Below are 56,772 nucleotides of genomic sequence, written 5' to 3'. Positions count from 1 at the left end.
CCAGGTTTTGATAACACCAGCATTCGCGCCGTGGTCACCGATATCGAAGGCACCACCACCGATATCAGCTTTGTGCATAAAGTGCTGTTCCCCTACGCTCATGATCAGTTGCCCGAGTATGTGAACACCCACTCCGCCCAGCCGGACGTTGCTGAGCAGATAGACGCGGTGCGCGGTGAGCTAAAGGAACCGGACGCCTCGCTGGATAAGGTGGTCGAAACCCTGCTTCACTGGATAGAAACTGACCAGAAAGTCACGCCGCTAAAAGCGCTCCAGGGCATGATGTGGGCCGATGGCTACCAGCGCGGTGCCTTTAAAGGGCATCTGTATAGCGATGTCGCCCCACGCCTTCGCCAGTGGGCTGAGGCCGGTAAGCAGCTTTACGTCTACTCATCAGGCTCCGTGCAGGCGCAAAAGCTGCTGTTTGGCTACAGCACAGAGGGCGATTTGACCCCGCTGTTCAGTGGCTACTTCGATACCCATATCGGCCATAAGCGTGAAGCTGAGGCGTATCAGCATATCGTCAGCAAGCTACAGCTGCCCGCCGACGAAATCCTGTTCCTATCCGATGTGGTCGAAGAGCTTGATGCTGCCAAGCAGGCGGGCATGCAGACGCTGCAACTAGTGCGTGAAGGCACCCAGGCAGGAACACAGCACGCTTGCGTAACAAGCTTTGATGAGATCAATCTGACGAATTAGCCTTTAACAGTTCAAGTATTAGCTAGCGGAGAGCGCCTTAATGTCACAACTCAAAGTATTTGCCGATCAAGACCCAAACAACGCGCTGGTCGATATTACCGACGGCGAGCAGATAAAAACTGAGCTTAATCGTGTAGGCGTACTGTTCGAGCGCTGGGCAACGCCGGGCGAAATTGCCGACAACGCCACCCAGGACGATATTCTGGCGCTCTACCAGGACGACATCGAACGCTTGAAAACCCAAGGCGGCTACCAGACGGTGGATGTGCTGCACATGGTGCCCACACATCCTGAAAAGGACGCCATGCGCCAGAAGTTCCTCAACGAGCACCGCCATCACGAAGATGAAGTACGCTTTTTCGTGAAAGGCCAAGGGCTTTTCTGCCTGCATATCGACGACAAGGTGTATCAGGTGCTGTGCACCCGCAACGACCTGATCAGCGTGCCCGCCAACACGCCCCACTGGTTCGATATGGGGCCAAAACCTGAATTTACCGCGCTGCGTTTCTTTGACAACGTGGAAGGCTGGGTGCCCCACTGGACCGAGAGCGATATCGCCGGCAAATTTGACCGGATTGATCAGCTGTAAATATCGGCAGTAACAAAAAGGACGCGGGTTCAATTCCCGCGTCCTTTTTGCGCTGGCCTCAGTGCTTTTCATGCTTGCCACATGGCCTGCCACAGCGATTGACTTTCCACCCCCCTTTACCGATGATCTTGCGCCCTTCACAGCGTATGCCTACCAAGGAGAACCGTCTTGCAAGCGAGCGTGCTTGATATCCAGGGGATTCATAAATCCTTTGGGAACAATCAGGTCTTGCGTGGCATTGATATGCGTATCAATGCTGGCGAAGTCGTCGTACTGATGGGCGCCAACGGGGCTGGCAAGTCAACCCTGGTCAAGGTGCTCAGCGGCTACCACGCGGCCGACCACGGCCAGATGCAGCTTGCTGGCAAACCTTATAGCCCGCGCGATGCACGCGAGGCAATCCACCAGGGCGTGGTGACCGTACATCAATCCATCGATGACGGCGTCATCCCCGACCTGGATGTAGTCAACAACCTGATGCTGGATAGATTAGCCTCCGGCGCAAACGGCTTATGGATCAGCGCCAGAAAACTCCGCCAGCAGGCAAGCGAAGTGGCCGACGCCATGGGGCTGGATATCGACCTGAACGCCCGCGTTGCCGACCTTTCGGTGGCCGACCGGCAGATGATCAGCATCGCCCGTGCCATGGCCCATGCCCCCAGGCTTTTGATTCTGGATGAGCCGACCTCATCGCTCTCCGCCTCTGAGGCCGAGCGCCTGTTTACGGTAATCGACCGCTTGCGCGTCCAGGGCGTGGCGATTGTGTATATTTCGCACCGCATGTCCGATATCAGACGCCTGGCGGATCGCATCATCTGCCTGCGCGATGGCCAGATCTCCGGTGTATTCGATCAAGCGCCGCTGGATCTCACCGCCGCCGTGCACGCCATGCTGGGCCAGGCGATCAATAATGCCGATATCGAACCGGCAACCCCGGGCGCGCCTATCCTGACCTTGCAAAATGTCGAACTGGCTCAAGGGGCGGCACCGGTCAGTTTGAGCGTGGGTGACGGCGAAGTTGTCGCGTTTACCGGCCTGCTGGGCAGCGGAATGTCGGCGCTTGTCGAGACGCTGTTCGGGTTGCGTCCTTTAAGCAGCGGTACCATGCAGGTCGATGGTCAGCCCTATGCGCCCGTTAATGTACGTGAAGCGCTTGCCCGAGGTGTGTTCATGTCGGTAAAAGACAGGGCGACCAACGGCGTGATCGGGGATTTCAATATCGCCGATAATATGACGCTGCCGTTTTTAAAAACCTTTACCCGCGGAGCCTTCCTGAGCGCCCGTCAGCAGCGCGCCAGTACCAAGCAGATGATTGCCCAGCTGGGGATTGTCTGCCAATCCCACGCGGATTCGATTGGCACGCTTTCCGGGGGCAACCAGCAAAAGGTCATGATCGGGCGCTGGCTTCAATCGCCCAGTCGCGTGTTACTGCTGGATGAGCCCTTTCAAGGCGTGGATATCGGGGCCCGGCAGGATATAGGCCGCCATATCCGAGCGACCGCCAAAGGGCGCGCAACGCTGGTGTTTGTCTCTGAACTAGACGAGGCGATTGAAATCGCTGACCGAATTATTGTGTTACATGAAGGAGCCATTGCTGGTGAGCAATCCAACCGAGATATCGACCTCAACGCCCTCGTCGCCCAGGCCTCCGGCAAAGCCTAACGCCAGCGCCGCGAAAGCCCGCTGCCTGGAGTTGGCCATTCGCTACGGTTTCTTGCTGTTGCTGGTGGCGCTGGTGGTTTACTTCAGCCTGGCAGCCTCGGGCTTTGCGAACCCGCGTTCGGCGGTATTTGTGCTTCAATCTGTGGCGATTACCGGCATTCTGGCACTGGGCGTGACCACCACACTGGTGGTAGGCGGGTTTGATCTATCCATCGGTGCCGTGGCCACCACCTCGTTGATGCTGGCGGCGTACTGCATGGTGGTGCTTGAGCAGCCCGCCTATGTGGCCGTGGCGGTGTGTCTGTTGATGGGTGCGTTCATCGGGCTTATTAACGGTCTGCTGATCGTCAAGTTCCGCATCCCTGACCTGCTGGCCACCCTGGGCATGATGTTTTTGCTGATTGGCCTTCAGCGCATTCCTACCCAAGGCAACTCTATCGCCACCGGCATGTCGCTGGCCGATGGTTCCACTGCGGAAGGCACGTTCTCGGCGGCGTTTCTGTGGCTGGGCAGGCACCGCTTTGATCTGATTCTGGAGCGTTTGATTCCGGTGCCGGTGGTGGTGTTTGTACTGATTGCGGTCGCTATCTGGCTGTTTTTAGGCTTTACCCGTCACGGCAGGTTGATGTATGCGATTGGCTCCAATGAGCGTGCGACCGCTCTGGTGGGGGCGCCTGTGGAGCGCTACAAGATCGCGGCGTACATGATTTCTGGCGTTACCGCCTCGATTGGCGGTATTTTGCTGGCCGCCCGTTTAGGCCGGGGCGATATTGCCAGCGGCAATAACCTGCTGCTGGATAGCGTAGCCGCCGCGCTAATTGGCTTTGCCGTACTGGGTGCTGCACGCCCCAACGCATTTGGCACCGCCATGGGTGCGCTTTTTGTGGGGATTTTGCTGCAAGGCATGACGATGATGAATGCACCCTACTACACCCAGGATTTTGTTAAAGGCGCGGTATTGGTGGTGGCACTTATGTTCACCTTTTACCTCTCCTCACGGCGTGGCCAATCAGGCCGTCATTAATAACGCTTCAATACTAAAAATGTTAACAACGGGGATACCGCTATGCTTAAACACCTTGTACTTAAAAACCTTGTTCTTAAAAACTGTGCACTTAAACACCGTATGTTCAAACGCTTTGCGGTCAGTTTTACCGCCGCCATGGCGCTACTGGGAACCAGCCTGGCAACCGCTGAGGAGCGCCCGGCACCCTTTGATGCGCCGGAAGATGTCACCATCGCGCTTATCCGCTACATCTCCACGGGCGATTTCTTCCAGGCCTATCTGTCGGGTGCAGAGGCGCAAGCCGCTGCGCTGGGTGTGAACCTTCGCGTGCTGGATAGCCGCCAGGATGCAGCCCTGCAGGCAGATATGGTGGACCAGGCCATCGCGCTCGGCGTGGACGGCATCATCATTCAGCACGGGCTGCCGGAGTCCATGAAAGACGCTGCCCAGCGCGCTGTAGAGGCGGGTATTGATGTCGTCGCGTTCGACGTGGAAGTGGACAACCCCGCTATCCCGCAAGTCGAGCAGTCCGATTACCTGCTGGGCGAGATGGCGCTTGACCAGGCACTACAAGACAACGGCGACCGCTTTACCGCAGGTTATGTCTACGTGCCGGGTATCGCCCCGCTTGATCGGCGTAACGCCGCCTGGGAAGACTTTAAAGAAGCTCACCCCGGTGTGACCGAAGCCGCCGTATTCGGCACGCTGGACAACCCGATCGCCAACTCGGTTGCCAATCAGGCCCGCGCGGTAATTCAGGCCAACCCGATGATTAACGTCTTCTTCGCGCCCTACAACGAGTTTGCAGCAGGCGTGAAAATAGCGGTGGATGAAATGGGTCTGGGTGAGGATATCGCTATTTATTCAGCCGATATCTCCACCTCCGACATTGCCGCCATGCGTGAACCCGGCTCGCCCTGGGCCGCAACAGTTGCCACCAATCCAACGGTGGTAGGCGAAGTCTCGGTACGTACGCTGGCGCTACTCATGGCCGGTGAAGCGCCGGGCCAGCAGGTTATCGTGCCACCCACACTAATTACCCAAGACTTTTTGAACGATAACGCCATCACCAACATGGAAACGCTGGGCGAAAATATGCCGCAGTTCTCCCATGCCGAGGTGGCGCTTGCCGATTGGCTGCCCCTGCCTGAGCGTTAATCCTGGCGAGTCATACAACAGCCATTCAAAAGCCGCGGACCTAGTGTCCGCGGCTTTTTTATAGCACGCCTTTTATAGAAGGCTGTTTATAAAACTTCCTGGCGGTTATACGCCTGGGCCAATTCAATAAGCGCAGGTATTTCACGTACCGCGTCAGGCTCCATAATCAGCGCCTGGCCCATCAGCACATTGCGGGCTTCTAGCCTGGCACGTAGTGCAGTGTCTTCGATCTCTTCGAAGTCGGCATTATGGGCCAGTGACAGCACCCGACGGTGCATCTCGATACCGCAGTAGGCCAGCGCGTCCAGGCGAATTTCCTCCAGCAACGCATCGCAGGCGTCGTCTGCGCTGTTGCCCTGGTCTTCAAACAGCGCCCTGGGGAACAGAATGCCGGTGCGCTCGGTTTGCCATAAGTGGCGGAACTCGGCATCGAAGCTTGTGAAACACGCCTCGATGACGTCGAGAATCCACGCCTGGTAATCGTCCAGATCATCATCCTGGCGGTGGGCAGGCTGACTAAAGTACGCCATCAGGAAATTGGCTACGGCCATTCCCAAATCAAACGCCATCGGCCCGTACTGGGAGAACTCAGGATCGATCACGCGTATGTCGGTGTCGGTCGCCATGATCGAGCCCGAGTGCAAATCACCGTGGAGCATAGTTTCGGTGTTGGCGGTGAACTTCATCAATAGCCGCTGAACCTTGGCTTTTAAACGCGCATTGCGGCGCAACTCGTCCACCACCGGCGAAAGCTCCGGCGTGTGGTGATTCATCTCGGCGCCGTAATAAGGGTCGGTGAATACTAACGCTTCGGTAATCGCGGGAATCGCTACGTTGCCGGAGAAAAGGCCAACATCCTGCTTTTTCTCAGGGCTTGGCAGAGAAAGCTCTGAGCCACGAAATGCCGTGCGCGCACAAAACTGGCCGATGGTTTCACCCAAGCGCGCCACGCGTTCGCCCTTGATCAGCTTACGGCGCAAAATCGTGTGCGGGTAAAGGTACTCCATCACAAACAGGGCCTGAGGCTTATCGAAATAAAACACCTCCGGCGCAATGTTGGGGGCACGCTTGGCCTGGCGCACCAGGGCGTAATACTCGAAATGCGCGCGATAAAGCGGCAGCGGCCAGCTTTCGCCCACCATGCGCACGTAGGGCAGCGCCTGCTTGACCACCACACTGCCCGTGGTACCTGTCACGATAAACACCAGGTTCAGGTTGCCATCGCCCACCTCGCGAATTTCCCAGCGGAGCGGGTCGCCGCCAACCCGCTGGGCAACGGCCTCGATCTCACCCAGGCGTTTGCCCAGTGTATCGACACTTAACGCTTCATAGCGCGTGGATTCTTCGCGTTGGTCGTGCTGCACGGCGTGCTCCTCAGAGTTTTTGCGTATTTGTCCTTACTAACCGGGCCGTTGTCAAATCAGCGCGGCGCAAAAGCGAGCCCGCTATTTAGAAATACGGCCTAATCTATCGGCGGCTTCGTGCTTAAGACGCCACTCTTTACCAGCTACCCAGGTACAGTTACGGCCTTGCTGCTTGGCTTTATAGAGCGCGGCATCGGCCATACCCAAAAGTTCAGCCGACTGTAGGCTATCGCTGGGATACACCGTTGCCACACCGATGCTGACGGTAATGACACTCTGCAACGAGTAACCGTGATTGGAAATTTGCAGCGCCTCGATAGTATGACGAATGCGTTCCGCCATTTGCTGAGCGGCAGTGGGCGCTGCACTTGTCATCAGCAGTACGAACTCTTCACCTCCAAAGCGGGCTACCAACTCAGCGTCCCGACTCTCGTGTTGCATGGCTGCCGCCACCTGACGCAAGCACTCGTCTCCCTGCAAATGGCCGTAGTAATCGTTGTAGGCTTTGAAGTAATCAATGTCGATCACCATCAAACCCAGGCAAGTGCGCTGCTCAGCAGCATCCTGCCAACATGCGGTCAGCCTCGCGTCGAACTGGCGCCGATTGGCAATATTGGTCAGCGGGTCAGTCAGCGATAGCTTAGACAGCTTCTGATTATCTTCCTGATAGTAGCCCGCGCGAATCCTTTCTCTTAGCACTAGCAGGTACGACTTGCGTTCGCTACGCTCAAGGCGATAGTTGGTGACCAGGGTAAACAGCGTTGTGGTAAACATGCCCAGCATTGCTAGGTGCTTTGCCTCTCGCGGCATAGGCTCGTAATCCGCTACAAATATCAACATAACCAAAATGCTGACGGCCGATGAGAGACAGGCGTACGAAAAGCGCAGCGGGAAGAAGATATTGCCTGCCACCAGGATAAGGCCGAAGGAAAAAACGTCGAAATAAGAATAGGGCGCGGTGGAGGCCGTAAGAATCACGCAGGAAACCAACATCGTCAATACTACGACGCTGGCCATTAGCATCTCTCGCACAGCGGGCCGAACGCCTCGGCAAATCAGCCAAAAAATAGGCAGAGTGAAAACAATAATGGACCCCAGGCGAAGCAGCAGAATTTGCGTGAATATCTCTGGGCGAAAGCTGTAATCATTGATTAGAAAAAGGAAGTAGATGGGAATGGCGATGAGCCCGGCCACGACAATGGTATGGCTTCGACGCCGCTGGGTGTCTGCTTCGAAACGTGCTTCAAGCATCTTGGCAAAGCGCAGCCGAAAACGCCTCCTTTTCAACTCAGCTTCTATGGCTTCAAGTAGCGCGTCGTTGATCATTACCAGCCCTCTTGCCACAAAAAGTCTATCTGCGTATTGCGTTACTGCTCACTATACCTGGGGGTAGTTTGGCACATTAAACGTCTCCGGTGATGAACAATCTTGTCAACGTAACAGGGAGGGAATGCATAGACTTTTTGCTCTGGGCAAGAAGCCAAAGCAGCGCCTGCAGAGCACTTAATGTCTGTTTATATCAAAAATCTCACCCCCTGCGCGGCCAGCGGACTACGCAATCGGTCGGGTAATGCTGCATCGGTTATCACCGCGTCATAGTCGGCCAGCTGCCCGGCGGCGCAGCGCAGCGGTAAATCAAACTTGGTGCTATCCAGCACCAGAACGCGAAAGGCTGCATTGGCCAACAGCGCTTCACGGGCCATGACCTCATCGTCGTTGTAGTCGAAAAGATTGCCGTGAGCATCCATCCCGCCTACCGAGACAATGCCTACATCCGCTCGGTAGCGTTGAAAAAAGCGCCACGCATCCCCGCCAATCACGTCCTGATCGCGGCGGCGCACCCGGCCGCCTGCCACCACCAGCTCACACTCAAGGGCTGAAAGCTTGATAAGCGCGTGGAGATTATTGGTCATGATATGCAGGCCCTGTTTATCGTGCAGCGCGTCGGCCAGCTGTTCAACGGTGGTGCCGGTGCCTAGAAACAGCGACTGATGATGCTGAATCAACGAGGCGGCCTGGCGGGCAATATGGCGTTTTCCGGCTTCGTTGACGATCTGGCGCTGGTCGTAGCCGATATTTTCGCGGTCGGGAAACGGCAGTACCTCACCGTGGCGCCGCAGCACCATGCCTTTTTCGGCAAGAAAGCGAATATCGCCGCGCAGGGTTTGTACGGACACCCCAAACTGATCAGCCAGCGCCTCCAGCGAATGGCGCCCCTCTTGGCGTACGCGCTCAAGCAGCGCTCGGCGGCGCTCGTTTAGCCCCTTCATTTTGCTCTCATCTCCCCTCTTTTTTGTTAACGAAAGACTTTCCGATATGTACGAAAGCTCGCCCCCTTCAAACGAAAGCGTACTGTCATGATGCTGTAAGGTGATGACAGTAGTGTGAGCAGGGTCACTCACAGGAGACCTTCTGATGCTTAAGCGCTCACTCTGCACCGCCATCGCTCTTACCACCACGATGGCAGGCCTGGCTCTTTCAGCCAACGCCGTTGCCGACGACAAGCTCGTGCTCTATACCAGCCAGCCCAACAGCGACGCCCAGCAAACGGTCGATGCGTTCCAGGCCGCCTATCCGGATATCGAGGTAGAGTGGGTACGCGACGGCACCACGCGGTTGATGACCCGCCTGCGCTCCGAGCTTGCCGCTGGGGTCAGTAACCCCGATGTGCTGCTGATCGCCGACAGCATGACCATGGAGTCGTTAAAGCAGGAAGGCCAACTTCAGGCTTATTTGAGCCCTAATCGTGAAGCCTTTGATGCCGAGCTTTTTGACCCCGAAGGCTTCTACTACGGCACCAAACTGATCACCACCGGCATCGTGTACAACACCGGCGCTGACGAGCAGCCGCAAAGCTGGCAGGACCTGCTCAAGCCTGAATATGAAGGTCTGGTCACGATGCCAAGCCCGCTTTATTCGGGGGCTGCCCTGATTCATATGGCGGCGATTAGTGAGAACCCTGACCTGGGTGAGAGCTATTACGATGCCCTGCATGACAACCGCACCGAAGCCCAGGGCGGTAACGGCGGTGTGTTCAACGCAGTGGCAGCCGGCACCAAGCCTTACGGCATCGTGGTGGATTTCCTGCCCATCCGCGAAGCGGCCAAAGGTTCACCGGTCGAGTTTGTCTTCCCTGAAGAGGGTGTGAGTGCAGTCACCGAACCTGTCGCCATTATGGCAGGTGCCAAGAACGTGGATGCGGCGCAGAAGTTTGTCGATTTCGTGCTCTCGGAAGAAGGTCAGCAGCTGGTCAGCGAGCAGGGGTATCTGCCTGCCCACCCGGGTGTTGCGCCGCCGGAAGGCTTCCCCGCCCGCGACACCATCGAGCTGATGTCCGTCGATATCGCCCAGGCGCTTGAGCAGGAAGAAGCCCTGAAACAGCGCTTCAGCGACCTGTTCGGCGGCTGATCATGTCACCGAGTCTTACCCAAGGCAGCCAGCACCGCTGGCTGCTTACCCTTTTGACGCTTACCGTGGTCCTGCTGAGCCTGGCGCCTAGCCTACGCCTTTTGGTCGAAGCGTTAAGCGATTTGACCCAAGGGGGCAACGCGCCGCTATGGCGCGTGCTCCAGTCTGCGAGCACCTGGCGAGCGCTGTCACACAGCCTGTATACCTCGGGGCTGGGCATGCTGATTGCCCTTGCGCTGGGCAGCCTGTTTGCATTCGTGATTACCCTGACCGACATTCGCGGCAAGGCATGGCTGGTGTTCTGCTTTATGCTGCCGATGATGATTCCGCCCCAGGTCACGGCGCTTAGCTGGCTACAGCTATTTGGCCCGGCAAGCCCGTTACTCAAAAGCATCGGCATGGCACCGCCGCTGGGCAGCCCACAGCCGCTCTACTCGGCGGAAGGCATCGCCCTGCTGTTAGGTATTCAAAGTGCCCCGCTGGTGTTTTTAGCGCTGCGCACGTCACTACTTTCCTTACCACGCGAGCTTGTCGAAGCTGCTCGCATCAGCGGTGCCCGGCAGAATCAGGTGTGGCGGCATATCGTACTTCCCGTGACGAGAAGCGGTCTGGTAGCCGGTAGCGCCATGGCGTTTATCTCAAGCCTGGGTAACTTCGGCATCCCGGCCATGCTGGGCATTCCGGCAGGCTATTACGTGCTGCCTACGCTGATCTATCAGCGCATGGCCAGTTTTGGCACCGGTGTACTGGCTGAGATGGCCGCCCTTTCACTATTGATTGGTGTGCTGGCGCTGGCGGGTGTGGCGCTTCAGCAACACTGGATGGGCCGCAGCCGTTTCGGGCTGGTGGGCCATAGCGGACGCGCCCATGATTTCTCACTCGGCCGCTTTCGTGCGCTGGTCACGGTGCTGCTGGTCAGCGTGTTGCTGGTCATTCTTGTCGCGCCGCTGGTGGCGCTGGTGGTCAGCTCGCTGGTGCCGGCCATGGGCGTACCGCTCAATGCCGATACCGCCACGCTGAACGCCTACCATGAAGTGATTGGCCGCCAGGGCGCCACGTGGCGCGCCATGCGCAATAGCTTTTGGCTTGCCGGTGGCGCAGCCGTGGTGCTCATGCTGTGCAGCCTGCCGCTGGCCTACCGCCTCCAGCGGCTTCCAGCGCGCCTGCAAAACCTGACGTTGAGCATTATCGAGCTGCCTTACGCCCTGCCCGGCGTGGTACTGGCGATTGCCTGCATACTGCTGTTCGTGCGGCCACTGCCCATTATCAACGTGGCGCTTTACGGCACGCTGGGGCTGATCTTCGTGGCTTATCTGGCGCGTTTTCTGGTGGTGTGCTTAAAGCCGGTCAGCGCAAGCCTTGCACAGCTTGACCCTTCCCTTGAAGAAGCCGCCCAGCTCGCCGGTGCCGGCCCTTGGCGTCGCCTTTCCACTATCGTGATGCCGCTGATTGCACCTGCGCTGTTTGCCGGGGGCTTGCTGGTATTTCTGCTGGCCGTCAACGAGCTGACCGTCTCGGCACTGCTATGGAGCGCCGGTAACGAAACCCTGGGCGTGCTGATTTTTAACCTCGATGAAGGTGGCGAAAGCGTTCTAGCCTCGGCGGTGTCCGTGCTGGTCGTGCTGATGGTCGCTTCACTCATGCTCTCGCTTAGCCTTCTGGCCCCGCGTTTACCCAAAGGAGTCGTGCCATGGCAGGGCTAACCCTTAAGCAAGTCACCAAGCAGTTTGGCGAACACAAAGCCGTGGATGGGCTTTCATTAACGGTTGAGCCGGGTGAGTTTGTCGCCCTGCTCGGCCCCAGCGGCTGCGGCAAAACCACCATGCTGCGCATGCTGGCCGGGTTCGAGCAGGTAAGTGGCGGTGAAATCCATCTGGGCGATCAGCTTCTGGCAAGCGAGCAGCACCACGTGCTCCCCGAGCAGCGCAACATGGCCATGGTGTTTCAATCCTACGCGCTGTGGCCGCATATGAGTGTTGCCGATAACGTCGGCTACCCGCTTAAACTACGCGGCGTGCGCGGGGCGGATTATCAGCACCGCGTTGAGCAGGCGCTTTCTCTAGTGGCGCTTGAGCCCTACGCCCAGCGCACGCCGCAGGATTTAAGCGGCGGTCAGCGCCAGCGCGTGGCACTCGCCCGCTGCCTGGTCACCGACCCGTCAGTGGTGCTTCTAGATGAGCCATTGGCGAACCTGGACCGCCACCTGCGCGCATCCATGGAGCACAGCTTTGCGGATTTCCACCGCCGCACCGAAGCCACCATGGTCTACGTCACCCATGATCAAAGCGAAGCCATGGCGCTTGCTGACCGTATCGCAGTGATGCAGGCGGGCAAGCTGGTGCAGTGGGCCACGCCTGAAACGCTCTACCGCGAGCCGCGTACGTCCTGGGTGGCAAGCTTTATCGGCCAGGGCAGCCAGTTGATGATAAGTACCGGCGCACCGGGCAGGCGCCTTGGCGGCCATGAGCTGATGCAGGGGCTAGCGTCTCCCGCTGCCCAGCGTCATCAGGCGGTGCTGGTGCGCCCGGAACATATTCAGGTGCACCCCGAAGCGCCCAGCCAGCAGGATTTAACCGCTCGTATTGAGCGCCAGACCTTTCGTGGCGAGCGCTATGAGCTTCACCTGCGCATGGCCGGTGGCGAAACGCTGCTCGCCTATCATCCCCACGCCCTGAAATTGGGCCAGCAGGTAGCGCTGACGCTCCTGGAAGGCTGGTGTCTGGAGCCCGACCAATGAGCGCCAGCATCAACATGTTAAGCGGCCTGGGCGATAAAGGCCCCGCAGCCATTGTGGTGGAGGCCAACGGCAAGCGGCTTCTGCTGGATGCAGGTGGTGCGCTGCACCCGGGCGAGCCGGTCACCTGGGCACGCGGGCTTGATGTCGATGCGGTGATTATCAGCCATGACCATATCGATCATATTGGCGGCGTCAGCGAGCTGCCCGCTACGCTGCCGCTTTACTGCACGCCTCTGGTAGCTCAAGCGCTCCCCAACGGGCGCGCCTGGCAGCCGCTACCCGAACGCGGCACCTGCCAGATCGCCGGTATTCCGGTGACCACCGGGCAGGCGGGCCATTCGTTGGGCGGGGTATGGATTCATCTGGATGTGGCAGGCGGCATTTTCTATAGCGGTGACGCCTGCTTTGAGTCCCGGCTGTTTCCGTTTGATACGCCGCCACCGGCGCAAATTGCGCTGCTTGATGCGTCCTACGGCACCTACGATCAACCCCAGCAGGCATGTGTGGATGCTATCAGCGCACACTTGGACCGCCCTCTGGTTTTCCCGGTGCCTGAAACGGGCCGGGCGCTTGAGATGGCGCTCTGGCTAGCCGAAGAGGCGGATGCTCGCGGGCTTTCGCTTGCCATTGACCCGATTATTCGCGCCAATCTGCAAACCCTGCTGGCGCTCCCCGCTACGCTACGCCGTTCCCATGTGGATAAAAGAATAGAAGCGATTCTAGTGCGCCCCGATGCTTCCCAGCCAAGCCTCAACCTGATCAGTGATCGTGACGACACAGCTGCCATGTGGCCAGGTTTTCACTTATTGCACACCGGTTACCTGACGCCTTCGCGCTGCGCCGAACTGGCCGCTGGCGACATTCTCTGGCAGCGCTGGAATGTGCATCTACGCGCCTCGCATCTGGTTGGGCTTGCCGATCAGCTAAACGCCGAACGTGTGGTGCCGCTGTTTACTCATTTATCCGACCCGGCTCTTAGCAACTGGCGCACGTTACTCGGTGCGCGTCTCGCCACACAAAAGACCCTGTTCTTGAATACTGACGCCTTGAATACGCACGTTTTAAATGCCAACACCTTAAATAACAGGAGCCTTGCATGACCCACGCCGTGATTGTCGATGTTGACGGTACGTTAGCTGAATTTCACCCCACAAAAGTACACGAATGGGTGCTGGGCCCCGCCAAGCAGTGGGACCCCTTCTTTGCGTTTATGGCCGAAGCGCCGGTGATCGAACCGGTCGCCCGGCTGGTGAAATTATTGAAAGCCCAGGGGCAGCAGATCATCATTTGCAGCGGCCGCCCGGACACTCACCGAGATCATACTCATGAATGGCTGACCCGCAACGCCATACCGTTTGACGCCATGTACCTGCGCCCGGATGGCCATGACCACGTGGATGATGAAGCGGTCAAGGAAGCCCTGCTCAGCACCATGCGCGAAGACGGCTTCGAGCCCTGGCTGGTGCTGGATGACCGCGATGCGGTAGTCGCCCAGTGGCGCGCGCTGGGCCTTACCTGCCTGCAATGCGCCCCGGGTGATTTTTAATCGAGCGCCGTCCGAATGATGTATCCCTAAAGCCCGCTACTTGTTGAGCTTCTTGTAACGCTGTTCGGCCCGTTTGATGGTGGCGATTTTTTCGGGCCGCTTCATGGATTTCCAGTGGCGAATTTCTTCAATACTTCGCCCACAGCCGGTGCACATGCCGCCTTTCAACTGACAGGCGGCGATGCAGGGGCTGTCGATTTTCTTGGCCATCAGTGCCTCACGCTTCGCGCGCGCAGACGGCGCTGCCAGTCACCGCCGTGGGCGCGCTGGCACGCCTGCTCACTATCGAAGTCGATGTGCTGTGCGATGCTATCCAGCGCCACACCCGCCTCGGCCAAGGCGCTGGCCGTGAAATCATGCAGGCGCTGTTTGGCATCGCCCTTTAGCGCTGAGGCTAAATGGGCATCGGTATCAAATACCCAGATAACCACCAGGCTTTCGGGAAAGTGCTGGTAGTCCACGCAGTGGGTTAGCCAGACAAACCCGGGCACCTCAGCCTTGGCCTGCTCGCAGGCCTCGGTCAAAGAAGCAATGATCTGCCGTTCCAGTTTTCCGCGTTCCCGTTTAGCAATCATGTAAACACCTGACTTAACAAACAAATGGACCTTATTAACTGCGTTATAACATCTTAAGATAACAAGGGCGCGTTTGGCCGTCGTTGCCATATCAATAACACCACTGGCAGTAACGAAACAGGAATCAAGAGCGCATTGAGCATCGCCCAGCCCAGGGTATTAACCAACGGCCCCGCCAGCAGCGCCGTCAAGGCAACCGTACCGAATACCAGAAACTCGTTGGCCGCCTGAGTGCGCGCCTTGTCAGCCGGTTGATAGCTTTGCGTTAATAGGCCGGTAGCGGGCAGGAAGGTAAAATTCCAGCCAAGCCCCAGCAGAATCAGCGCAACGTTAAAGCCAGCAAAACCGGCATCGAACTGGGCGGCGACAGCGCTTGCCACCAGCAGTAAGCAGCCAGCGGCAATCATGCGCGGGGCGCCAAAGCGTGTCGTCAAATGGCCGGTGAAAAACGAGGGCAGGAACATGGCGACCACATGCCACTGAATGGTCGTGGCGACATGGTCAAAACTGTGACCAGCCCCTGCCATCGCCAGCGGTGTTGCGGTCATGGCCAGGTTCATTACGCCGTAGCCGATGGCCGCTGCGCTGACGGCCAGCAGAAAACCAGGCTGACGCAGGATAGCGGACAAAGGCTTTTTCTCGCTCTCTACTGCCTGCACAAAAGCGACCGGCAACCGCGTACAAAGTAATATGCCCAGTGCCAGCGCGTAGAGCACGCCCAGCCCTACGAAGCTACCTAAAAACGGCGTCTCGCTCAGCTCGCGGCTAACGCGGGCAAGCCAGGGGCCTGCAAATGCCGCCAACACTCCGCCGCCCATCACTAAACCAAGCGCTTTATCACGCAGTGCGCTGGGGGCGGCCTCAAGGGCCGCAAAGCGGTAGAGCTGCCCAAAGCCGATACCGATACCAATCAGCCAAGTCGCCAGCAGGAACAGCCCAAAGCTTTGCTGACGTAGCGCCAAAATGGCCACGGCCGTACCCATCAAGCCGATAAGATTGCCCAGCACAAACCCGCGCTTACGCCCCAGCCGCCCCATGATCAGCGAGGCGGGAATGGTGGCACACATCAGCCCCAGCCATTGGCTGGCCACCGGCACAGTGGCCCAGTTAGCCGTTGGTGCCAGCGAGGCGCCAATGAGGGGCGATACGGCAATCAGCAGAATATTGCCGCTGACCAACAACGCCTGACACAGCGATAACAGCGTAACGGTTAATGGCATGGCGATGGCTCCAAAGGCGTAGGCACAAGAGTAGGCGTGAGGGTAGACGTAAGGGCAGACTTAGCCGCCGCGCCGAAGCGCTGGCGATACACAGAAGGGGAAACGCCATAGTAACGCTGAAACTGGCGGCGCAGTTGCTCAGCGCCGCCCAAGCGCCAGCGTTCGGCTAATCGTTCAAGCGACACCGTTTGCTGCTCATCCAGCAGTGCCAAACGTGCCTGCTCCAGGCGCAGCTGGGTCAAGTAAGTAACCGGCGTCGTGGTTAAGTGGCGCTTGAATAGCCGGGTAAGATGACGTGGCGACACCGCCATCAAGGCCGCCATACTTTCCAACGAATGCGCCCCACCAGGGTCGGCATGCAGATGATCCAGCAAACGGCGTAACGGGCCAGCACCTTGCTGGCAGCGAAGAAGTTCGCTGAACTGCGACTGCCCGCCGGGGCGATGCAGAAACATCACCAGCTCCCGCGCCACCCGCCCGGCAAGGTCAGCGCCGTGGTCAGCTTCCACCAGCGAAAGCGCCAGATCGATACCGGCCGTTATCCCGGCACTGGTGTAGCGATCGCCGCTCTGTATATACAGCGCATCAGGCTCAACGCTAAGTGCCGGGTACTCCTCGGCAAGCTGCTCGGCATGGCGCCAATGGGTGGTAACCCGCTTGCCATCTAAAAGCCCGGCGGCAGCCAGCAAGAAAGCCCCTGAGCAGATCGAGCCTAACCGGCGCACGTGAGGCGCCAGCTTACGTAAAAGTGCCAACACGTGTCGGTCCTGACGTAACGCCATCACACCGCTGCCGCCTGCTATCAGCAGTGTATCCAAAGGCAGCAATTGTGGAAGTTCAGCATAGGCGTGGCTGGCATGCACCGCCAGGCCACCGTTGGTCATCACCGGCCCTGGCGCATCGGCGACCAGGGTTAAGCGATACAAGGGTTCCGGGCTTAGCGCGTTGGCGCTGGCAAACACCTGCCAGGGGCCACTGACATCCAGCAATTGGCAGTCGGGGTAAGCTAATAAGGCAATATGGCGCGTCATGTTCTCTCCCGCTCGTTAATAGGGAGAGTTTCCGCTGAGCGCGACGCGTCGGCAAGGACCATTACCCCACCGATACGGACATTACCTAGCCCGTTTGGCTGATGGGCGCTTCCATGCGACGCACGCTGGACACGAAGTCGCTGAATCGTTCACCTTGAATCAGCACGTGGTCGCATAGCGCTTGCTCAGCCAGTGCAGCATCGCCTTGGGTAATGGCATCTACGATGACCTGGTGTTCGCTTAGCGAATTATGCATGCGCTGGCGAACCTGCAATTGCAGACGACGATAGGGCTTTAAGCGCTGTTTTAACTGACGAGCTTCGCTGGCCAGAAAAGTATTGTGGCTCGCCGCATAGATGCAGTCGTGAAAGGCTTCGTTTTCGTAGTAGTACTCGTCGGTATCACCCGCCAGGGCGGCGGCCTCGCAGCGTCCATGGGCGGCGCGTAATTCAGCAAGCTCCGGCTCGCTGATGCGCCGGGCTGCCAGTCGCCCGCACATACCTTCAAGCTCAGCCATCACTTCAAACATTTCGATTAGCTGGTCGATACCCACCTTGGCGACAAACGTGCCTTTCTTCGGCGAAACGGTGACCAGGCCGCTGGCGACCAACTGCTGAAAGGCCTCGCGCACCGGCGTGCGTGATACGTTAAACGTCTGCCCCAACTCTTCGGGGTCCAGCCGTTCGCCCGGTAGACGGCGTCCATTGATAATATCGTCTTCAAGAGAATCGCGAAGCTTCTGCGCGTTGGAACGTTTGGTATCGGCCATATTTCACCTCCAAAAAAGCACGCCATTATACTTATTGTATGCTGCACTTATTTGACATTAGCACAGCTAAGGACTATTGAAATATATATCAGATTTTCTGATACACATAAAAAGCTCTTCCAAACACACAACAACAAACAGTTGGAGACGCCATATGCAACGCTACCTATGTACCACCCTGACCGCTCTGGGCTTGGCCATTGCCGTTTCTCACGCCAGCGCCGATACCGTGCTGCGCGCCTCTCACCAATTCCCCGGCGGGCAAGGTGATGTCCGTGATGAAATGGTCCAAATGATGGCCCGCCACGTCGCTGAGGCGGATGTGGGGCTTACCATCGAAGTCTACCCTGGCCAGTCGTTGTTCAAAGCCCGCGAGCAGTGGGGTGCGCTTACTCGGGGTCGCCTGGATATTACCTCGCTACCGCTGGACTACGCGAGCGGCCGCCACCCTGAATTTTCCGCCACCTTGATGCCTGGTTTGGTACGCAACCAAGCGCATGCTCAGCGCCTGAATGACTCAGAATACATGGAGTTAATTCACGCAGTGATTCTGGAGGGAGGCGCACGCGTGCTGTCCAACGCTTGGCTTTCAGGTGGTTTCGCGTCTAGCGAGCAGTGCATTACCTCCCCCGACACCGTTTCTGGGCAAAACATTCGTGCCGCGGGCCCGGCGTTTGAAGAGATGCTGGAAGCCGCCGGTGCTTCAATCGCCTCCATGCCCTCCTCTGAAATTTACACCGCCATGCAGACCGGTGTACTCGACGCCGCCAATACCTCTTCCATGTCGTTTATCTCGTTTCGACTTTATGAACAGGTTGAGTGCATGACCCAGCCAGGCGACTTCGCGTTGTGGTTCATGTACGAGCCGATCTTGATTTCCGAGCAGGTATGGCAAGGCCTCAATGAAGAGCAGCAGGCGGCCCTGATGGAAGCAGGTAAAGCGGCCGAGCAGTTCTTTGCCGAAGAAGCGGCAGCCATTGATCAAGAAATGGCTGACGTCTATGAAGAGAACGGCGTGGAAGTGGTCAGCATGAGCGAGGAGGACTACAACGCCTGGCTCGAGATCGCCCGTGAAACCTCCTACCAGAACTTTGCCAATAACGTTCCCAATGGCCAGGCCATCATCGATGCGGCGTTAGCCGTCGAGTAAGCACTTACCCCAGCAACCTGTGACCATTTGTCTGCATTAGACGAGTGGTCCGGTTCGATTGTCGCCTGCTTAGCTTGATGAGGGAACTATGGCAACTTCAACCACGCATCCCCCCGCCGCTCGCGGTGGGGTTATCGGCAGCTATATCCGCCTGATGGACAGGCTGTCACGCCTGTTTGCCTATCTGGCCTGCGCCCTGTTTGTGGCGGGCGTACTGGTGATTTGCCAGATGGTCTTTATCCGCTACGTGCTGGGCATGAGCACCAGTTGGCAAACCGAGTTCACCGTTTTTTCAGTGACCGGCGCCATGCTGATGGGCAGCCCCTACGTACTCATGACCGGCGGCCACGTCGCCATCACCATTGTCCCTGATGCGCTGGGCGGTATCGCCCAGAAAGCCATGCGCCTGGTGGCCTCGCTTTTTGGCCTGGCCTTTTGTGCAGCGCTTGCCTACGCCTCCTGGGTGTATGTACTGGAAGCCATGCACGGCAACTGGACCACCGGTTCGGTCTGGAACCCGCCGCTCTGGCCGGCGCTTATGCCCATGGCATTAGGCGCTTCGCTATTGGTACTGCAATACGTGGCTGAAATTCTGCGCGGGGAGCACTGAGCATGGATCCGATTACCTTAGGCATTATTGTAGCCATCGCGCTGATTGCGCTCATGGCCATTGGTACCCCTATCGCTTTTGCGCTGGGCGGTGTATCGCTACTGGCGCTACTTTATGATCGCGGGCTTGCCGAGCTCACCTACTTTGGCGAAACATTTTTTGACCGCATTGCGGAGTTTGGCTTTGTCGCCATTCCGATGTTCATCTTGATGGGCGCGGCTGTCGCCTCATCGCCCACCGGACGCGACCTTTATCGCTCGCTCGACTTATGGATGGGGCGCTTACCGGGCGGCCTGGCGGTCTCCAATATCGGCGCTTGCTCCATCTTTGCCGCCCTTTCGGGCTCGTCCCCGGCCACCTGTGCAGCGATTGGTAAAATGGGCATTCCAGAGATGCGCGTGCGTGGCTACCCGGATGGCGTAGCGGCTGGTTGTATTGCCGCAGGCGGCACCCTGGGCATTCTGATTCCGCCATCGGTCACCATGATTATCTACGGTATTTCTACCGAAACCTCAATCGGTCGGTTGTTTATCGCAGGCGTGGTGCCGGGCTTCATGCTCGCGGGGCTGTTCATGATCTGGACGATGATCGCCTGCAAAATGGCCGGTGGTTATAACAACCCGTTGGCGGAGTCTGCCGAGCGCCTGAAGCAGACGGTTAAACACAACGTCGATAGCAACTTGAAGGCGTTAGTGCGCGTTCTGCCTTTTCTAGGCGTGGTGGCGGGCATTTTATTTGCGCTTTACGGCGGGGTGGCGACACCCTCGGAAGCGGCGGGTGTAGGCGCCTTCTTATGTCTGGCGCTGGCCATTTTAATCTATCGCATGTGGCAGCTGGGCCCGATCAAACTGATCATGCGCGACTCGCTGCGCGAAAGTGTGATGATCATGCTGGTGATCGCCACCGCCGAAGTATTTGCCTACGCACTCTCCTCGATGTTTATTACTCAGACGGTGGCCGCCGCCATTGCCGACCTGGAGGTCAACCGCTGGGTGTTAATGGGGGTGATTAATCTCTTTTTACTGGTAGCTGGTTTCTTCTTGCCACCGGTGGCAGTCATCGTCATGACCGCGCCGATTCTGCTGCCAATTATCATGGCCGCCGATTTTGACCCTTACTGGTTCGCCGTAATCCTGACCATCAACCTGGAAATCGGTCTGATCACTCCGCCTGTGGGGCTGAACCTGTTCATTATCAAAGGCATCGCACCAGATATCTCGCTGCGCGACATCCTGATGGGCAGCCTGCCCTACGCGCTGTGCATGGTATTGGGCATCTTGCTGCTGTGCCTCTTCCCGGGCATCGCGCTGTGGTTACCCAACTTGATAATGGGTTAAGGAGCTGAGCCATGAACATGATGTTTCTGCAGGAGATTTTTAACAATATCACTCAGCGTGATGCACTGTTACGGCGCCGCAACCCAGGGGCGCTTACTCCGGACCATGATCATCTGGTGAGTGCCTGTCAGGCGCTTCTGGCAAGCGACGGCGAAGCTTCCAGCATTGCCTTGGCAAGCCGGGCGCTAGCTATCTACCAACGCTTATCAGCCGCAGAAAAAGCCAGCTTTTTTGCACGCCTGGCCAGCGACTTTGCCGCCGACGCTGCGCAAATTGATGAAGCCTATGCGGCCTACTCAGAAGCCCGCGACAACTACACGCTACAAACCCTGTTTGACGCCTGCGAACCGCGCCGTCAGGAGCTTTTTCGGCGCTTGAACCTGGCCCGCGACGGCACCTATGAGCTGGTCAAGATGCGCGAAGACCTGCTGGGGTTGCTGCGCGAGCAGCCCGAACTGGGGCCTATCGACGACGACTTTGCGCACCTTTTCGGCTCCTGGTTTAACCGCGGCTTTTTAATGCTTAAACGAATCGACTGGAACACGCCAGCCTCTGTGCTTGAGAAGATCATCCGTTATGAAGCGGTGCATGAGATTCAGGACTGGAATGACCTACGTCGACGGCTGGATGCTCGTGACCGGCGCTGCTTTGCATTCTTTCACCCGGCGATTGGCGACGAGCCGCTGATCTTCGTCGAGGTGGCCCTGCATAAAGGGCTGCCGAGTCGCATTCAACCGATTCTGGTGGGTGAAGAAAACGGCGCTGATCCCGAAGATGACGATACGGCTGCCTTCTTTGGGATCAGCAACTGCCAAACCGGCCTGCGCGGCATTTCGTTTGGTAACTTTCTGATCAAGCAGGTGGTACAGGAGCTTTCACAAGAACTCCCTCAGCTTAAATACTTCGTCACGCTGTCGCCGGTTCCCGGGTTTGCCCAATGGCTCACCGAGCAGCGTGAGGATGAGCAGTGGCCGGAAACCCTGCGCAGCACGCTGGGTGAGCTTGAAACGCCCGACTGGCACCACGATGCGGTACGCGAAGAACGCCTGAAAACCATTATTCGCCCTCTGGCCGCCCGCTATCTGATCGAAGCCAAAAACGCCAAGGGCTTGCCTCTCAACCCTGTCGCCCGCTTTCACCTGGGCAACGGCGCTGAACTGCATCGCATCAACTGGCTGGGCGATATCTCGTCCAAAGGCGTCAAGCAAGCGGCGGGGCTGATGGTCAACTATCTATATGTGCTTGATGACATTGAACGCAATCACGAAAACTATACCGCCAAGGGCACCGTTGCCTGCTCAAATGAAGTGCGTGACCTTGCGCGTCGCGCCCGCAAGCTGGCCAAGGGAGAGACCGCCAAATGAACCACAACCTGTTTGAAACCTTTGCCGCCAAGATGCGCGAGCGCGCCGACGCTGACTTTATTACCACTCGTGAAGGCCGCCACTATAGTTACACCGATGCGCTGAACATAAGCGCCCAGCTTGCCGGTGCCTTGACCGAGCTGGGCGTGACACAAGGCGACCGCGTTGCCGTCCAGGTAGATAAAAGCCCTGAGGCAATACTGCTTTACTTGGCCTGCCTGCGTATTGGCGGCGTTTATCTGCCCTTGAACACCGGCTATACCGGCGATGAAATTCGCTACTTTTTAAACGACGCCGAACCTGCGCTGTTTGTTTGCCGCCCCAAGCTAGAAGATGAAGCACAAGCACTTGCCGCTGAAACCGGCTGCCCGGCGGTGGCAACGCTGGGTAGTGCGGCGGATGGCAGCCTGATGGAAACATCCCTTCGCTCAGCGCCCTGTGAGGAGATCGTCACGTTGGGCGAAAACGATCTGGCGGCGATTTTATATACCTCCGGCACCACCGGGCGCTCTAAAGGCGCCATGCTGACTCACCGCAACCTGGCGTCCAATGCTGAAACGTTAGTAACAACCTGGCACTTCAGTGCCGATGATCGGCTGATTCATGCGCTGCCCATTTTTCATACGCACGGGCTGTTTGTGGCGTGTAATGTCGTCTTGATGGCTGGCGCCAACATGCTGTTTCTGCCCAAGTTTGATGCCGATATCATCTTTGAGGAATTGCCCCATGGTAGCGTGATGATGGGTGTGCCCACGTTCTATACCCGGCTGGTTCAGGACGCGCGATTAACACCGCAGGCGGCGGAAAACATGCGCCTGTTTATCTCGGGCTCGGCACCGCTGACCTCTGAAACCCATGAAGCGTTTGCAGCCAAGACCGGCCATGCGATTTTAGAGCGCTACGGCATGACCGAAACCAATATGAATATCTCCAACCCCTATCAAGGGGAGCGCCGTGCGGGCACCGTGGGAATGCCGCTGCCCGGTGTGGATATTCGAATTATCGATCGGGAGTCAGGCGCGGAAGTCGATGAAGGCGACATCGGCATTCTTCAGGTCCGCGGGCCTAACGTGTTTATCGGCTATTGGCGAATGCCCGAGAAAACCCGGGAAGAGCTGCTCGATGACGGCTTTTTCATCACCGGCGATTTGGCCATGCGTGACGCCCAGGGCTATGTGCATATCGTGGGCCGCGATAAGGATCTGGTGATTTCTGGGGGCTACAATGTTTATCCCAAGGAGGTGGAGCAGCTTATCGATGAGCTGGAGCAGGTGGTTGAGTCGGCGGTGATTGGCTTGCCGCATCCTGATTTTGGCGAAGGGGTAACGGCGGTTGTGGTTTGCCAGGCGGGCGCGACGCTTGATGAGGCCACGATTTTTGATCACCTGGCAGGACGCCTGGCCAAATATAAGCAGCCCAAACGGGTCTTTTTTGTCGAGGAGCTGCCGCGCAATACCATGGGCAAGGTGCAGAAAAACGAATTGCGTAAGCGCTTTGCTGACACATACCGCTCAGTTTAATCCCGCTTCACCTAGCGATTCGAGCCACTAACAACGCCGCCTGCTCTTTGAGCTCATCGTGAGCTTCTTGAGTGCGGCGTTTTTCTGCTTCGCTGCCCAGAGAGTCAATATTGGCTTCAACGTTGAGCAGCACGCTGCGTAATGCCGCAGCCAGCAGCTCTCCCCCGGCTCGGGTGTCGCTGGCAAATTGCTGCTCGCTGCACCCACCCGCCCGGATGCACAGGCTCAGAGCCTTCTGGCACAGCCGTGCCGTTTGTAGCGGCACGTCGACCGCCGTGGCGGCGGCTTGCTGAATCGCGCTGCATCGGGCCGTTTTTTCGTGTTCGTCATGGTGGGGCATCTGAAATGCCGCCATCAATCCTTCAAATGCCGCAATGTCCTTATCGGCCAAGGGGCCAAGCTGCTCTTTTAAGCGCTCGCCTTCATCAAGCAGAGCGCGTCTGGTCTCGCTTGTCTCATGCTGTTGACTCAGGTGCAGCCCCTTGAGAATCAGCGCCACGCCCAAGGCGGCAGTCACGCTGGCTGCGGCCCCACAGCCTGGCATGGGTTTTCGGGCAAGTGAATCGCCAAAATGGCCAAGCGTTTGTTCCCAAATGGGGGTGTGGCCTTGTCCAGCATCCTGCATATACGTTACTCCGAAGATCTTGGCGGTGGGATAGAACTCATACCTGCCCCTCAGGTCTTACAAGCGGGTGCCGGGGTTTCTATCTTTGAAACAAACGTCAGCTTTTTGAAACACACTTCAGCTTTTGAAACACACTTAGGTCAGTATGGTTCACCTTGGGCCATCATGTGTTATTAGCCGCCATGCGATATTAGCCAGCATAGAGGCGAGGCGTGGTAGCGTACAGGCAGCGTGATGAAAACCGCGACTTGTCCAAGACCATGACCGACGCCTTACCTCAAGGTGTATTCATTGGCCGAAATCGCAATGAGTTGTACTTCGCTAGAAGGTTATTTAGCGTTGATGCTAAACTAAATTTCACTTTGCATAAGGAGCTTGCTGTTTTGACAACTTCAAATGACATCGGCGCGCGGTCTGCCGCCGATCTTTATCGTTTTGTTACCGAAGCTACCGCACAACCCGATACCAGCGAGCTTGAGTGGCCGGATGCCAACCTCAGCCTGGACGAGGCCAACCAGACTCTGATCTGGGAACTTCACGATTACGGCAATCTAACCCTGACCCTGTCGCGTAGTGACAACGAATGGATTGCCATGACGGCGATTGCGGCGGTAGACAGCGTCAGCAACCAGGCCGAGCTCAATGAGGTGCTGCTGCGCCAAGGCCTCGCCCTACCGCTGGCATCTGTCGGCATCGTCGCTATTGATGGGCGTGATTTCTACGTGGCCTATGGCCAGCTATTTGGCGACTCAAAACTGGCGTCCATTTGCGCTGAACTGCACGCAACGGCCAGTGCCGCCATGGAAGTCGCCGGTCTGATTCAGGAACACTTTTCTTAACCATTTTTCATCTTAATACGCTTTTCAGGAGCAACTCTTATGTTAAGTAAAATCATGACGGCCTTACGCGGTAAAGCCAATGAAACCGGTCAGGCGGTCGTTGATTCTCAGGCCCTGCGTATTCTGGATCAGGAAATTCGTGATTCCGAACATCATCTCAAGCAGTCCAAGACCGAACTGGCACGCCTGATGGGCCAGCGTCAGCTGAACAGCAATAAAGCCGACACGCTGGAAGGCAAGATTAGCGAGCTTGAGCAGAGCGCTGAGGCCGCACTGGACAAAGGCGAAGAAGCACTCGCAGTGGAAGTCGCCGAGCGCATGGTGGCCATGCAGGAAGAACTCGACGCCGAGCGTAATATCGTCAGCGAGTACGATGCCAGCATCGAGAACCTGCGCGGTGCCATTCGTAACACCGAAAACCAGCTGCGCCAGCTCAAACAGCAGGTAAGCGTGGTGAAGGCGACTGAATCTGCACAGAAGGCTCAGTCTGCCGTGGCGGCGCGCCACTCGGGCCAGAACAGCGCCATGGGCAGTGCCATGGAGTCCCTCGAGCGTATTCGTGAACGCCAGCAGCTTAACTCCGCCCAGATGCAGGCCGCCGACCAGATGGCCGCTGAGGAGAGTGGTTCATCGCTCGACGCACGTTTGAAGGCCGCCGGTATTGGCGCAAGCGACCGCAAGGCCGAAGACGTGCTGGCCCGCCTGAAAGCCAAAAAGAATACGCCACAAGCGTAACTAAAATAGCGCCCGCCCAAGCGGCGGGCCTGTTCTCAAGGAGCGAGCAGTGCCTATTTTTGTACGTCTTCTAAAGGCGCTTCAAGCATCCACCATCAGCGTCAGTTGGACCTTTCTGTTTTTGATGGTTATCGGGCATTCGGCGCTTTCCTGGGCTGCCATGGCCGTTGCCGATGAAGTAGTGGCAAGCTCCTTTCGGCTGTGGATGTACTTTTATGTCACCACCACGACTACCGTGGGCTATGGTGATTTCAGCCCTCAAACACCAATTGGCCAGTGGGCAGCCACACTGTGGGTAATTCCCGGCGGCATCATCTTGTTTGCTGCGTTTATCGGCAAGGCAACGGCCAACATTAGCTCAACCTGGAGAACGCTGGTGCAGGGTAATGCGAACTATGACGGCCTTACCGGCCATACGCTCGTGATCGGTTGGCACGGTGAGCCAACAGCCAATATCATTCGTATCCTTCAGGCGGATCCTAACCTGCCGGACGATATCGTGCTGTGCGTGGCCGCCGATATCGATAACCCGCTGCCCGGCAGTATCAAGTTCGTCAAGGGCGAAAGCTTCTCCGACGCCGAACTGCTTAATCGGGCAGGTATCAAGGGCGCCAGCCGCATCATTATCTACGACAAGGTCGATGAGCGCGTGGCAACTATCGCGCTTTCGGTGTACGACCAGAAATCGCCGGGTTGCCATATGGTAGCGCACTGCGACAACCCTTCGACTGCCAGCATGTTGCGCCGCACGCTACCGGGTATCGAGTGTACCCAAGGGCTCTCTATCGAAATGCTGGTGCGCTCGGCAACTGACGCGGGGATCAGCCGGGTGGTCAATGAGCTGCTGGCCATCGGCCAGGGAGCTACTCAGTTTCAGGCCTGTTTACCCACCACCCTGCCCAGCGAGCAGAGCGTGCGTTACGGCGATTTGATGGCAAAGGCGAAAGCGGACAACAACGTGACGCTGCTAGGCGTCTGGCGCCCGGCAAGCGATGAACGCCAACTATTGAATCCGCCTGCCGACTTCGCGGTGACGGCAGGTGATACCCTCTACTATATGGGCGATCAACGCCTGAGCGAAGATGATCTTGTCGCTCTGTTTCAGTCTGCTCTGGGGAGAGTTACCTGATGTTCAAAACCTTGAAAAGCCTGTTTGGCGCCTCTGATGATACCGCTCAAGCCGAGAGTAAAGCGACCTTCAATGCGGGCCTGCCGCTGGGCATGACGTCTGAAGATTTCGAAGGGCTACGCCTTGATGGCCGCGTCAAGATTGCACTTGCCGAGCTTAGCGCGTTTCCGGACACCCTGTTTGGCTGGTCCAGCGAGCCCTACCACCATGTGGCGGCCGTTGGCCATGTAGATCTGGGCCAGGGCGCTCACCTGGTGCGCTTTTATCTGGATAACGATACGTGGCTGCAGGCCAATGTCGAAAACCAGCAGGTGGTCGAGTACAAGCTATTTGATTTTTATCGCGTCACCCATCTTTCGGACGTCGAGTTTGATGCGCTGATCAACGCAGATGACAAGAAAGCGGGCGAACTTGGCGCGCAGTCCATCACCGTTGAAGCAACTGACACAAGCGGGCGTGAATGTCAGTATCAGCGTGTATGGGGCGATGAAGCGAGCCTATGGTCGCCGCCTGTGCTGCTTGAAGAGCAGGTAATGACCACGGAAAGCGTCATGACGCGTAGCGTTACCCATCATGCCATGCTTTACGAGCGCCAGATTGAAGGCTCTGAGCGCATGGAATACGTGCTGCTGAATGCTGAAAATGACGGCGAAGGCGGCTTCATGCTGGTGCAGAATCTGGGGGTTGATGTTACCTCCGTGGACATTGATGCTATTTAAACGGCGCCAGCCATCTACACTGTTTATTCTTAACCAAGGAAGATCCTACACATGCTGTATTTACAAGGCCTCCCCCACTTCTTGGGCTATCTGATTGGCGCGCTGGTGCTTCTCGTGGCGTTCATGTACTGCTATAGCCGGATTACGCCTCACCACGAATGGACACTGATTCGTGAAGGTAACGCCGCGGCCGCTACCGCTTATGCGGGCTCGATTCTAGGCTTCACCCTGCCGCTTTACAGCGCCATGGCGAACTCCGTTAGCTTCATCGATTTCATCCTGTGGGGCATCATCGCGTTCGGCGTTCAGTTAGCCACCTTCTTCGGGCTGAAAATGGTGCTGAAAAATCAGGGGGAAAGTCTTTCACTGCACATTACCGAAGGCCATATGGCATACGGCGTTCTGGTCGGCAGCGTATCGATTGCGGTAGGCCTGATCAACGCAGCCTCGATGACGTGGTAAGGAGTTTACAGATGGCAAATCACGATCAGACACCGCACCTTCCTCGTCGCAAACGCAGTGCCCGCCTGTCATTGGCGATGATGGGAGCTAGTGCCTTCGGTCTTACCGCCTGTGGCCAGCCGGAACAGACCACCGATGTCAGCTTCGATAGCCCACGCAGCTACCAGAGCGTGGATGAGTGCGTAGCCGCCGATGTGTATACCCAGAGCGCCTGCGAAGAAGCCTACGAAGCGTCGATCAAGGAAGTGCCACGCTTCAATACGCTTGAAGCCTGTGAAGCAGAGCATGGCGAAGGTGCTTGCGTCGCGCCCAGCGAAGAGCAGGCCCAGGCGGCGACCGGCAGCAGCGGCGGCAGCTGGTTTATGCCGGCGATGATGGGCTATATGGTCGGCAATATGATGTCGCGCTCAAGCAGTGGCGCCACCAGCCGTGGTGTCTATCAGGAGCCGGTGTATCGCAACCGCCAGAATCAGGGCAATTGGAATACCGCCAACAATCAGGCTAGCCAGCGTGTCAGTCAGCGCCAGCAGACCATGCGTACCTCTGCCATGCAGAACCGTCAGTCAGCCACACAGCGCAGCGGCTTCGGCTCACGTTCCTCTGCCCGCGGGGGTTGGGGTTCGTGACCCGCAGCGGATATTCACATGCTTAGAATCGACGTGGCAGAACGCCCCAACTGGAAAACCCTGGCTCATGAGCTGGGGTTTCATTTTCATACCATTGACGGCGAGCCTTATTGGAAGGAAAGCGCTTACTATCAGTTTACGCTTGAACAGGTAGAACGGGATATCGAAGCGCCTACCGAAGAGCTTCATGAAATGTGCATGGAGCTTGTGGACAGGGTTTGCCACTCCAACGCGCTGATGCAACGCCTGGCCCTGCCGGAGTTCATGTGGGATACCATCCATGACTCGTGGGTATCCGGTCAGCCGCACCTTTATGGACGGATGGATTTTGCCTATTCAGGCCAAGGCCACGCCAAGCTGCTCGAGCTCAACTACGATACGCCCACCTCGCTTTACGAAGCGGGGTTCTTTCAGTGGGTGTGGCTTGAGCAAGCGATTCAACAGGGCATCATCCCGCGCCGTGCGGATCAATATAACTCCATTCAGGAGCGATTGATCAATGCGATGGCGCATATTGGCGACCGCCTTGAAGACCGAACGCTTCACTTCTCATGCATCAAGGACAATATTGAGGAACGGGCAACCGTCCACTACCTGCAGGATGTCGCCGTACAGGCGGGCGTTACGGCGCCGTTTGTGTTCATGGAAGATATTGGTTACCAGAGCGGCAACGACTTTTTTGTCGATCTGGATAACCAGCCTATTCAGGCGCTGTTCAAGCTCTACCCCTGGGAGGAGCTTGCCGATGATGCCTTTGGCGAGAAAATACCGCAATTGGCAACCCACTGGTTCGAGCCACCGTGGAAAGCCATTCTCTCCAACAAAGGTATTCTGCCGCTGCTTTGGGAGCACTTTAAAGGCCATCCCAATCTTTTGCCCGCCTACTTTGAAGAGAAGAACGCCGCACCGCTGCCACCTGGCTGGGTGCGCAAGCCGTTCTTTTCGCGCGAAGGCAGCAATATTGAGCTGTTAACACCGGAGGGCCAGCGCGAAGCGGTAGACGGCCCGTATATTGACAGCCCCTGGATTCGTCAGGCCTACCACCCTATGCCACGCTTTGGTAATCATCACGCCTTAATCGGCAGTTGGGTGGTAGGTGACAGGGCCTGTGGTATCGGCGTGCGGGAAGACGTAGGGCGGATTACCAAGGATTCATCCTGCTTTGTGCCCCACGCCATCGTATGACGCGCTATTGATACCCTAAAGGAAAACCTACGCCGCGTCGGCGCCCTGGGGAGTAAATTGTCCAGGGCGTTCAAATAGCTGCCTAATAGGCGCTAGCCGCGCCGCGTCATGTTTATGCGCCATTGAAAAATGCCGTGCGCCCACCCAGCAAAGTGGTACCGAAAGCACTGTCTCTTTGGGCACGCCCTGCTGGGTTAATTGCAGCAGGACATCGTCACTTTCTGTGGGGTGCCAATGCGCCAAGAGTTCAAAAGGTGCGGCCTGAGAGATACGCATAGCCAGCATGCCTGTTTCAGGCTGACCGTAGAGCTCAACGATTTGTGCAACGCCTTGAGAAACCAGCGTCTGGTGCGTTTCCTTATCCAAGGGGGCGGTCGTTACGGCGGTAATGTTGGCGGGTAACGATGGCAGGCGCTGCGCCAGTTGACGCCAGCGGTCACTGCTCGTCACCACGATATCGCCCGCATTCAGGTCCCACAGCGCATCGGCATGATCAAATAGCGAGCGTGTTTTAAAACCGGCTTCCTGAGGTAAAAGTGCGCCCAGCATAAAGCCGAAAACGGTTTGCAGCGGCAGCCAGCTGACCAGCGTGCGGTTCGCGCGCGGCTCGGCATCCAATAATGCCTGGAGCGCTTTCACTTCCTGAGTCAGTGATTCCGCCTCATGAACATACTGGTGCTGTAACTTATGGCTAAAGGCGCCGCCTGCAACGGTATCAAATAAATTGAGGCGATTAATACATGCGGTTTCACTTAACGCATTGGCCCATTCCTCCAGGGTGATGGACGCATCGGTAAGTAGTTCACCATCGGATAAATCGAAAAAGTGCTGAACGGCATTAACCAGTCCGCTGCGCTCGGGCGTACCCGCTGAAGGCAACATATCCGTATGTGCCGGGCAGTGACGCGAGGCAATATCGCGCAGCACGCTAAATAATGTGCTAGAAGTGAGTGACAACATGCTGCTTCCTTAGCAAGAATTATCATTTCCATTGGCGCGCAGAATACGTTTTTGTACTATTTTTGTCAAAAAAACCAGCAATACACCTCAAGAAATCTAAAAAATATTTACAATTATTTTCAATAACTTAAGTTAATTCAGCTTTCCATTAATTAAGGCCACCTATACTTAATTAATATTAAGACATTACTTTTTTAAAAAAATTATGCAAAAGCTTGTATAAAAAATATAACCTCTCAGGTTAAAAAGCGTTAATACAAAAACTAGACAATATTCATAAAAATCGCTGAAATCATTACTACAATATCCCACCCTCTACCCCTTACACCGCTCATCCGCGGTACTATTAGGCCTACTTAGCCCTGACGGGCATCGGCCAACTGGGAGCAATTTTGATAATGACGGCGCGTTGGAAATCTTTGCCTCTGCGGCTAAGGCTTTTTATCTCTTTTGGGACAGTACTAGCGTTGGCAATGCTGGTTGCCCTTTACCTGCAGGCTCGCTCTTATGGTCAGGCGCGCCTTGATGCACTTATCAACGAAGAATTGCCGGCTCAGGCAGAAAGCCTTGCAGCCCACCTCAGCCTAAATTTAAGCCCTGCGCTGGCGCTTTCCGAGAATCTGGCCAATAGCTACTTTATCGAGCAGTGGACGCGTGACGGTTTTCCAGAAGAGCGTCAGGCTGAAGTAGAAATCTATCTATCGCGCATGATGGACCAGTTGGGTACCGAACTTCTGTTTATTGCCGCGCAATACCAGGGCCGTGGCTACTACTTTCAGTATCGTGATGGCGAGTTTTTACAGCGTACCCTTGAGCCTACTGGAGGCGCCGACGATTGGTATTATCAGTTCACTGACAACGGGGAACTTTTTGAGCTGAATTTAGACAATGACACGTTCTCGACAGAGGAGGCCTTTGTCTTTTTGAACTTCCGTAGCACTCAAAACGCCGTCAATGGCCGCCCGCTGCTGGTAGCGGGCGCAGGTCTTGATTTGTCACGCCTTGCTCTTCTGATTGAAAACTTCCGTCTGGGAAAAACGGGCCGTGCTGCCCTGCTAAACGCTGAAGGCGAACTGCTGGTGCGTAGCGATGAAACCGATATTGAGGCGCTGCGTAGCCAAACGCCTGAGCAACTGGCACAACAGGGCAATACCTCAACGGTGTACGAGATTGAACGCGACAACCATGTCTATTTGATGAGTACGGTGTGGCTGCCGCAGCTACAGCGCTACTTAAAGGTGGAAGTCTCCAAGTCAGAGTACTTAACAGCCTCCCGTGAGCGCTTTTTAGCTTCAACAGGGATTGGGTTATTAATCCTGTTGATCGGCCTAGTGATCCTCTACCCGCTCACCGGCAGGCTCATTCGACCGCTTATTCACTTTCAGCGTCAGTTAAAGCAAATTACTCATAGCCTGGATCTTTCCCGGCGTGTTGAAACGGACGACCGAGCGGAGCTTGGTGATTTGGCCAACCAAACCAATGCGCTGTTAGAGCGTTTATCACGGGCGATTCTGGCCGTTTCCAATAATGCTCATGCGCTGACGCGAGTAGCTGACCAACTGGCTCAAACGGCCGGATTGTCAGGCGTTCATGGCGGCGACATTACCCATGAAGCCAATCAGACCATGGCCGCCGCCGTTGAAGAAATGGCCTCATCGGTTGCCGAGATCACCTCGACCATGGAAGAGCTTTCCACATCGTCGACCCAAATTGCCGATCATTCCCAGTCGGTGGTAGACGTTGCCAATCACACCCTTGAGCGTAGCCGTAAAGGCAGCACGGCCATGCAGCTGCTGCAGGTAAAAATGCAGAATATACGTAGTGACAGCGAGCATAGCCTGGCGGAAATTGTCGCGTTAGGCGCCAAATCTAAACAGATCAACAAGGTGATGGAGCTGATCAATACACTGGCGGCCCAAACCAAGCTAATTGCGTTTAACGCAGCACTTGAAGCGTCAAGTGCCGGTGAGTCAGGCCGCCGGTTCTCGGTCGTGGCAAGTGAAATTCGCCGCTTAGCAGATAGCGTGACGGACTCCACCCAGGAGATCGAGAGCCACACTGACGATATCCAGAGCGCCATCAACCGTTTGGTGGTGGCCTCTGAGAAAGGCGCCTCTTCTATTGAAGAAGGCGTTGAAGTCAGCATGAGTACCGCGCAGGATCTAGATGCCCTGCTCAAGGCAGCAAGCCAGACCAGCAGCGCGGCTCAGCAGATATCGCTGTCCACGCAGCAGCAAAAAACCGCCAGTAATCAGGTAGTCATTGCGCTGCGCGATATTGATATGGCCAGTTCCCGCAGTGCTCAATCGGTACGCAGTATTACTGAGATCAGCCAAGAGATGATTCAAATGTCAGCGGAACTCAACTCGTTGGTACAAGAGTTTACTCTGGCACAACAAGGAGCAGATAATTCACGCCGCTCATGAGGACGCCACGATGAGAGCCATTCGGGTTGTGATTGCAGATGATAGCCGCGTGGCTCGCGATGTGTTGCGCGCGATTCTCACTCGTGATGGCGATATTGAAATTGTCGGCGAAGCAAGCAACGGCCTTGAAGCCGTCGAGCTTGCCCGACGCTTATCACCACAGCTGATTACCATGGATCTCAACATGCCCGATATGGACGGCATGAGCGCTATCGAAGAGATCATGCACACCAAAGGAGTGCCAATTTTGGTGGTCAGCGATCGCGCGGATGCCCAAACGGCTTATCAAGCGCTTGAGGTGGGCGCGCTTGAGGTCATGCCCAAGCCCATGCTGGAAAGTGACGATGCTGAATGGCTGCTGGCGCGGGTGCGGCTATTATCAGGCGTGGCAGTAATTACTCGGCTGCGCCGCCGCTATACCACCCCACCACCCCCGGTGCGGACTGCCACGACGGCCGTCAATGCAACTGCGTCCCGAGGTTTTCGACGGATTATCGCGATTGCTTGCTCAACGGGCGGTCCTCAAGCCCTGGCGCGTCTGCTTAACCGCTTGCCAGCCACGTTTCCCGCCCCGATCGTGATCGCCCAGCATATCAGCCACGGGTTTATTGAAGGCATGGCGCGGTGGCTAGCAACACTATGCGCCATGCCGGTCAGTGTTGGCCGGCACGGCGAGCGCCTGCTGCCTGGAAGGGTGTACTTATCGCCATCAGAAAGCGATCTCTGCGTTACCTCACAACACCGCTTTCAGCTTCAGGAAAGCCCGGCCAATGCGCTTTATCATCCCTGCGGCGACATACTGCTGACGAGCGTTGCCAACGTATATGGAGCAGATGCGATAGGCCTAATTCTAACGGGCATGGGACGCGATGGGGTAAGCGGCATGCGCTCAATTCAGCTGGCGGGCGGTCAAACGCTTGCTCAGGATGAAGCTAGCTCGGTGATTTATGGCATGAATCAGGAAGCGGTTAACGCAGGCGTCATTCAACATATATTGGCTCTTGAAGATCTGCCTGACCGCTTGCTTTGTGAAGTGCGCGGCAACGAGCCTCTATGGCAAGCACCGTTATGAACACGCTGCCCCTGTTTAAAGCGCTAGTGTTAAAGCGTTGTGGGTTACAGCTGGAAGGTGTCGCAGAAGCCCGGCTAAGCAAAGCCATTGAAATACTCTCCAGTATAACGGGGCTAAGCGATGCAGCTTTAATGATCGCCAAGCTTGAGCTGGATGACGCCCTGTTTGATACGTTTATTAGCCACCTGACGATTAACGAAACGTACTTCTTCCGCGAGCCCAAGGCCCTTAACTGGCTGGTTGACACCTACTTGCCCCAACGTTTGGCCGAGAAAGGCGCGCCGCTTGCTATTCTAAGTGCAGGGTGTTCATCGGGCGAGGAGCCTTATAGCTTGGCAATGGCGCTATTTGAGCGCTACGGCGAACGTGCCACCCAGCTATTCACCCTATCGGGAGGCGATGTAGACCAGCAAGTGCTGGCCAAGGCGCGCCAGGGTATCTATAGCGGCTTGGCGTTTCGCGCACTGCATCCGGCGCTCAAGCAACGCTATTTCAGTCATCATCAAAACCATTATAAGATCTGCGAGTCATTACGCTCCTGGGTAACGTTCCACCCTTTTAATCTACTACAGCCTGAAAGCGTTAATGCGCATGGCCCTTTTGACGTTATTCTTTTTCGTAACGTTTCTATCTATTTCGATGAGCCAACGCGGCGACGTATCCAACAACATTTACATCAGCGGCTTGCCCCTGAAGGCATTCTGCTGTGCGGTGTTACGGAAACGCTGGGTAACGACTTAGGCGTATTAGAACTGGTTCAGACTCAAGGCCTTTTCTATTTTCAGCCTTTCAAAATTTCTGCTCTCCCGTCCAGTGTTGAGCCTCAGATTGAGTCTCGGGTTGAGCCTGAACGGCAAATACTTACCCACACAGCACCGGCTATTACTGTTGTTACAAATAGTCCTGCGGCTTTTGAAGAAGTGCCGTCGCCTTCAGATGCGTCTTTTAGTAACCAGCTCCAACGTGCCCACCAACTGCTTAATCAAAATGCTTTTCAGGAAGCCGCCGACCTACTTGAAGAGCTGTTGGCCCAACACCCCTGGTCTGTGGACACACTGCTTCTGGCTGGGCTTGTGGCGCGGTGGCGAAACGCGTTTGAGGAGGCTTACACGTTTTTCAAACGGGCTATCTATGTCGCCCCTGACTGCTGGCCAGCGCATTTTTATAAAGCCGAGCTTTTTCGTCAGGGCGAACTAACCGATGACCCTATTCAGCGCCAGCAGGGCTATAGCACGGTTGTCCGATTACTCAATGAAACGCCCACTGCAAACGGTAGCCTACAGACCATCGCGTCACCTCTTCCTCCAGGCGATGCGTATTTTTTAGCAAAGCGCTACCTAAACACAATGCTTGCCACACAGGGAGTGGGCTAATGGCACTGGATATCCGGCGATTTATACAACGGTTTATAGAAGAAGCCGCAGATCACCTGCCCCGTCTACGCAAGGGAATTAATGCGTTAGAACAGGGCCAGGCCGACCAGGAGTTGATTAACGAGCTGTTTCGCTCCGCGCATACGCTTAAAGGCTCCTCACGGATGCTTAAGCTTTTTCCGATCACAGCACTTGCGCATAGTACGGAAGAGCTGCTTAGTGCGCTGCGCGATGGCACCCAAACCACCAATGCCCAGGTCATCAGCCTGCTTAACCAAGCGACTGACGGCCTGGCGGACATGATCAATCAGTTAACTCAAGGAGCTGCGCCCGAATCGCTGCCTGAAGCCGATGCAGCGCTCTGTCAGGCGCTTGAACAGGCAGCCAGTAACCGTCAGCCTCTGCCTGAGGGGGCATCTGAAGAGGTTGAGCCACCTCTAGAGATTTCAGCGCCACTGACGGAAGCGCCCGCCCGCTCAACGACACGGGCGAGTTCCAATGCCACGGCTGATTTACGCCTAAGCGATACCGTTCGCGTGCGTCTTGACCGCCTGGACGATGTGATTCGCTTGATGGGCGAAGTACTTTCTGGGCACCATCACCTACACAGCCTAGTGGTCCAGGCGAGTGAATTAAGCGCTACATTACCGGCGGATAAACAGGCTCCGTTTAACGCGTTTAACCGCGAGCTAAAAGATAGCGTTTTAGCCCACGACACCTTGATGAGTGACCTCCACGATCGCGCACTGCAGATGCGAATGCTGCCCCTTAACGTTGTGTTTGACCCACTATCGCAAATGGCCAGAGAGCTTGCCCATTCATTGGGCAAACACGTTGACTGCCGGGTACGAGGTAGTGAAATTGAGCTTGATAGGCAGATGATTGATCGCCTGTCAGATCCGCTCATTCACCTGCTGCGTAACGCACTCGACCATGGCATTGAGTCTCCCCACGAGCGTCAGGCAAAGGGCAAACCGGCGCGTGGCCAGCTGACGCTGGAAGCCTGGCAGGATGGTGGCTGGGTGATCGTTGAAATGCATGATGACGGCGCGGGCATCTGTTTAGAAGCGGTACGCCAAAAAGCGCTTACCAAGCAACTGATCAGCGAAGAAGCGTTAGCGGCACTTAGCGAGCAGGAAACGTTGGATTTGATCTTTCTGCCTGGCTTCTCAACGAAAGCCATGATTACCGATTTCTCGGGCCGTGGTGTAGGCATGGATGTGGTTAAACGCACCGTGGTGGATGAGCTAAGCGGGGATATTCAGTTAAGCAGTGAACCGGGGGACGGCGCTCGTTTCACCCTGCGTCTACCGCTATCGCTTGCCATGATGCGCGTTTTATTAATCAGCGTTGGAGGCCTTACCCTAGGCGTCACCGCGCCTTTTGTAGCAGAACTCGTTAAACGCTCGCCCGAGACGTTTATTGATGCTGCGGGGCAAACCACGCTGATCCTACGCAATGAGTTTGTGCCAGTCATTGCCCTGGCCGACCTGCTCGAGCTTCCCACGCCCCAAGCGCAAGTGCCGGAAGTGCTGTTACTTGTAGTTCACCAACGTCATCAAAAGCTCGCCTTGATGGTCGATGCGCTAGTTGACGAACGTGATATGGTAATTAAACCGTTACCGTTACATTTACGCCATTTACCCCTGGTTTCTGGCATGGTCTCCCAAGGGCGTAACGAGCTGATCAGCCTATTGCATGTACCCGCTCTCATTGAACGCAGTCGACGTTCCACACAGCGCACTGCCTATGAAACAACGCCTTCGCCACAGGCACACCGCATTTTAGTGGTGGATGACTCATTGAATACCCGCGAAATTGAAAAAGACGTGTTAGAGGCCTGGGGTTATCAGGTAACGCTGGCTGAAAACGGCAGAGACGGCCTGTCCAAAGCGCTCGCGGAACCCTTTGATGCCGTACTGACCGATATTGAAATGCCCATCATGGATGGCTTTGCGCTTACCGCCCGACTGCGTGAAAGCGAGCTTTATTCTCATAAGCCAATTATTATTATCACGTCGCGGGAAAAAGAAGCCGACCGTCGGCGCGGTATCGAAGTGGGTGCTGACGCATATATTGTCAAAGGCAGCTTTGACCAAAATAACTTGGTAGATACGCTTAAAGCCTTACTCGGTTAGCGTATTATCTTTCATTTAAATGAGGCATTACATGCATATTCTGGTCGTAGACGACGACCCATTGGCGGGTGAAATTACGGCAGCATACCTTGAAGCGTTAGGCCATGAAGTAGTGATAACCCCCGACGCCATGGAAGCGGTTAGCCAACTGGACAGTACGCCTGATATCGAGCTTATCGTCAGCGATATGCATATGCCGCTGATTGATGGACTCGCCCTTTTAGAGATGCTGCGCGAGCAGGAAGTCACGCTACCGTTTATTTTACTGACCGGAGATGCGCCACCACCCCGCGCCCTGGATAATCCTCATTTAACCGCCTGCTTACAAAAAGATGACAATCTCGATAGCACGTTAGCCCAAGCCATTAATCATGCATTCAGCCATTAGTCGATAACATTTGATATGCTTATGATGTTCGCCCAACTGCTCAGGTAGCCTGATGTCACCACCGGCCCTTTCGCTGCATGAAAAGCTTAACCAACTGCGCCAGCGTTTTATCAACCAACTTCCTGCGCGATTGGAGAAAACCACTGAACAGTGGCAGTTAAGCCTTAAATCAAGCGAGGCAGAGTCACGCCTTGCGCCTGATCTTCATCGCTTTTTCCATAGCCTTAAGGGAACCGGACGGTCATTAGGCTTTGAGCGTATTGCGCTGTTTGCTGAGCAGGCAGAAGAAGCACTGACCACTGACCCTCAAAGGGCCGACATTGATACGCGTATCGTTAATCTTCTTAACCAGTTAAAAGACGAGCTGGTGTACCTGCAAACCCACCAGGGTCAGCAAGCCGCTATGGCAGGTCTCAATAGCGTTGAATTCCCACACCAGCCTGAACAGAAGCGCAGCAAACGCCAACGGCTTATTTATTTATGTGACGATGAACCTGAGCATATTAATTCGCTGATGCACCATTTGCGCTGCTTCGGCCATGAAGTCGTTCACTTTGCCACTACCGAATCATTTTTTAATGCCGTGCTGACCCGCCGCCCCGATGCCGTCATTATGGATGTGCAGTTTCCCCATGGCCAAACGGCGGGTACCGAGACGTTAACCAGTTTAAATAAGCTGACCGGGGAGCAGTTACCATCAATCGTTCTATCCGGCCACGGCGATTTCCATTCACGCCTAAGTGCGGTGCGTGCCGGGTGTGACGGGTATTTCACCAAGCCGGTCAAGCCTCTTGATTTGATGCTCGCAATTGATGAGCTCACCTCCCCCATAAGTGAAGAGCCGCTACGCATTTTAATTGTCGATGATGAGAGCGAGGCGGCCGAATACCATGCGCTGCTGCTTGAAGAAGCTGGCATGGTGGTCCAGCAGGTATATCATCCTAACGATGCGCTCAGTGCACTTGAGCGTTTTTGCCCCGATTTAATGCTGGTGGATGTGTATATGCCGGTTTGCTCGGGCGAAGAGCTGGCGACCATTATTCGCCAGCAGCCCGAACATGTTGGCCTACCGATTATTTATCTTTCCAGCGAAACCGATAGCCAGAAGCAAATGTCGGCGATGACGGCGGGGGTTGAGGCATTTATTACCAAGCCTGTCATACCCGCCGAGCTCGTTTCAGCGGTCCACTTGCGCGCTGAGCGCCTGCGCCTGCTACGCTCGCTCATGACCCAAGATAGTATGACCGGCCTTTACAATCACAGCACGACGACTGATTTAATCAATAAAGCGTTAATCCAGGCGCACCGCAATGGCCGCCAACACGCCATGGCAATGATCGATATCGATCATTTTAAAGAAGTGAACGATACCTATGGTCATCTAGCCGGTGATCAAGTCATTATCACCTTGGCAAGGCTACTGAAAACACGCTTTCGGCTATCTGATATTATTGGCCGGTATGGAGGCGAAGAATTCGTCGTTTTGCTAAAGGACGTAAGCACCGAGCAAGCGGTTAAATTAATGGACAACTTGCGCAATGACTTTGGACAAGTGGATTTTTATGCTGGCGAAGTGAGCTTTCGCTGTACCTTTAGCGTTGGGATCAGTGACTTCCCCGCCCATCCCTCTACCCAGTCACTGCGCTTAGCCGCCGACCAAGCGCTTTACCGCGCAAAACGTCAAGGACGCAACCAGGTAACGACCAGCCAGGAGTTAGATCATGACGCCTCCGCCTGCGAATGAGCCCGGCAGCCTCACGCTTGAGCAGGCGCTTGCCGAGCATGATGAAAACGTATCTATTGTCGATGTAGAAGAACCTAGCCAACAGCTGGTGCTATTTAGAGTAGCCGGTCAACGATTTGCGCTCCCTGGCGGTGTGGTTAAAGAAATTATTAGCCATGATCAACCCGTGTATTTTGTTCCTGGCTTACCCACTACGACAGAAGGCGTGCTGCATCTACGCGGACATATTGAGTCGGTCATTCAACTCAACGTTTTGCTGGGTTTACCCTTACCCAGCGGCACCCAGCCAGGAATGATCTTACTGGTATCGGCAGCAGGCATTTGCAGCGGCGTGCGTATTGAACAGCTAGATGATGTATGCGATGTGCCTACCAGCCTGCTTCAACCGCCACCGGATACGCTTTCAAGTGCGCTGCGCCCGTATGTCAGCGCTCTTTGGCAACTCGACGAAGGCGTCACTGCCGTACTGCTGGATGCTGAAACCTTGTTCAAGGCTTATCAGGACGGGCTGGGATAGCCATGCCTTTGGAGCTGCTTAGTAATAGCGCACCTCAAGGCGCTGTGCCAATGGTGTTGTTCAGCGCAGGGGCATTCCGGGCGGCCTTGGAAGCCCGCCATGTCATGAGTATGTCAGACCAGCCTCGTGCCTCTCGTTATATAGAGGCCGCCGCGCTACTGTTTCAACATACTGCGCCCGCCACTCACTGGCTCACGCTTAACGACACCGAGGGTAGTTGGCAATTAGGCGTTAGTCATCCGGTGACGTTGCACTCATTTGCAGCCAGCGAACTACATCCCTTGCCGCCACTTTTGAAAGCACGCCGCCCTCATGCTGCCTTGTGCGGGGCTACTTTTGAGCAGCAAACGCTTGTACTGCTATTGGATGCACACTTGCTTACACCGCAAGCCACAAACAGTTAACGGTATCGCCTTGCCTGACCTGATCATTAGGCGGAATGACCGCAAAAGCATCGGCCTCAATACACGACGACAGCACACCGGAGTTCTGGTCGGCAAACGCATCGGCCACTAAGCCCACGGGCGTGAAGCGCAGAGAAACGCGCATATAGTGCTGGCGCGGCCCGGTCGATGTATCAAAATTTGCCGTCGCCGTTAGCGCGGGTAACTCAGCAAGCGCGGGACAGGCCATCAGCACTCCCATAAGCGGGCGCAAAAAAAGCCAGGCACCCACAAACCCCGATACCGGATTGCCTGGCAAGCCGATAAACCGAGCTTCACTTCCATCGTCCCGGGGCACGCGGCCTAATGCCAAAGGCTTGCCTGGGCGTATGGCTAGGCGCCATAAATCCATCTGCCCCAACTGCTCAAGCGCTGCTTTAACGTGGTCCTCTTCGCCTACGCTTACGCCCCCGGTACTAACGACCACATCCGCCTCGGCGGCCGCCTGGGTTAATAGCGCCACTGTCTGGGTGTAGTCATCCGGCACGCTCATTACCCGCACAACGTCAGCTCCAAAATTCTCAAGCAGACGCTTTAACATCGGCCGATTAGAGTTATAAATCTGACCCGGCGCCAACGGCGTGCCCGGGTCAACGATCTCATCGCCGGTTGAGAGCAGCGCAACCCGCGGGCGAGAACGCACGCTAACATGGGTGATGCCCTGCCCTGCCAAATGCCCGAGCGCCGCCGCTTCCAAGCGTAGCCCCTTCTTGAGTAGACATTCGCCCTGACGAACATCACGCCCTTGGCGGCGCACGTTGTCATCCACCGGGATATTCGCCGGTATCAAGGCCTTGTCAGCCTCAACGCTGACGCGCTCCTGCATCACCACACAGTCAGCCCCTTCAGGCAGCTCACCGCCGGTAAAAATCCGTGCGCAGCTGCCAGGGGCAAGCGGGGCGGACTTTGCGCCTGCTGCAATACGCTGGCTAATCGGCAGCCACTGGCCGGCATCGCTGGCACGCAGCGCATAGCCATCCATTGCGCTATTATCAAAGGGCGGCACGTTCAACGTCGCCATCACATCGGCGGCAAGTACTCGCCCAGCGGCGGCGTCAAGCGACACGCTTTCAGCCTCAACAGGGTTTACACCGGCCAGCAACGCTTCAAGGGCGGCACTTATCGACTGCAAATCAGCCATGCTGACCTCGGCCAGGGATGACCAGATTGGCAAAGTTACATGGCTTGTGGCGGCTATCCAGCTGTTCCTTCAAAATTTTCTCCCAGCCCGTACGGCAGGCACCGGTTGACCCTGGCAGGCAAAATAGTACGGTCGCGTTGGCTAACCCACCCAGACATCGGCTTTGAATGGTCGAGCTGCCGATCTCATCGCCGCTTAGCTGACGAAAGCGTTCACCAAACCCTTCGATGCGTTTATCCAGCAGCACCGATACGGCTTCCGGCGTGGAATCTCGGCCGGTAAAGCCGGTGCCGCCAGTGGTAATAACGACCTGCACTTCGGCATCGGCAATCCACTGGGCCACGACCGCACGAATCTGATAGATATCGTCTGGCACAATGCGCTTATCGGCAAGCTGATGGCCCGCTGCTGTCAAACACTCGACCAGCAGTTGGCCTGAACGATCGCTCTCTTCAGTACGCGTATCTGAAATGGTCAGTATGGCTATTTTAAGCGCAACCATCGGCTCCATAGGCTTACTCCTGATATTCTTTCTTGGCTTGACGGGCTTCCAGCGCGGCCAGCTGCTCAGGCGTTGCTTTTGCCTGATAGTGCTCTTTCCACTCGCTGTAGGGCATGCCGTAAACGTATTCACGGGCGGCTTCATAATCCAGCGACTTACCGCGCTCTTCCGCCGCGTTTACCATCCACTTTGAAAGGCAGTTACGACAAAAATCCGCCAGGATCATCAGATCGATATTCTGAACATCCTTGTTGTCGTCCAGATGGCGCAGTAAGCGACGAAAGGCGGCAGCCTCAAGCTCGGTGCGGGTACCCTGATCAAGCTCGTTAAAATCTGACATTAGCGTTCTCCGTATGAAAAGTAACTTTCGTGCAGCATACCAAAAGACAACGCTTATCGGCGCTGTTCACTTAGATAACCTAGGCAGGCGAACCCGCTGATTGATATGGGTCATCGTGCTTACCATCAATTATCTAACGCATAGACAAATAAGGTCCCTGCCCGCCATCATAGCGATAAGGGATCTACACTTAGAAGTGGCGCGGCTGATTGACCAATCTTGTTAATCCTCGCCCATTGTTACAGGAGGCATGCCGATGATCACGACCCAGGCGTTAACCGGCATGGTGCTTGCTGGCGGTGAAGGCCGCCGCATGGGCGGGCGCGATAAGGGCCTGGAGCCCTTTGCAGGGCTGCCCCTATTTGCCCATACGGCCGCCAAGCTTGAAGGACAAGTCGCTGAACTGCTGATTAGCGCTAACCGCAATATTGATGCCTACCGCCTATTTGGCCGCGTGATCAGCGATGTAGAAGCCGGCTTTCACGGCCCGTTAATGGGCATTTATAGCGGACTGTGTGCTGCAAGTACGCCGTGGCTTCTAATAGCTCCTTGCGATACGCCTCTGCTTCCAGATAACGTGGTCGCAAGAATGCTGGCAGGCCTCCAAAACGCCGATATCGCAGTGGCGTTCGATGGCCAGCGTCTTCACCCAACCGTTGCCTTAATACGCACAGCGCTTGCTGATGATCTACATATGGCGCTTAAAAGCGGCGAGCGTAAAGTCCAACAGTGGTATAAACGCCATGCACTTAGCCAGGTGGATATGTCTGACTGCCCAAATGCCTTTACCAATCTGAATACGCAAGAAGATAAAATTCGCCTGGAAGCGCAGCTGATGGCGCCCAAGGGGGCATTGTGACGCTCTCCTGCTTTGAGCTTGGCGAACACATGTTAAGTGTGGAAGAGGCTCGCCAAGCGCTGTCCGCGCTGATTGAAAGGCCCCTGCCCAGTGAAGTTATCGATTTAAGTCAGGCCCACGGGCGGCGCTTGGCACAGGACGTTATAGCGCCAATTAACGTCCCGCAAAATACCAATGCCGCGATGGATGGCGTAGCACTTGCCTGGCCCGATACGCCTCAACATCAATGGCCGCTTATCGGCAGCTCGCTCGCCGGGCGCGCTTTTGACACACACGTACCGCCTGGGGCCTGCGTGCATATCACCACCGGTGCCCCACTACCGCTGGGTACCGACACGGTTATCATGGGCGAGCAGCTCACCGAGCATGCCCAGCACCTTACAATCAATACGCCTGAGCGTGTTAAGCGTGGCCAGAACGTGCGCATGGCAGGGGAAGATATTGCGGCAGGCAGCATGGCGCTGGCTAAGGGAAAACGTTTGGATGCCCCCGCGATGGGTCTGCTCGCCTCACTAGGGGTGGCCAGTATCGCGGTCATCAAGCAGCCAACCGTTGCGCTGTTTTCCACGGGCGATGAGGTCACGGCTCCTGGCGAGCCGCTCGAAAGCGCCAGCATTTATGATGCCAATCGATTTACCCTGATGGGCTTATTAACCGAGCAGAATGCAAAGGTTATCGATCTAGGCATTCTTCCGGATAACCCGCAGGCGATACAGGCGGCACTCTCAGAGGCCGCCCAAGTGAGCGACCTGGTATTGACCAGTGGCGGCGTATCGGCGGGCCAGGCTGATTTTACCCGGGCAGCGCTTGAACAACTGGGGCAGCTGGCTTTCTGGCGGGTAGCGTTACGCCCAGGGCGCCCCCTGGCCTGTGGCTGGCTGGGCGAGTCGCGCACGCCCTTTATGGGCTTGCCCGGTAATCCGGTGGCTGTCATGGTAACCTTTTACCAGTTTGTAGTCCCCCTATTACACCACCTGCAGGCATTGGCCATTACCCCGCCCCCTAGGCTATACGCTGTCGCTGATGAAGTGCTTAAAAGCCGCTACCAGCGCACCGATTTTTTGCGCGGCGTTTATCATAGCGATACACAGGGTGTGCTCCATGTACGCACCACCGGTGCTCAGGGGTCAGGCATTTTAAGTTCGATGGTCGCCGCTAACTGTCTGATCGAACTACCCGCGGATCAGGACGGTGCGCAAGCTGGCGAGATCGTCTGCATTCAACCACTTTTGAGATGGCAATGACCGAGCAACTAATTGATGACTTTGGTCGCCGGGTTAGCTATGTCCGCATCTCGGTGACCGACCGCTGCGATTTCCGCTGCGTGTACTGCATGAGTGAAGAAATGACCTTTCTCCCGCGTGCGCAGGTGCTAACGCTTGAGGAGATCAGCCAGATTGCCCGCGCGTTTACCGAGCTGGGCGTGGAAAAAATCCGCCTGACCGGTGGCGAACCCCTGGTGCGCCGCGGTATCGAGCAGCTTGTGGACGAAATAGGCGCGCTCCCAGGGCTTAACGACTTCACAATGACGACCAATGGCGCCAGCCTTCGCAAACATGCCAGCAGGCTTTATGCCAGCGGGCTGCGTCGCCTCAATATCAGCCTTGACTCGCTTGATCCTGAACGCTTTAAGAAGCTCACCCGCACCGGGGATTTAGCGCGTGTGATTGACGGTATTCACGCCGCTCAGGAAGCCGGATTTACGCGCATCAAGCTGAACGCAGTCATTCTCAAAGGCCGCAATGACGATGAAGTGCTGGATCTGGTCGATTTTGCGCGTAATGAAGGGCTGGATATCAGCTTCATTGAAGAAATGCCGCTGGGCGACGTGTCCGACCACTCCCGGGCGGAAACTTTTTATTCAAGTGATGACGTTCAAGCGCTGATTGAAAAGCGTTACGCCTTAACGCCTACGACTGAAACCACCCCAGGCCCATCGCGCTATTTTAAAATGGCCGATAGCAACAGCCGGGTTGGCTTTATTTCCCCGCACAGCCACAATTTTTGCGACACCTGCAACCGTGTCCGGGTCACCGTTGAAGGCCGCCTTCTGCTCTGTTTAGGCAATGAGCATTCGGTCGATTTGCGCGCAGTAATGCGCCGCTACCCCGGTGATATAGCGCGGCTCAAAGAAGCTATAGTCAACGCGCTACCGCTTAAACCAGAGCGCCACCACTTCACGACCGACGGTGACGTTCAGGTCGTGCGCTTTATGAATATGACCGGAGGTTAACGCGTGGCAGCGTCAAAAAAAGTGCCGGTGCATATCATTACCGGCTTTTTAGGCAGTGGCAAAACCACGCTTATTCACAGCCTGATTGAGCAAAAACCGGCGGATGAAAAGTGGGCCATTCTAGTCAATGAGTTTGGCCAAATTGGCATTGATCAGGCCATGTTTGATCAGCGCGACGATGTCGTTATCAAAGGCCTGCCCGGTGGCTGCCTGTGCTGTCAGCTTGCCTTTGTACTCCAGGCGGCGTTGGTGAATCTGCTCGCACGAAGTAAACCTGACCGCGTGATTATTGAACCCTCGGGGCTCGGTCATCCGGCGGGGTTACTCGACCTGTTACGTGGCGAAGCTTTCCATGATGTGGTCGAGGTACACGATATTATTGCCACGTTAGACCCTCGCCGCCTGGACGACCCGCGTGCACGAACGCACGAAACGTTTCAAGATCAGCTGGCCATAGCGGATGCCGTGGCGCTTACCATGTTTGATCAGTGCACAAGCCAACAGCAACAAGCTGCCCAGCAGTTTGTTGAAGCGCTCTGGCCGCCACGCAAATGGATTGAACAGATCGCTAACGGCAGCCTGCCGCTGGAGCGCTTAACGGGCAGTGGCCAAAGTGATGCACATGAGTTAGCCATGCCTGAAGCGCACCGCACACTTATTGCCCCGCCCAGTCTTGACGGTGGTTTTTTTGATTTTCCACCGGCCAAGGGCGCGCCGCAGCAGGAAACCGGCACTGCTCTTGGCTATATAAGCCTGGGCTTACGCTGGCACCCGAACGAGTGTTTTGATATCGATCACTTAGCGCATTGCCTGGGAGAGTTACCCCGACAGGCGCGGATCAAAGGGGTTTTTCATACCTCTAGCGGCTGGCAGCGGCTTAACCGTGCCGATGGCGCGCTGGAAATAGACAGCAGCACCTGGCGCCAGGACTCTCGCCTGGAAGTGATTATTCCTGAAGCCTTTGGTAACGCCGTGCCGAATATCCAGACACTCGCGACACAGCTTGGCGCCTCGGCAGTGCATCAAGATAGTTAGAACTGCATAAAAATAGTTAGAATTATGCAGCAGCAAGCTGCGCTTCGAATTCTTCAAGCGTAACAGGACGACCAAACAGGTAACCCTGGTAAGCACAGCAGCCATGGGCCAATAGCCATGCCTGCTGTGCTCGGGTTTCTACCCCTTCGGCAATAATCTCCAGATCAAGGCTTTCCGCCAGTACGATAGTACTCTCGACAATCGCCGCGTTAGCGCTACTGGTCAGCACCTGCTGCACAAAAGTTTGGTCGATCTTGAGCTGATCCAATGGCAGCTGCGCCAAATAGGCAAGTGATGAGTAGCCAGTGCCAAAATCGTCCAGTGAGAAGCGCACGCCCAGCGCTTTTAAACTAAGCATTTTATCGTGCGCGTTGTCATCTGGCTCTAAAAAGAGCGACTCCGTCACTTCAAGCTTTAAGCGTTCAAGCGGGGCCTTGGAGCGGTTAAAAATAGCCTTAACATGGGGGATAAATTCAATATCGTGAAACTGCAGCGGGCTAATATTAACCGACATGGTCAAATGACACAGCTGGTCATTCTGCGCCCAAAGCGCCAACTGGTAACAGGCTTTTTCTAGCACCCATGCGCCTACTTCACTGATCAGGCCGGTACTCTCTAACAAAGGAATAAACTCTTCTGGAGAGACGAGACCACGCTCTGGATGCTGCCAACGTAACAGCGCCTCAGCACCAATGGCATTCCCATTGATATCGACCTGGAGTTGGTAGTAAAGCTGCCATTGATGAAGTACTAGCGCTTGGCGTAAATCGCGCTCCAAATGAATTGAGGCCAACAGGGCGGCCTGCATCACGGGGTCAAAAAAGCACAGCGTGTCGCGCCCCTTCGCCTTCGCCTGAAAGAGCGCCATATCAGCCTGCTGAAGGTACTCATCTTGCCCGGTTGGCGAGTGGCTTAAAAGCGTAATGCCTATGCTGGCGCTCACGCTGATGGAGTGATCGATCAGCGTACTGGTACGCCGTATTGTTGCCATCAGCTTATGGGCTATGCGCTCTGCAAGCTGTGCGGCTTTGACCGGGTCGTTATCCAGGGACTGTATCAGTACCGCAAATTCGTCTCCGCCCAATCGCGCCAGTGTATCGCTTTCACGCAGCTGTTGGCTGAGCTGACGCGCGACCCCCTTAAGCAGATGATCACCGATGGGATGGCCCAAAACATCGTTAATTTGCTTAAAATGGTCAATATCGATAAACAGCAGCGCCCCATAGCTGCGGTGGCGAACCACCTCTTTAAGCGCAACCTCCAAGCGGTCCATAAACAGCCGACGGTTCGCAAGTCCCGTGACAGAATCAAAAAATGCCAGCTGATGGATTTCCTGTTCGGCCGCTTTACGCTCACTGATATCTACGATGGTCGCCACGTAATGGGTCAATTGGTTATCAGCATTACTAATTGAACTAATCGCCAACCATTCGGGGAATACATCACCGTTTTTACGCTGACTCCACACTTCACCTTCCCAGCGCCCATATTTTTTTACGCTGCGCCATAACTGATGGTAGAAGCTAGGCCCATGGTGCCTCACGCCAAACATATCGGGATTATGACCAATTACCTCGTCTTCGGCATAGCCGGTAATTTGGGTGAACGTAGGGTTTGCTTTAAGTATCGTGCCTTGGGCATCGGTGATAATAATGCCCAAATGGGCTTGAAACGATGCCGCAGCAATGCTCAGTTCTATTTCGCTCTTTTTCGCTTCCGTGATATCCCGCGCCACCACCAATGTACCCGAGAAGCTGCCATCGGCACGCACCAGAGGGCTTACCACTGCCTGAAAAAACAGTTCTCCATTGAGCACCATCAGCGGATATTCAATAGTGACGGCTTTGCGATGCCACTTTACCTGCTCGAACACAGCATTAAAGCGTTTGGTTAAATCAGGCGAAAGAATCTCGTTATAGTGTTTCCCGATCAAGCCAGTGTCGCCCTTTATTGTCATTTCATTATGCAATACATGCATATAGGTAATCCGATCTTGCGTGTTAAAAACAAAAATCAGATCCTGAATAGAGTCAATAAGTGCCTGAAGATGGGCTTCTCCTGCTTGAGCTCGAGCGCGTGCCTGTTCAAGCTCCTGAAGGCGATACTGTAATAACAAGGCGAGTTTTAGCCGATTGACGTAATGATGTACTCCCCAAGCTCCGAGTACGACAATGCAGGCCCAGATGCCAACTAAAATAGCTAATCGCTGATACCACTGTGCCAGAATCTGTTCCATATCCATGCCGACCACTATCCACAACGGATAACCCTGGACTTTCTGTATCCAAAAAAAACGCTCTCGATTATCCAAAGAAGACCACATGGTGTTTGACCAGAGCAATTGACCGCTATCCACAATACGTTGCACGGTGGGTCCATCTAGCTGCGCCCCTATTTGCGTGTGCTCATCTAGGCCAGGGTTCCTGGCGATTAACCTAAGCGTTGGGTCAATCAAGGCGATACTTTCACCGGCCTCTATTTGCATTTGGTTAATGGTATCTGCAAATATTTGAGGGGCTACGCTCGCCACCGCTACGCCCATAAAGGAGCCCGTTTGATCGGTTAAGCGTCGTGCATGATAAAGTACGTACGCAGGCTCCTCCCCCGTCCATTGAAGCGGAGTGACTACGTCTTCCTGACGACTATTATCAGGATTGCTTAAGATCTTAAAGAAATCACTATCACTTAAATTAATCCCCTCATAACGGTTATTGCCACTGCTGGCAAGTACAGTACCCTGAGTATCAAGCAAACTAATCCCTTGGACTAACGGTGCATAGTGACGCCGATCATTTAGCGCTTTTACCATTTGTCCTGCTGTGGCTTCAATGGGCATCCCCTGAAGATCAGCGAGTTCATCAACACTTAAAAGCGCCTGATTACTTTGTGAGAAGACACTTTTCACCCACTCGCTGATAATGCTTGACCGGGCAGCGCTGTGAGACTCTACGGAATTGAGTTCTTGCAGACGCTGCTCGTAAAGTAACCAAGCAAAGAGGCTGCACAGCAACAGCGAAGCAAGAATATATAAAATGTAAACATTGCGGCGCTGACGACGAAAGGAGGTATAAGATATTCTTTCGCGCCCTTTATCTTCATCATACTGAACCAATGCATTCAAAACGGGCATAGTGCATCGACCTTAGTCAACATTAAAAAGAAGGTATAATTAATATATGGCCACAGCCAGCCATAAACTAACGACACCAGTTCTTATCCTGTTAACTGGTTAATTAAATTATTCATAGGAAAAATAAAAACCATACAGCTCATCACGACTGACAATAATAAAGTGGCTTGATTCATCTGAGTATCGTTTTTTTCCAATAGATATCATTTATTTAAATAAAAATCATCTAATATAACTATTGAGAAGCATTGCTCCTTCCAATAAACACTCTGAATCACATTACGTCAACGCAAAATTTAAAACTTAGATATAACTAAAAACAACCAATAAGTAGCATTTTAAATGTCTCGATATGAGTTTTAAAAACGATAACGCAATAACTCTTAATTATTAAATAACAAAAAAAGACTACCTATAAGCAAGCCCTCGCTAAAAGGCCATATGACTTCGTTAACCCCACCGGCATTAGCTTATTGAGAGTCATCTCATAAAAATAGCGCATCTACCTAACACACCGGCAAGCAAGGCAATCTCCTTTACCCTGGAGTGACACAGGCCTCATTGATTAAAATTAAGCTTTTTATTTTAATTTTTTTATATTCATTTTATTTTTCACTTCAGCGGCGTATCAAATTTCGCAACGCGCTGTTCCTCATGTAGATAAAGACAAAGCAGGGCTTCCTTGAGACTATGAGAACATATCTCATATAAAACATCTTCTCATAAAAGGAATATCCATGAAGTCTCAGGTTCTTGCTGCATCGCTGATTTTCACCGCTGTTAGCTCCATTGCTCATGCTCAGGAGCGTATCGCCACCTTCGATTTAGGCAGCTTGGATACGCTTGATGCACTCGGCGCTAGCGAGCAGGTAGTCGGTATTCCCAAGCAAGTACTGCCTGATTACCTTTCAAAATATAACGCTGATGCTTATACCGACCTTGGCGGCCTGCGCGACCCTAATCTTGAAGCTGTCGCGCAAAGCGAGCCAACCCTTATCCTTTACACTGGCCGCCAGGGTGACTGGGAAGCTGAATTTGAAGAGATTGCACCGCTGATGAATACCAGCTTACAAGGTGACGATTACCTGGCTGCCTTTGATGACAACGTACGTCAGATCGCCAGCAAAGTAGAGGCTGAAGAGCGCGCCGAAGAAGCTCTTGAAGCGCTGCATGCCGATATTGAACGTCAGCGCGAGGCGTTGGATGAAGCATTACGCGTACTGGTTGTGACCCATAACGATGGCAATCTGGGCCTAAATACGCATCCGGTCGTGCACGATGTGCTGGGTATCAAAAAACTGGAAATGCCGGACAGCGTCACCAGCGTACAGCGCGGCAACCGCACATTTACACCACTCACCATGGAAGCCATTGGTGAAATCAATCCCGATGTACTGCTCGTAGTGGATCGTAGCGCAGCCATCGGTAACGATGCTGCCGATACACAAGCGCTAGAGCAGGCGTTATCGGATGCAGGCGCGTCAGAGACTCGCCTGGTAGTGCTAACGCCCGCACTTTGGTACCTGTCGGGTGGTGGTCTGCAAAGCCTGAAACTTCAGATCGACGAGGTCGTCGACGCGCTATAAGTCCTATTACGCTGTGAACGTATGCCCCTGCACCGCTATGCGGCCAGGGGCTTTTTCATTAAGCATTAACGTCCCAGGGTATAGAATTCATCGTTTGCGCGCATATTGGTGACATTGGCCATCCGGTTAGACATACCGAAGAAAGCTGTAATCGCGGCAATATCCCACAGATCCTCTTCATCGAAGCCATGCTCCGCCAAGGCAGTAAAGTCGTCTTCGCCTACGGCGTAGGCTTGATCAGTTACTTTCAGAGCAAAATCCAGCATGGCCTTTTGTCGGGCTGAAATATCCGCTTTGCGGTAATTAAGCGCCACCTGATCCGCCACCAGCGGATTTTTAGCGCGAATACGTAAAATAGCGCCATGCGCAATCACACAGTACTGGCACTGATTGGCAGCGCTGGTCGCAACGACAATCATTTCCCGCTCAGCGAGCGTCAAGTTGCCCGTTTTTTCCATCAACGCATCGTGATACGCAAAAAAAGCCCGAAACTCATCAGGGCGGTGCGCCAGAGTAAGAAAGACGTTGGGAATAAACCCGGCTTTCTCCTGTACGCCTTCAATGCGTTCACGAATATCGGCGGGCAGCTCATTCAGGGCAGGAATGTGAAAGCGGCTGACCGGATGACTTACCCGACGGCTTTCGTTCTGTTGTTTATCGGGCTCACTCATCTCTTTATTTGCTCCAGTCATCATGGGACGCCTCATTGTTGTTATCAGGGAGACACGTCACTAACACTAAAGCGGAAGCTGAAAAGACACAATCACTACGCTTGAGGCAATAGAAGCGCAATGCCCGCTAACGCGGGCACCTGGATTGGCTGACTTGGACAAAGCACGTTAACCTACAACTACACCGTCTAAGGAGCCGATAATGAGCCTATTAACCGCTCGCAGTTTTTTAGCAGAACATGCCCCTGATATCGAAATTATCGAGCTGGAGGAGAGCACGGCGACCGTGTCCCTGGCAGCGAAAGCCCATGGGGTTGAGCCCGGACAAATCGCCAAGACGCTTGCTTTCAAAGTGGGCGAGAACCCCTTTTTGATCGTGGCCGCCGGTAACACCCGTATCGATAACGGCAAAATTCGCAATGTTTTCGATGGCAAAGCCAAAATGTTGGATGCCGATACGGTAATGGAACTCACCAGCCATCCGGTAGGCGGCGTATGCCCGTTTGGTCTGGCGACCAGCGTGCCCGTTTATTGTGATGAGTCGCTTTTGGCGTATGACGAAGTACTGCCCGCCGCAGGTTCCTCTAATAGCGCCGTGCGCCTGTGCCCCAAACGGCTTGCCGAGCTGGTAGATGCCGATTGGGTCGATGTGTGTACGCTTTCAGAACCCCACGAGCAGGTCGATTAAACAACGTGCTCGACAAGGTTTAACCTGGCCTCTAGCTGCGCATTCACAATCGGCGTAAGATAGGTAGGCTGCTATGCAGCAATGTTCTCAGGGCGGGGTGAAAGTCCCCACCGGCGGTGATGGTACCTTTCCTAATGAAAGCGGCCTAAGCCCGCGAGCGCTCTTACTGGCTTGCCAGTGAGAGGTCAGCAGATTCGGTGAGAAACCGAAGCCGACGGTGATAGTCCGGATGAAAGAGAACGGCATCAACTCAACGACGTTATTCCATTCGGAAGGCGTGCGTTTTGCCTATTGGCGGATGCCGAATGCCCTGATTCTGGTACCACTTATCCAAGAGAATGACCATGAATCAGACCTTTCCTTTAGCACTCTCCTCACATACTACATCCCAGCGCATTGCGTTTATTCAGGGCCATTGGCACAACGACATCGTCGGCCAGGCCTATCAGGCATTTATTGAGGAAGTGGAGCGTAACGGCTTATCTGCAGACCAAGTGGATACGTTTACCGTTTCAGGCGCGTATGAAATTCCGCTACAGGCCAAAGTATTGGCTGAAAGCGGCCGCTATGGCGCGATTGTCGGCGCAGGCTTTGTGGTGGATGGCGGCATCTACCGCCACGACTTCGTCGCTCACGCAGTCATCGATGGCATGATGCGCGTTCAACTCGACACCCAAGTGCCGGTGATTTCGGTGGTGCTCACGCCGCACCATTTCCATGAGCACAGCACTCATCACGACTTCTACTTCCAGCACTTCCTGGCCAAAGGCAAAGAAGCCGCCCAGGCGTGCCTGAACACCATGGAAAACCTGCACCGCGCCCGCAAGCTTAGCGACGCGTAAGCACTATCCTGGCCCGGTGAATGCTGGGCCAGGAAATCATATCTATCGATTAGCAGCCGCAGGTATTAACACTCGTTTTTGCCAGGTTGCCTGGCAAGTCACCGGTTTGGACTGGATGCCCATCACGACGCCAAAAATCCAGCCCGCCCAGTAGCTCCTTCACTTTCAGCCCTGCGTTGGCAAGCTTCCACGCGCCTTTGGTGGACCCGTTACAGCCGATTCCATCGCAGTACGTTACATAAACACGCGACGCATCAAGCTCCGCCAATCGCTCGGGTGTCATTTCTCGATGCGGCACGCTTATCGCTCCTGGAATATGCCCGGCGCGGTAGTGTTCAAGGCTGCGCGTATCGATCACGACAATGGCGTCGATGCCGTTGGCCAGGTCTTCGGCCACATCCCAGGCATCGGTATAGTGGCAAAGTTTTGCGTACATTATTTGGGCCATATCGGCTGGCGTAGCGGATGGAAACGCTAATACAGAAGACACCGGTTGTTCGGTCATACGCGCTCCTGGCTTACATCCAGCAGGTAGCTATAAAACGCGGTATTACGCTGCCAGCCAAGTGACTCATAAAGGCGTTGTGCGCGCTCATTCTCTACCTGGGTCATCAATACCAGTCTTGCGACGCCGTGGTCCTGGGCCAAATCGGCGGCGGCGCCCATTAACGCCCGGCCTACGCCTTGGCTGCGGTACTCAGGCAGCACGTAAAGATCGTTCAACGTCCACCGTGCATTCATGCCTACCGTCGATAAGCCGGGAAAAAGCTGCACGAAGCCGCTGATTTTCCCCGATGCGTCTTCACTGACCAGAATGAACGAGTCGCCCAACCCAAAGCGCTGGTTTAAAAAGTAGCGAGCGCCCTTTAGGTCGCTTTGTTGCTGATAAAACTGGCGATAGTCATCCAGCAGCACGCTAAGCGCGTCCAAGTCATCAAGTACGGCAGCCCGAACATTATTCACAGTGGCGGTCCTTAAAAAGAGGTGGGAATAGGCAAGTCTCTCGTTATAGTGGCTCTTGGTGAAGAACCAGTTTATTAAATAGCGAGGGAACCAGTGAAGCAGCGAACGCCGTCGAGTGAATGGCTTATTGATGCCTTGGCGCTACAGATTGGCACCCAAGGAACAACCACGCTGGTACATCAGCTTTACAGCGCGCTGCGCCGTTGGATTCAACACGGCGAACTGGCCGCCGGGAGTCATTTGCCCTCTTCACGGCATCTGGCTCACGGCTTGGGTATCAGCCGTAATACCGTATTAGCAGCAATGGACCGCCTCCTAGCCGAGGGGCTGGTGGTTTCTCGGCGGGGCGCAGGCATGTATGTGGCCAACCTACCTACGCTACCGGCTCATCCCAAGCCGCTTTTGGACGCGGCGTTTAGCTACTCAACACGTGGGCAGGCGCTGATTGATCGTTGCGGTACGCTAAGCCAGCACTATCAAGCGTTTGCGCCCGGCGTGCCGGGGCTGGACCTGTTCCCCCACGCGCAGTGGCAACGCCTGTTAAGGCGCCACTATCGCCAGGCCGATACAGCATGGCTTTCCTATCAAACGCATGGCGGCTTGCCCGCGCTTAAAGAGGCATTGGGTGATTACCTGACGCTTTCCCGCGCAGTGCGCTGCCGCCCGAAGCAGATTGTGATCACGCAAGGCGCGCAGCAAGCATTCGAACTGGTGGCCCAGCTGCTGACCGATAGCGGCGACACAGTATGGATGGAAGAACCCGGCTACGGCGGCGCGCAAACCTGTTTTTTGGCAGCGGGACTGAACATTGTCCCTGTGCCAGTCGATGAAGACGGGCTGAACCCGTTGTGCTGTCCGGCTAATACGCCTTCGCCGCGGTTGATTTACGTCACGCCCTCCCACCAATACCCGAGCGGCGTTACCATGCCGGTTCCTCGGCGCTTGGCATTACTCGAACACGCCGCCAGGCACGGCGCCTGGGTCATTGAGGATGACTACGACAGCGAGTTTCGCTACGACACGCCGCCCACGCCGTCGCTTCAGGGCTTGTCGGAACAGGCATCCGTCATCTATATCGGCACATTCAGCAAGGTGCTCTACCCAGGCCTTAGACTAGGTTATATCGTGCTGCCCGAGGCGTTGGCCGATACGTTTCGGTTGGCTCACGCCCGCCTGCACCGCGAAGGCAACTATCCCATTCAGTCGGCGCTTGCTGAGTTCATTGCCAAAGGTGACTTTTCACGCCATATCGCCCGAATGCGCATGAGCTATCGTCAGCGCCAGGCCTGCCTGCGCCGTGCACTGGCCCCTGCTACTGACGCCGGGTTAAAGCTCTCCTCAGGCCATGCGGGCATGCACCTGATCGCCGAGTTGGAGAATTTAAATCAGGAAGCGCGCCTGGTTGAACTGGCCCAACAGGCACGCATTACGCTCTCCCCGCTATCCCGGTATTATCTGAAGCAACCTCAACGTGCGGGCCTTGTGCTGGGCTATGCGGGCGCGACGGAGGATGAGCTACTACGTGCAGGCCGCTGGCTCAGCCACGCATGGCTAAATCTGACTTCTTTATAAATCCTGAGGTAGATTCAATCGGTCAGTGCAACATAATGCACACTGGTAACTATCGGGGCTTTCAGAATGCAGAAGCAAGTATCA

General features: G+C 55.4%; 55 protein-coding genes and 1 riboswitch (1 of these 56 only partly in view). Of the genes, 38 read left to right on the top strand and 17 right to left on the bottom strand.

Going from position 1 to position 56,772, the window contains the following annotated elements; all coding sequences use genetic code 11:
• The 5 genes from mtnC to INT33_RS07505 form a co-directional block, all read left to right on the top strand.
• Nucleotides 1–699, top strand: the 3' portion of a protein-coding gene (gene mtnC, locus INT33_RS07525) for an acireductone synthase (protein WP_193091522.1). Its footprint begins 27 nt before the window's first position; 699 of the gene's 726 nt are visible here — the last part of the coding sequence; the start codon falls outside the window, past its left edge; its stop codon occupies nt 697–699.
• 40 nt (nt 700–739) lie between these two features.
• Nucleotides 740–1,288: a 1,2-dihydroxy-3-keto-5-methylthiopentene dioxygenase gene (locus INT33_RS07520; protein ID WP_193091521.1), complete on the top strand. Its 549-nt coding sequence runs from the start codon at nt 740–742 to the stop codon at nt 1,286–1,288.
• A gap of 168 nt (nt 1,289–1,456) precedes the next feature.
• Nucleotides 1,457–2,950, top strand: a complete 1,494-nt coding sequence (locus INT33_RS07515) for a sugar ABC transporter ATP-binding protein (RefSeq protein WP_193091520.1) — start codon at nt 1,457–1,459, stop codon at nt 2,948–2,950.
• Nucleotides 2,886–3,974 (top strand): ABC transporter permease, encoded by a 1,089-nt coding sequence (locus tag INT33_RS07510; protein ID WP_319643920.1) that lies wholly within the window; start codon nt 2,886–2,888, stop codon nt 3,972–3,974. The genes INT33_RS07515 and INT33_RS07510 overlap by 65 nt, the downstream gene beginning before the upstream one ends.
• Nucleotides 3,975–4,016: 42 nt before the next feature.
• Nucleotides 4,017–5,114 (top strand): substrate-binding domain-containing protein, encoded by a 1,098-nt coding sequence (locus INT33_RS07505; RefSeq protein ID WP_226940106.1) that lies wholly within the window; start codon nt 4,017–4,019, stop codon nt 5,112–5,114.
• 86 nt (nt 5,115–5,200) lie between these two features.
• Here the strand turns inward: INT33_RS07505 and mtnK are convergent, their stop codons facing one another.
• The 3 genes from mtnK to INT33_RS07490 form a co-directional block, all read right to left on the bottom strand.
• A complete protein-coding gene (mtnK, locus tag INT33_RS07500) occupies nt 5,201–6,478 on the bottom strand; it encodes an S-methyl-5-thioribose kinase (protein WP_193091519.1) in 1,278 nt (425 codons plus the stop codon).
• An 81-nt stretch (nt 6,479–6,559) separates the two neighbouring features.
• On the bottom strand, nt 6,560–7,804 hold the full coding sequence (locus INT33_RS07495; protein ID WP_192538141.1) for a GGDEF domain-containing protein: 1,245 nt from the start codon (nt 7,802–7,804) through the stop codon (nt 6,560–6,562).
• A 188-nt stretch (nt 7,805–7,992) separates the two neighbouring features.
• Nucleotides 7,993–8,748: a DeoR/GlpR family DNA-binding transcription regulator gene (locus INT33_RS07490; protein WP_192538140.1), complete on the bottom strand. Its 756-nt coding sequence runs from the start codon at nt 8,746–8,748 to the stop codon at nt 7,993–7,995.
• A gap of 145 nt (nt 8,749–8,893) precedes the next feature.
• On the opposite strand from INT33_RS07490, the gene INT33_RS07485 reads away from it, so the two are divergent.
• The 5 genes from INT33_RS07485 to INT33_RS07465 are packed head-to-tail and all read left to right on the top strand — an operon-like array spanning nt 8,894 to nt 14,169.
• A complete protein-coding gene (locus tag INT33_RS07485) occupies nt 8,894–9,886 on the top strand; it encodes an ABC transporter substrate-binding protein (protein ID WP_192538139.1) in 993 nt (330 codons plus the stop codon).
• 2 nt (nt 9,887–9,888) lie between these two features.
• The gene (locus INT33_RS07480; RefSeq protein WP_192538138.1) at nt 9,889–11,589 is read left to right on the top strand and encodes an ABC transporter permease; all 1,701 of its coding nucleotides are present in this window, start codon (nt 9,889–9,891) and stop codon (nt 11,587–11,589) included.
• Nucleotides 11,577–12,623 (top strand): ABC transporter ATP-binding protein, encoded by a 1,047-nt coding sequence (locus INT33_RS07475; RefSeq protein WP_193091518.1) that lies wholly within the window; start codon nt 11,577–11,579, stop codon nt 12,621–12,623. Before INT33_RS07480 ends, INT33_RS07475 begins: the two co-directional genes overlap by 13 nt.
• The gene (locus INT33_RS07470; protein ID WP_193091517.1) at nt 12,620–13,723 is read left to right on the top strand and encodes an MBL fold metallo-hydrolase; all 1,104 of its coding nucleotides are present in this window, start codon (nt 12,620–12,622) and stop codon (nt 13,721–13,723) included. The genes INT33_RS07475 and INT33_RS07470 overlap by 4 nt, the downstream gene beginning before the upstream one ends.
• Entirely contained in the window at nt 13,720–14,169 is a 450-nt protein-coding gene (locus INT33_RS07465; protein ID WP_192538135.1) for a phosphatase domain-containing protein, read from the top strand. The genes INT33_RS07470 and INT33_RS07465 overlap by 4 nt, the downstream gene beginning before the upstream one ends.
• 36 nt (nt 14,170–14,205) lie before the next feature.
• Here the strand turns inward: INT33_RS07465 and INT33_RS07460 are convergent, their stop codons facing one another.
• The 5 genes from INT33_RS07460 to INT33_RS07440 all read right to left on the bottom strand — a co-directional run bounded on the left by INT33_RS07460 (nt 14,206) and on the right by INT33_RS07440 (nt 17,764).
• Nucleotides 14,206–14,379 carry a DUF1289 domain-containing protein gene (locus INT33_RS07460; protein ID WP_192538134.1) on the bottom strand — a complete coding sequence of 58 codons (174 nt, stop codon included), beginning with the start codon at nt 14,377–14,379 and terminating at the stop codon, nt 14,206–14,208.
• Nucleotides 14,379–14,744 carry a hypothetical protein gene (locus tag INT33_RS07455; protein ID WP_192538133.1) on the bottom strand — a complete coding sequence of 122 codons (366 nt, stop codon included), beginning with the start codon at nt 14,742–14,744 and terminating at the stop codon, nt 14,379–14,381. Before INT33_RS07455 ends, INT33_RS07460 begins: the two co-directional genes overlap by 1 nt.
• Nucleotides 14,745–14,797: 53 nt before the next feature.
• Nucleotides 14,798–15,964, bottom strand: coding sequence for an MFS transporter (locus INT33_RS07450; protein ID WP_192538132.1), 1,167 nt, complete (start codon nt 15,962–15,964; stop codon nt 14,798–14,800).
• The gene (locus INT33_RS07445; RefSeq protein WP_192538131.1) at nt 15,955–16,995 is read right to left on the bottom strand and encodes a GlxA family transcriptional regulator; all 1,041 of its coding nucleotides are present in this window, start codon (nt 16,993–16,995) and stop codon (nt 15,955–15,957) included. The genes INT33_RS07450 and INT33_RS07445 overlap by 10 nt, the downstream gene beginning before the upstream one ends.
• Nucleotides 16,996–17,080: 85 nt before the next feature.
• The gene (locus INT33_RS07440) at nt 17,081–17,764 is read right to left on the bottom strand and encodes a GntR family transcriptional regulator (RefSeq protein ID WP_018917109.1); all 684 of its coding nucleotides are present in this window, start codon (nt 17,762–17,764) and stop codon (nt 17,081–17,083) included.
• A 154-nt stretch (nt 17,765–17,918) separates the two neighbouring features.
• On the opposite strand from INT33_RS07440, the gene INT33_RS07435 reads away from it, so the two are divergent.
• The 5 genes from INT33_RS07435 (at nt 17,919) to INT33_RS07415 (ending at nt 23,745) form a co-directional block, all read left to right on the top strand.
• Nucleotides 17,919–18,914 carry a TRAP transporter substrate-binding protein gene (locus INT33_RS07435; protein ID WP_192538130.1) on the top strand — a complete coding sequence of 332 codons (996 nt, stop codon included), beginning with the start codon at nt 17,919–17,921 and terminating at the stop codon, nt 18,912–18,914.
• Nucleotides 18,915–19,002: 88 nt separating this feature from the next.
• Nucleotides 19,003–19,524: a TRAP transporter small permease subunit gene (locus INT33_RS07430; protein ID WP_018917107.1), complete on the top strand. Its 522-nt coding sequence runs from the start codon at nt 19,003–19,005 to the stop codon at nt 19,522–19,524.
• A gap of 2 nt (nt 19,525–19,526) precedes the next feature.
• Entirely contained in the window at nt 19,527–20,861 is a 1,335-nt protein-coding gene (locus INT33_RS07425) for a TRAP transporter large permease (protein ID WP_192538129.1), read from the top strand.
• A gap of 11 nt (nt 20,862–20,872) precedes the next feature.
• On the top strand, nt 20,873–22,225 hold the full coding sequence (locus tag INT33_RS07420; RefSeq protein ID WP_192538128.1) for a malonyl-CoA decarboxylase: 1,353 nt from the start codon (nt 20,873–20,875) through the stop codon (nt 22,223–22,225).
• Nucleotides 22,222–23,745, top strand: coding sequence for a malonate--CoA ligase (locus tag INT33_RS07415; RefSeq protein ID WP_192538127.1), 1,524 nt, complete (start codon nt 22,222–22,224; stop codon nt 23,743–23,745). The genes INT33_RS07420 and INT33_RS07415 overlap by 4 nt, the downstream gene beginning before the upstream one ends.
• A gap of 7 nt (nt 23,746–23,752) precedes the next feature.
• On the opposite strand, the gene INT33_RS07410 is transcribed toward INT33_RS07415, so the two are convergent.
• Nucleotides 23,753–24,370: a cyclodeaminase/cyclohydrolase family protein gene (locus INT33_RS07410; RefSeq protein WP_193091516.1), complete on the bottom strand. Its 618-nt coding sequence runs from the start codon at nt 24,368–24,370 to the stop codon at nt 23,753–23,755.
• Between the two features lie 383 nt (nt 24,371–24,753).
• Between INT33_RS07410 and INT33_RS07405 the strand changes: the two genes are divergently transcribed.
• From INT33_RS07405 to INT33_RS07375, 7 genes are read left to right on the top strand one after another with little or no spacing between them, the layout of a single operon-like run.
• The gene (locus INT33_RS07405; protein WP_192538125.1) at nt 24,754–25,209 is read left to right on the top strand and encodes a DUF2170 family protein; all 456 of its coding nucleotides are present in this window, start codon (nt 24,754–24,756) and stop codon (nt 25,207–25,209) included.
• Between the two features lie 39 nt (nt 25,210–25,248).
• A complete protein-coding gene (locus tag INT33_RS07400; RefSeq protein WP_192538124.1) occupies nt 25,249–25,944 on the top strand; it encodes a PspA/IM30 family protein in 696 nt (231 codons plus the stop codon).
• A 49-nt stretch (nt 25,945–25,993) separates the two neighbouring features.
• Nucleotides 25,994–27,073: an ion channel gene (locus INT33_RS07395; protein ID WP_192538123.1), complete on the top strand. Its 1,080-nt coding sequence runs from the start codon at nt 25,994–25,996 to the stop codon at nt 27,071–27,073.
• Nucleotides 27,073–27,792, top strand: coding sequence for a DUF2491 family protein (locus tag INT33_RS07390; RefSeq protein ID WP_192538122.1), 720 nt, complete (start codon nt 27,073–27,075; stop codon nt 27,790–27,792). The genes INT33_RS07395 and INT33_RS07390 overlap by 1 nt, the downstream gene beginning before the upstream one ends.
• 51 nt (nt 27,793–27,843) lie before the next feature.
• Complete coding sequence (locus tag INT33_RS07385; RefSeq protein ID WP_018917098.1) at nt 27,844–28,254, top strand: DUF350 domain-containing protein; 411 nt, start codon at nt 27,844–27,846, stop codon at nt 28,252–28,254.
• Between the two features lie 11 nt (nt 28,255–28,265).
• Nucleotides 28,266–28,880, top strand: coding sequence for a DUF1190 domain-containing protein (locus INT33_RS07380; protein WP_192538121.1), 615 nt, complete (start codon nt 28,266–28,268; stop codon nt 28,878–28,880).
• Nucleotides 28,881–28,898: 18 nt separating this feature from the next.
• The gene (locus tag INT33_RS07375) at nt 28,899–30,065 is read left to right on the top strand and encodes a glutathionylspermidine synthase family protein (RefSeq protein ID WP_192538120.1); all 1,167 of its coding nucleotides are present in this window, start codon (nt 28,899–28,901) and stop codon (nt 30,063–30,065) included.
• 27 nt (nt 30,066–30,092) lie between these two features.
• Here INT33_RS07375 and INT33_RS07370 read toward each other — a convergent pair whose 3' ends face one another.
• The gene (locus INT33_RS07370; protein ID WP_192538119.1) at nt 30,093–31,025 is read right to left on the bottom strand and encodes a hypothetical protein; all 933 of its coding nucleotides are present in this window, start codon (nt 31,023–31,025) and stop codon (nt 30,093–30,095) included.
• A 398-nt stretch (nt 31,026–31,423) separates the two neighbouring features.
• Here INT33_RS07370 and INT33_RS07365 point away from each other — a divergent pair, with 398 nt between their 5' ends.
• From INT33_RS07365 to INT33_RS07330, 8 genes are read left to right on the top strand one after another with little or no spacing between them, the layout of a single operon-like run.
• Nucleotides 31,424–33,451, top strand: a complete 2,028-nt coding sequence (locus INT33_RS07365; protein ID WP_193091515.1) for a methyl-accepting chemotaxis protein — start codon at nt 31,424–31,426, stop codon at nt 33,449–33,451.
• 10 nt (nt 33,452–33,461) lie between these two features.
• Nucleotides 33,462–34,523 carry a chemotaxis-specific protein-glutamate methyltransferase CheB gene (cheB, locus tag INT33_RS07360; RefSeq protein ID WP_192536562.1) on the top strand — a complete coding sequence of 354 codons (1,062 nt, stop codon included), beginning with the start codon at nt 33,462–33,464 and terminating at the stop codon, nt 34,521–34,523.
• On the top strand, nt 34,520–35,896 hold the full coding sequence (locus tag INT33_RS07355) for a CheR family methyltransferase (protein ID WP_192536714.1): 1,377 nt from the start codon (nt 34,520–34,522) through the stop codon (nt 35,894–35,896). The genes cheB and INT33_RS07355 overlap by 4 nt, the downstream gene beginning before the upstream one ends.
• Nucleotides 35,896–38,034: a hybrid sensor histidine kinase/response regulator gene (locus INT33_RS07350; protein WP_192536563.1), complete on the top strand. Its 2,139-nt coding sequence runs from the start codon at nt 35,896–35,898 to the stop codon at nt 38,032–38,034. The genes INT33_RS07355 and INT33_RS07350 overlap by 1 nt, the downstream gene beginning before the upstream one ends.
• 31 nt (nt 38,035–38,065) lie before the next feature.
• Complete coding sequence (locus tag INT33_RS07345; protein ID WP_192536564.1) at nt 38,066–38,422, top strand: response regulator; 357 nt, start codon at nt 38,066–38,068, stop codon at nt 38,420–38,422.
• A gap of 52 nt (nt 38,423–38,474) precedes the next feature.
• Complete coding sequence (locus tag INT33_RS07340) at nt 38,475–40,166, top strand: diguanylate cyclase (protein ID WP_192536565.1); 1,692 nt, start codon at nt 38,475–38,477, stop codon at nt 40,164–40,166.
• A complete protein-coding gene (locus INT33_RS07335) occupies nt 40,144–40,683 on the top strand; it encodes a chemotaxis protein CheW (RefSeq protein WP_192536566.1) in 540 nt (179 codons plus the stop codon). The genes INT33_RS07340 and INT33_RS07335 overlap by 23 nt, the downstream gene beginning before the upstream one ends.
• Before the next feature lie 50 nt (nt 40,684–40,733).
• Nucleotides 40,734–41,087, top strand: coding sequence for a hypothetical protein (locus tag INT33_RS07330; RefSeq protein WP_225735995.1), 354 nt, complete (start codon nt 40,734–40,736; stop codon nt 41,085–41,087).
• On the opposite strand, the gene INT33_RS07325 is transcribed toward INT33_RS07330, so the two are convergent.
• From INT33_RS07325 to INT33_RS07315, 3 genes are read right to left on the bottom strand one after another with little or no spacing between them, the layout of a single operon-like run.
• Nucleotides 41,062–42,267, bottom strand: coding sequence for a molybdopterin molybdotransferase MoeA (locus INT33_RS07325; RefSeq protein WP_192536568.1), 1,206 nt, complete (start codon nt 42,265–42,267; stop codon nt 41,062–41,064). The genes INT33_RS07330 and INT33_RS07325 overlap by 26 nt on opposite strands.
• Entirely contained in the window at nt 42,260–42,778 is a 519-nt protein-coding gene (gene moaB / locus INT33_RS07320; protein ID WP_192536569.1) for a molybdenum cofactor biosynthesis protein B, read from the bottom strand. Before moaB ends, INT33_RS07325 begins: the two co-directional genes overlap by 8 nt.
• Nucleotides 42,779–42,782: 4 nt before the next feature.
• The gene (locus INT33_RS07315) at nt 42,783–43,109 is read right to left on the bottom strand and encodes a DUF1244 domain-containing protein (RefSeq protein WP_192536570.1); all 327 of its coding nucleotides are present in this window, start codon (nt 43,107–43,109) and stop codon (nt 42,783–42,785) included.
• 256 nt (nt 43,110–43,365) lie between these two features.
• On the opposite strand from INT33_RS07315, the gene mobA reads away from it, so the two are divergent.
• From mobA to INT33_RS07295, 4 genes are read left to right on the top strand one after another with little or no spacing between them, the layout of a single operon-like run.
• A complete protein-coding gene (gene mobA / locus INT33_RS07310) occupies nt 43,366–43,968 on the top strand; it encodes a molybdenum cofactor guanylyltransferase MobA (RefSeq protein ID WP_192536571.1) in 603 nt (200 codons plus the stop codon).
• The gene (gene moeA, locus INT33_RS07305) at nt 43,965–45,212 is read left to right on the top strand and encodes a molybdopterin molybdotransferase MoeA (protein WP_193091514.1); all 1,248 of its coding nucleotides are present in this window, start codon (nt 43,965–43,967) and stop codon (nt 45,210–45,212) included. The genes mobA and moeA overlap by 4 nt, the downstream gene beginning before the upstream one ends.
• Entirely contained in the window at nt 45,209–46,201 is a 993-nt protein-coding gene (gene moaA, locus INT33_RS07300; protein ID WP_192536573.1) for a GTP 3',8-cyclase MoaA, read from the top strand. Before moeA ends, moaA begins: the two co-directional genes overlap by 4 nt.
• A gap of 3 nt (nt 46,202–46,204) precedes the next feature.
• Nucleotides 46,205–47,236: a CobW family GTP-binding protein gene (locus INT33_RS07295; RefSeq protein ID WP_192536574.1), complete on the top strand. Its 1,032-nt coding sequence runs from the start codon at nt 46,205–46,207 to the stop codon at nt 47,234–47,236.
• A 22-nt stretch (nt 47,237–47,258) separates the two neighbouring features.
• On the opposite strand, the gene INT33_RS07290 is transcribed toward INT33_RS07295, so the two are convergent.
• A complete protein-coding gene (locus INT33_RS07290; RefSeq protein ID WP_193091513.1) occupies nt 47,259–50,366 on the bottom strand; it encodes an EAL domain-containing protein in 3,108 nt (1,035 codons plus the stop codon).
• Nucleotides 50,367–51,103: 737 nt separating this feature from the next.
• On the opposite strand from INT33_RS07290, the gene INT33_RS07285 reads away from it, so the two are divergent.
• Nucleotides 51,104–51,952, top strand: coding sequence for an ABC transporter substrate-binding protein (locus INT33_RS07285; RefSeq protein ID WP_192536576.1), 849 nt, complete (start codon nt 51,104–51,106; stop codon nt 51,950–51,952).
• Between the two features lie 65 nt (nt 51,953–52,017).
• Here the strand turns inward: INT33_RS07285 and INT33_RS07280 are convergent, their stop codons facing one another.
• Nucleotides 52,018–52,647: a peroxidase-related enzyme gene (locus tag INT33_RS07280; protein ID WP_407648047.1), complete on the bottom strand. Its 630-nt coding sequence runs from the start codon at nt 52,645–52,647 to the stop codon at nt 52,018–52,020.
• Between the two features lie 178 nt (nt 52,648–52,825).
• Between INT33_RS07280 and INT33_RS07275 the strand changes: the two genes are divergently transcribed.
• Both INT33_RS07275 and INT33_RS07270 read left to right on the top strand, forming a co-directional pair.
• Nucleotides 52,826–53,311 (top strand): YbaK/EbsC family protein, encoded by a 486-nt coding sequence (locus INT33_RS07275; protein WP_192536577.1) that lies wholly within the window; start codon nt 52,826–52,828, stop codon nt 53,309–53,311.
• A 79-nt stretch (nt 53,312–53,390) separates the two neighbouring features.
• A riboswitch (FMN riboswitch) is annotated at nt 53,391–53,556 on the top strand.
• A 99-nt stretch (nt 53,557–53,655) separates the two neighbouring features.
• Complete coding sequence (locus INT33_RS07270) at nt 53,656–54,153, top strand: 6,7-dimethyl-8-ribityllumazine synthase (protein WP_018917075.1); 498 nt, start codon at nt 53,656–53,658, stop codon at nt 54,151–54,153.
• 49 nt (nt 54,154–54,202) lie between these two features.
• On the opposite strand, the gene INT33_RS07265 is transcribed toward INT33_RS07270, so the two are convergent.
• Both INT33_RS07265 and INT33_RS07260 read right to left on the bottom strand, forming a co-directional pair.
• Nucleotides 54,203–54,658 (bottom strand): rhodanese-like domain-containing protein, encoded by a 456-nt coding sequence (locus tag INT33_RS07265; RefSeq protein WP_192536578.1) that lies wholly within the window; start codon nt 54,656–54,658, stop codon nt 54,203–54,205.
• The gene (locus tag INT33_RS07260; protein WP_192536579.1) at nt 54,655–55,116 is read right to left on the bottom strand and encodes a GNAT family N-acetyltransferase; all 462 of its coding nucleotides are present in this window, start codon (nt 55,114–55,116) and stop codon (nt 54,655–54,657) included. The genes INT33_RS07265 and INT33_RS07260 overlap by 4 nt, the downstream gene beginning before the upstream one ends.
• Before the next feature lie 93 nt (nt 55,117–55,209).
• On the opposite strand from INT33_RS07260, the gene pdxR reads away from it, so the two are divergent.
• The gene (gene pdxR, locus INT33_RS07255; RefSeq protein ID WP_193091512.1) at nt 55,210–56,688 is read left to right on the top strand and encodes a MocR-like pyridoxine biosynthesis transcription factor PdxR; all 1,479 of its coding nucleotides are present in this window, start codon (nt 55,210–55,212) and stop codon (nt 56,686–56,688) included.
• The last annotated feature ends 84 nt before the right edge of the window (nt 56,689–56,772 follow it).

Origin of the sequence: Halomonas colorata (genome assembly GCF_014897985.1) — a bacterium.
Taxonomy (GTDB): Bacteria; Pseudomonadota; Gammaproteobacteria; order Pseudomonadales; family Halomonadaceae; genus Vreelandella; species Vreelandella colorata.
This window is presented reverse-complemented; position numbering and strand designations above follow the sequence as displayed.

What these genes read in the sequence shown, in the direction of transcription:
- INT33_RS07520 (WP_193091521.1), top strand. Translation starts at nt 740, where the DNA reads ATGTCACAACTCAAAGTATTTGCCGATCAAGACCCAAACAACGCGCTG.
- INT33_RS07505 (WP_226940106.1), top strand. Translation starts at nt 4,017, where the DNA reads ATGCTTAAACACCTTGTACTTAAAAACCTTGTTCTTAAAAACTGTGCA.
- INT33_RS07495 (WP_192538141.1), bottom strand. Translation starts at nt 7,804, where the DNA reads ATGATCAACGACGCGCTACTTGAAGCCATAGAAGCTGAGTTGAAAAGG.
- INT33_RS07490 (WP_192538140.1), bottom strand. Translation starts at nt 8,748, where the DNA reads ATGAAGGGGCTAAACGAGCGCCGCCGAGCGCTGCTTGAGCGCGTACGC.
- INT33_RS07485 (WP_192538139.1), top strand. Translation starts at nt 8,894, where the DNA reads ATGCTTAAGCGCTCACTCTGCACCGCCATCGCTCTTACCACCACGATG.
- INT33_RS07480 (WP_192538138.1), top strand. Translation starts at nt 9,889, where the DNA reads ATGTCACCGAGTCTTACCCAAGGCAGCCAGCACCGCTGGCTGCTTACC.
- INT33_RS07475 (WP_193091518.1), top strand. Translation starts at nt 11,577, where the DNA reads ATGGCAGGGCTAACCCTTAAGCAAGTCACCAAGCAGTTTGGCGAACAC.
- INT33_RS07470 (WP_193091517.1), top strand. Translation starts at nt 12,620, where the DNA reads ATGAGCGCCAGCATCAACATGTTAAGCGGCCTGGGCGATAAAGGCCCC.
- INT33_RS07465 (WP_192538135.1), top strand. Translation starts at nt 13,720, where the DNA reads ATGACCCACGCCGTGATTGTCGATGTTGACGGTACGTTAGCTGAATTT.
- INT33_RS07460 (WP_192538134.1), bottom strand. Translation starts at nt 14,379, where the DNA reads ATGGCCAAGAAAATCGACAGCCCCTGCATCGCCGCCTGTCAGTTGAAA.
- INT33_RS07455 (WP_192538133.1), bottom strand. Translation starts at nt 14,744, where the DNA reads ATGATTGCTAAACGGGAACGCGGAAAACTGGAACGGCAGATCATTGCT.
- INT33_RS07450 (WP_192538132.1), bottom strand. Translation starts at nt 15,964, where the DNA reads ATGCCATTAACCGTTACGCTGTTATCGCTGTGTCAGGCGTTGTTGGTC.
- INT33_RS07445 (WP_192538131.1), bottom strand. Translation starts at nt 16,995, where the DNA reads ATGACGCGCCATATTGCCTTATTAGCTTACCCCGACTGCCAATTGCTG.
- INT33_RS07440 (WP_018917109.1), bottom strand. Translation starts at nt 17,764, where the DNA reads ATGGCCGATACCAAACGTTCCAACGCGCAGAAGCTTCGCGATTCTCTT.
- INT33_RS07435 (WP_192538130.1), top strand. Translation starts at nt 17,919, where the DNA reads ATGCAACGCTACCTATGTACCACCCTGACCGCTCTGGGCTTGGCCATT.
- INT33_RS07430 (WP_018917107.1), top strand. Translation starts at nt 19,003, where the DNA reads ATGGCAACTTCAACCACGCATCCCCCCGCCGCTCGCGGTGGGGTTATC.
- INT33_RS07425 (WP_192538129.1), top strand. Translation starts at nt 19,527, where the DNA reads ATGGATCCGATTACCTTAGGCATTATTGTAGCCATCGCGCTGATTGCG.
- INT33_RS07420 (WP_192538128.1), top strand. Translation starts at nt 20,873, where the DNA reads ATGAACATGATGTTTCTGCAGGAGATTTTTAACAATATCACTCAGCGT.
- INT33_RS07415 (WP_192538127.1), top strand. Translation starts at nt 22,222, where the DNA reads ATGAACCACAACCTGTTTGAAACCTTTGCCGCCAAGATGCGCGAGCGC.
- INT33_RS07410 (WP_193091516.1), bottom strand. Translation starts at nt 24,370, where the DNA reads ATGCAGGATGCTGGACAAGGCCACACCCCCATTTGGGAACAAACGCTT.
- INT33_RS07400 (WP_192538124.1), top strand. Translation starts at nt 25,249, where the DNA reads ATGTTAAGTAAAATCATGACGGCCTTACGCGGTAAAGCCAATGAAACC.
- INT33_RS07390 (WP_192538122.1), top strand. Translation starts at nt 27,073, where the DNA reads ATGTTCAAAACCTTGAAAAGCCTGTTTGGCGCCTCTGATGATACCGCT.
- INT33_RS07385 (WP_018917098.1), top strand. Translation starts at nt 27,844, where the DNA reads ATGCTGTATTTACAAGGCCTCCCCCACTTCTTGGGCTATCTGATTGGC.
- INT33_RS07380 (WP_192538121.1), top strand. Translation starts at nt 28,266, where the DNA reads ATGGCAAATCACGATCAGACACCGCACCTTCCTCGTCGCAAACGCAGT.
- INT33_RS07375 (WP_192538120.1), top strand. Translation starts at nt 28,899, where the DNA reads ATGCTTAGAATCGACGTGGCAGAACGCCCCAACTGGAAAACCCTGGCT.
- INT33_RS07370 (WP_192538119.1), bottom strand. Translation starts at nt 31,025, where the DNA reads ATGTTGTCACTCACTTCTAGCACATTATTTAGCGTGCTGCGCGATATT.
- INT33_RS07365 (WP_193091515.1), top strand. Translation starts at nt 31,424, where the DNA reads ATGACGGCGCGTTGGAAATCTTTGCCTCTGCGGCTAAGGCTTTTTATC.
- cheB (WP_192536562.1), top strand. Translation starts at nt 33,462, where the DNA reads ATGAGAGCCATTCGGGTTGTGATTGCAGATGATAGCCGCGTGGCTCGC.
- INT33_RS07355 (WP_192536714.1), top strand. Translation starts at nt 34,520, where the DNA reads ATGAACACGCTGCCCCTGTTTAAAGCGCTAGTGTTAAAGCGTTGTGGG.
- INT33_RS07350 (WP_192536563.1), top strand. Translation starts at nt 35,896, where the DNA reads ATGGCACTGGATATCCGGCGATTTATACAACGGTTTATAGAAGAAGCC.
- INT33_RS07345 (WP_192536564.1), top strand. Translation starts at nt 38,066, where the DNA reads ATGCATATTCTGGTCGTAGACGACGACCCATTGGCGGGTGAAATTACG.
- INT33_RS07340 (WP_192536565.1), top strand. Translation starts at nt 38,475, where the DNA reads ATGTCACCACCGGCCCTTTCGCTGCATGAAAAGCTTAACCAACTGCGC.
- INT33_RS07335 (WP_192536566.1), top strand. Translation starts at nt 40,144, where the DNA reads ATGACGCCTCCGCCTGCGAATGAGCCCGGCAGCCTCACGCTTGAGCAG.
- INT33_RS07330 (WP_225735995.1), top strand. Translation starts at nt 40,734, where the DNA reads ATGGTGTTGTTCAGCGCAGGGGCATTCCGGGCGGCCTTGGAAGCCCGC.
- INT33_RS07325 (WP_192536568.1), bottom strand. Translation starts at nt 42,267, where the DNA reads ATGGCTGATTTGCAGTCGATAAGTGCCGCCCTTGAAGCGTTGCTGGCC.
- moaB (WP_192536569.1), bottom strand. Translation starts at nt 42,778, where the DNA reads ATGGAGCCGATGGTTGCGCTTAAAATAGCCATACTGACCATTTCAGAT.
- INT33_RS07315 (WP_192536570.1), bottom strand. Translation starts at nt 43,109, where the DNA reads ATGTCAGATTTTAACGAGCTTGATCAGGGTACCCGCACCGAGCTTGAG.
- mobA (WP_192536571.1), top strand. Translation starts at nt 43,366, where the DNA reads ATGATCACGACCCAGGCGTTAACCGGCATGGTGCTTGCTGGCGGTGAA.
- moaA (WP_192536573.1), top strand. Translation starts at nt 45,209, where the DNA reads ATGACCGAGCAACTAATTGATGACTTTGGTCGCCGGGTTAGCTATGTC.
- INT33_RS07290 (WP_193091513.1), bottom strand. Translation starts at nt 50,366, where the DNA reads ATGCCCGTTTTGAATGCATTGGTTCAGTATGATGAAGATAAAGGGCGC.
- INT33_RS07285 (WP_192536576.1), top strand. Translation starts at nt 51,104, where the DNA reads ATGAAGTCTCAGGTTCTTGCTGCATCGCTGATTTTCACCGCTGTTAGC.
- INT33_RS07280 (WP_407648047.1), bottom strand. Translation starts at nt 52,647, where the DNA reads ATGATGACTGGAGCAAATAAAGAGATGAGTGAGCCCGATAAACAACAG.
- INT33_RS07275 (WP_192536577.1), top strand. Translation starts at nt 52,826, where the DNA reads ATGAGCCTATTAACCGCTCGCAGTTTTTTAGCAGAACATGCCCCTGAT.
- INT33_RS07270 (WP_018917075.1), top strand. Translation starts at nt 53,656, where the DNA reads ATGAATCAGACCTTTCCTTTAGCACTCTCCTCACATACTACATCCCAG.
- INT33_RS07265 (WP_192536578.1), bottom strand. Translation starts at nt 54,658, where the DNA reads ATGACCGAACAACCGGTGTCTTCTGTATTAGCGTTTCCATCCGCTACG.